This window comes from Candidatus Poriferisocius sp., assembly GCF_965204015.1.
GTDB lineage: Bacteria > Actinomycetota > Acidimicrobiia > Acidimicrobiales > Bin134 > Poriferisocius.
Map to the genome: position 1 here is coordinate 401,837 of NZ_OZ241965.1, position 56,028 is coordinate 457,864.

The window sequence follows — 56,028 nt, forward strand, 5'->3', positions numbered from 1 at the left end:
GTTCCGGTTAGCGTGCCGAGCACCTTGGTTTGCAGGCCCGCAGCCGTCAGCACCGAGCCCAGCAGGCTGCACACAGTGGTCTTGCCGTTGGTGCCGGTAACTCCGATGACAGCCATGGATTGGGAAGGGTGGCCGTAGAAGGTGGAGCTGATCGGCCCCATGGCCTGGCGCACCGAAGCAGTCTCCATTTCGGGGCAGCCCAGTCCCAGTGGGCGCTCCACCACCAGGCCAACTGCTCCCCGACCAATGGCATCAGCTGCGAACTGGTGGCCGTCGTGTTCGGCACCGGGCACGCAGAAAAACAAGTCGCCGGGCTTCACCGCCCGGGAATCGTGGGCCAGCCCGGTGATCGCGGCCTGACCGCGACAGCCAACCAGCCCAGGGGCAGCCTCCGCCAGATCTTGCAGCGCCATGGCCGGTGTCGTCATGGTCCGTCCTCCGGTGGGGGCGCCTCATTGGGCACCGGCGCGGGCGCCCCCGACTCTTGAGGTGCCACTGCCTGATCAGGGTCATCGGGCGTCGGCTCAGGCGTCGCCTCGGGCGGGGGCTGGGGCGTGGGCTGGGGCGTGGGCTGGGGCGTGGGCTCGGGCGTCGGCTGGGGTGTGGGGGCGGGGGTCAGTGCCGGCGCGGACTCGGGGGTCGGCGCGGGGGCTGGCTGGGGTGTGGGGGCGGGTCCCAGCTTGGGTACGACGGTGACGAATTTGGCCGGCGGAGCAATACGGAGGCGCTGGAGGGAGTATTTGGCCAGTTCGGCAAACAGCGGAGCGGCGGCTTGGCTGGCGTAGAAGTTGGTAGTGGGTTCGTCAATCACCACGATCATCGAGAGTTGGGGATCTTCTGCCGGATAGAAGCCGGCGAACGTGGCCGTGTAGCGGCTGAACCCCTCGCTGTCCTCGTAGCTGCCGCTCGACAACACCTTCTGACCGGTTCCGGTCTTGCCAGCAATGGAGTAGCCCTCGACCTGGGCATTCCGTCCCGTCCCTTCCCGCACAACGGTGACCAGCATCTGGGTCATCTGCGCGGCCGTGCTTTCTGACACGACCCTCACCGGCTCACCTCGCTCCACCGGGATCTCCTGTCCATCAGCCCCGACCGCTGAGCGAACCAGGGTGGGCGGCACTCGCACGCCGTCGTTGGCCAAGGTGTTGTACGTCATCAGTACTTGCAGCGGAGTGGCCAAAATGCCCTGGCCCAACGCGAAGCTGCCCACGTCGGTGCCGCTCCAGTTCAAGAGCTGGGGCACCAAACCGGATGACTCCCCCTTGAATCCCAGTCCCGTAGCCGATCCCAGCCCAAACCCGGACAGGTACGCGGCCAGGCGGGTGGAGCCAAGCACCAGAGCCCATTCCACGGTGCCGGTATTCGACGAGCGGCCCAGTATCTCCTCCATGCTGTAGAGCACGGTGCCGTACTCGGTGTGGTCGGTGAACTCCTGATCGTAGAGGTGAAGCCAGTGGTTGACTTCGCGTACATGGTGCGGGGCACCCAGCCCCTCCTCGATCACACCGGAGAACACCACGCTCTTCATCACCGATCCGGGCTCATAAGACCAAGTCACCGCGCGGTTTTCGCCCAGCGAGACCGGATTGCCCTCTCGGTCTCGCCCGACAGAGGCCATGGCCAGAATTTCGCCGGTTGTGGGAACCATGATGACGACAGTGCCACTGGACGCATTGACTTGGTCGATTTGGTGCTTCAGCGCCCGCTCAGCCTCGAATTGCAAGGAGCGGTCGATGGTCAAGAACAGATCGGCACCCGGCTCCTCAGGCTTGATCTTCCGGGCGCCGGTAGGAATCGTGCGTCCATCGTGGCTGCTCTCCAGCACCATCTCGCCGGGTATTCCGCCCAGCAGGTCGTCGTATTGGTACTCGAGGCCGCTGATGCCATTGTGGTCCACGTCCACGGCTCCCACCACAGCCTGTCCCAAGCGGGCGCCAGCCGGATTGAATCGCGCCGACTCCTCCAGCAGGAACACACCGCTCAAATTGAGAGCGGCCACTTGGGCAGCCACGTTATCGGTCACGGTGCGGGCCAGATAGGCATGCTGATCGGGCTCGCTCAGCAGCTGGAAAAGCCGCCCCACGTCCATTTCCAGCACGGGGGCAAGAGCGCTTGCCGCAGCTGCTGGATCTTTTACCTGGCTTGGATCGGCCCAAACGGTCATCTGGGGCACCGATATGGCCAGCTCCACTCCATGGCGATCGAGTATTCGGCCTCGGTCAGCCGTCAGCTTGATGGTTCGTATCCGCTGTTGTTGGCCGTACTCCACGTAGGCGTCTGAGCGAAAGAGCTGAAGGTCGGCCAGCCGGACGCTGAGAACCACCCCTATCAGGGTGAAGACCACCATGATCGCGGCCCCTCGTCGGCGCAGGGAGCGAGTCCGCCCAGCTTTGTCGGAGGTGATCACCCCACTCCGCCCTCAACCAGTTCCACCGGTGCCAAATAGATGCGGCTTTCAGGTTCCACCATCCCCAATCGGTACAGGGCCTCCGCTCTGATGCGGTCGGGAGCCTCGGCCCTGGCCACGTAGAGCCGCAGCTTCTCGTTTTCCACTTGGACTTCTTCGAGCTGCTCATTCAGATCGTCGAGGGTGGCCTGGCGATCGACAATCACCGCGTGGAACAGGGCCAGGGCAAACAGGGCGATCACCACCGTCACCGCGATGACCCAGCCCACCAAAGACATCAATCTGCGGCGCGGCCTCGGGGCTGGCTGTAGGTGCCGGCGAGGACGTTCGGCGGGCCCTGTGGGCGTTGGGCGGGGATGGTGCCGAGGAGCAGCCATCATGCTTCTCCCTCATCGGTAGCCGCCCCTCGCTTGACGAAGGCCCGGAAGCGGGCGCTGGAAGCTCTGGGGTTGTCGGCGACCTCAGCCGGTCGCGGTCGGCGGCTGCCTCGGGGAACCAGTTCGATGGCGGGCGGCATGTGGGCCGCAGGCCGGGGCAGCCCCCGGAAACGAGCTTCATCATCCAGCCCCGCTTGGCGACGCAGCACCTGCTTCACGATGCGGTCTTCTCCACTGTGATAGCTGAGGACCACCCCCCGGCTATCAGGCACCATCCGGTCGATGGCTGTATCCAGGGCGGGCTCAATCTGGTTCAACTCGTCGTTGACCGCGATGCGAATGGCCTGGAAGGTCCGCTTGGCCGGATGGCCTCCCCGGCGTCGGGCGGGAGCGGGAATGGCATCGCGAACCACTTCGGCCAACGCGGTGGTGGACGCGATCGGCCGGGCCGAAGCGATGGCGGCGGCAATTCGGTTGGCGTAGCGCTCATCGCCGTAGGACCGCAGGATCTTAATCAGTTCAGAGGCTGACCACTTGTTCACCACTTCGTCGGCCGAGAGTTGCTGGCCGCCATCCATCCTCATATCCAGCGGACCGTCGTGGCGATAGCTGAAACCCCGCTCTGGGTGATCCAGTTGCGGAGAGCTGACCCCGAAGTCAAACAGGGATCCCACAATGCGAGTTACGCCCAGGGAATCCAAGGCATCGCCCAATTGGCCAAAGCTGGCGTGGCGGATCGTCGCTCCTCGGCCAGCTAATGCAGTGGTGGCGGCCTCGACCGCGGAGGGGTCACGGTCGAGGCCTATCAGCGAGAGATCAGGACGGGCGTTCAAGAGCGCCCGAGCGTGACCTCCCCCGCCTACGGTGGCGTCGAGAAAGGCTCCCGACGGGACCGCGGACAAGTGCGCCACCACTTCTGTCACCATGACGGGATGATGGACGAAACGACGTTCGATCGCTGTCGATGTCCCCCCGTTCATGTTCATTCACCTCCCTGGCGATTCAGCAGACGGACTGGTGAAGGGCCTGTTTTTTGCGTCCGATGTGATCGGACGGCAAGAATGTCGCCCATCGGCAGTCCTCCGCCCGGCGACCGCACTCCGGGATTTCTCCCCGGTTGTGTCAGATGGCAAGCGGGCGGAGTAGGGGCCTTCCATCTCGTCGGACGGAGGACTGCCCATGAGCGCACTCCTTGTTGGCCTACATGGAGGTCACCAACCTTGTTCTCTGTTTGCGGATCCACATCACAACCACCGGTCAACGTCTGCCTCGCCGAGTTCGGCTTGCAGCGACTGCCATTGCTCCGCGTCCCACACCTCTCCGCGGTTGAACACACCGACCAGCACCACGTTCTTGTCCAGACCCAGAACTTCACGCTTGGAGGTGGGGAGGCTCAATCGGCCTTGAGCATCCACAGTCGCCGGCTCCAGGCTGGAAGAGAATCGGCGCAACTCATCGCCGGTGGCCTCCCCGGCCCGCACGGCAGCCTCGAGCCGCTCCAGCGAGCTTCGGGCCTCCTCCGCAGTCCAGATTCCGAGGCACTGCTTGTAGATCGCCACATAGGCCCCTTCGGCCAGCACCGAGCGGAAGGCCGGCGGCAGCGAGAGCCGGCCCTTGTCATCAAGGGAACGAGCGTGCTCACCGGTGAGCACAATTCCCCCCAACGGGTCCCGAGCGTCTCCCCTTCTCTCCCACTTCGTCCCACCTTATCCCCCCCTGCCCCACCCATGCAACCCAATCCAACGAAATAGATGTGGCAGGTACCACCGCGGCCGCGTGGAAACGCGAACGCCATCAAGACGCCATCAAGCGCGAATGGAAATGGAGAAGCCTCTAGAGCCGCCTAACGAGGCAGGGAGGCCAAGAACGCCGCGTGGATATCGGCAGGCTGGGCCTCTACCGGCCAGGCGGCCGACGAAAGGGCGTTTCGAAGCTGGGCCGATGAATCCGCCAGGCGAGCCAATAGCTCTTCGGGGTCCCAATGGCGATACAAGAGGGTTTGAAATCGCGCGGTGGTCCGGGTTCGCCGCTGGGTGACACCCACCGCTTTGGCCCCGCTCACGAGCACCTCGCCGGGCCCCCGGCTGGCGAAGCAGGCCAACCGTCCCCACGGACCGGGCTCATAGCGGTCGAAGACCTCGCCGGGCCCGATGCCCAACGAGGCCAGGGCCGCGGCCCAGACCTCGCCCAGCCACAGGGGTGCCCGGTTCACATCGTCATCCCAAAGCGGGTCGCGGCAACCGATCACCACGTCGACCCAGACCGAGTGATCGGGCGCCACCAGCACTGCGCCCCCTGCACTTCGGCGGCGTACGACCGTTGACCCATCGGTGATCGCGCTCGAAGCGATCTCCTCGGGTTGGGCCGATCCGAGCACCAGCGCCGTGTTATGGGGTGACATCAGCCAAATCTCCCGATCGACATCGGGGCCAGGGTTGAGGTCGTGCAACTCCCCCACCGATCCGCCCAATCGGCGGATTGTCCATCCGCCCCCGATGGACAAGGGATCAGGCGACGGACTCAGCCGATGGGTCGAGGTAGGGCAGCCAGTCGTGGGGCACATGGCCCACGGCAGAGGCCACCCAGGCGGAGCGGGGCGGCTCGGCCGGCGGACGCATGAGCCGCATGTGGGTCTCGGAGAGCAGCCGATCCCGCTTGGCCATGTTGCACCGCCGACAAGCGGCCACCACGTTCTCCCACGAGTGGGTCCCTCCCCGACTGCGAGGCCGGACATGGTCAATGGAATCGGCATGGCGACCGCAGTACTGGCAGCGATAGCCGTCTCGGGCGAACACTCCCCGACGACTGAGCCCGCCCGTGCGGAAGAACGGCACCTTCACGTAGTATCGCAACCGGACTACCGACGGCACCGGCAGATCGAGCCGCTCGGAGCGGAACCGCTCACCGGACTCCAGCACGACCTCAGCCTTCTCGGCCATCACCAGCACGAGGGCGCGCCGGGGCGACACCACGCTCAGCGGCTCGAAAGATGCGTTCAGCACCAGCGCCCGGCTCATGGGGAAAACCATAGTGAACCCGCCGGGCTGCTTTGCGCGGATTACCCGGTTCGCTCCCAAACCTTGCACCATCGCAAGTACGTAATCAGGTCATCGGCGCGGGGCTGGGCATCGGCATCGCCGTACATAGTGACCATCCGGAACTTCAAATATGCCGGATCGGGGAGCAACCTCAACCGCCATCCCATCCGCACCGCGGTAATCCATAGGCTGGGATGTCCGAGGAGCCTGGCGAACGATCTAGCCACGGTTCCAGGCTACGCGTTGTAACTCGTGGCCGGTACGATGGGCCGATGGGAACACTTGCCGTTACCGGCGATCACGACGCCGACCAACTCCTCATCGATGACCCATTTGCCTTGTTGCTGGCCATGATGCTCGACCAGCAAGTCCCCATGGAGTGGGCCTTCAAGTCACCTTCGCGGTTGAAGGAGCGCATCCCCGAAGACTTCTCGGCCGCGGGATTGGCTGCGATGGATCCCGAGAAAGCCGAGGCCGCATTCAAGGAGAAACCCGCCCTCCACCGGTTCCCCGGATCAATGGCCCGCCGAGCCCAAGAGCTTGCCCGCCACCTCGTAGACCACTATGACGGCGACGCTGGCCGGGTATGGACTGAAGCCGCCACCGGTCCAGAACTGCTCAAGCGCCTCAAGGCCCTACCCGGCTACGGCGACGAAAAGGCCAAGATCTTCCTCGCCGTCCTGGCCAAGCGCTTCGACATAACCCCCGAAGGCTGGGAAACCGCCGCCGCCCCCTTCTCCGACCCCACCCCCCGCACCGTCGCCGACATAGACAGCCCCGAAGCCCTAGCCGAAGTAAGAGCCTGGAAAAAAGCCCAAAAAGCCAAAGGCAAAACCAAGCAAGACTGAATGCCAGTAAGAATCCTGGCGCACTGAGGTGCGTTTAGAAGTAGCTCAGCTAAGCGGGGCGATCTTCTGTGGAGGCGTTCCGCTCTTCAGGGTGTGCCACGCTGACATGAGCTCTTGTTCATGAAGCTCGCTCCACTCTGCAACCATGTTTCGGCATCGCCTGGGTAGTGATCCTTCAATAATCGAACGCGTGGCGATATCGATCGTTGCACTGTGCTCGCCATATTGAGCGTGGAAGTGCGGAGGGTTGTGGTCGTTGGCGAACATCCGAATGACAATGCCGTAGAAGCGACTGAGTTCTGGCATCGGCAGCCCGGCTAGTCCAAAAGTGGTTGCCAGGGCTTCGGGTATAGGTCCTTGAGCGACTTGCCAGTGAGGTCCATATAGAGCCCGTGTTGGCTGAGTTCCACGTCGTCGCCGTCGCCCCAGGCCACTGCCCCGTAATCGCGAATGCTCACATTCCGGAAGAAGGCTGGATCTGACCACGCGGAGAACACGCCCTTCGAGGCCCAGCGAGAGAGGTCCACCTCACCTTCGACGCCGTCGGCAAAGCGCAGCCACAACCGGTAGAGCCCTCTCGGCTCAACCTCTACAACGCGCACTGCATCCACGACGACATCCTACCCACGATGGGTGTTTTTCCACGCTCTGCCAAGTCTTTGAGCCTATTGACTCCAGTGGCAACTTCACTTCGAGCCAACTCCAATCGGACGTATCTCGCAGTATGGTTCAGACGACACCGGGATCAGCCGTGGCGGTGTGATGCTGAACGGAGCGAGATCGCTTGGCCAACCAGAATCAAAGAGACGGTCTACCCATTTCAGTTGACGCAGTGATCTGGGACCTAGACGACACTCTCGTTGTCGAGCGGCCCGCAGCCGAAGCAGCGATGGCGGCGACGTGTCGGCATGCTTCCACCGTTCTCGACGTCGACCCGGAACAGCTCGAGCAAGACGTCTTTGACGAGGCCAAGTCCCAATGGTCTAGCCTGCCCACCATTGACTTTGCTCGCCGGGTGGGCATCGCCAGTTGGGAAGCCCTGTGGGCGACCTTCGAGGGGCCCGGCCAAGAATTGTCTGACCTCCGGGCAGTGCGGCTTTCGCATCGACAGGCCGTGTGGCGTGAGGCGATTGAGCGTCAGACCACCGTTGACCCTCGCACGGTTGAGGAGTTGTCCGAACGCTTCGTCGACGAACGCCTCAACCGCATGGAGGCTTACCCCGACGCCGAGCCAGTCATCAGCCAACTTCAGCCAGAGATACCGATGGCTATCGTCACCAACGGTGCCCCCGACACGCAGCGAACCAAGCTGCGCCTTACCGGACTAGATCGCCTCGGCCTGCCCACCGTCGTCGCCGGCGAGTTCGATATCGGCAAACCCAACCCCGAGCCGTTCCTGCGGGCCTTAGACCAACTCGGAATAGCCCCTGAACAGGCCGTCTTCGTCGGCAACAGCCTTACCCGCGACATCGCCCCCGCCCTCAACCTGGACATGGCCGCACTCCTCATTGCCCGCCGCCCCCATGATCACAACTCCATCACCCTCCCTGAGGGCCGGTGCAGCGTCATTTCCTCACTCCACGCCATCCATCAATTCCTGTCGGTGCCGGGGGTAGACAATCAGTAGCGAATATCCAGTGCGTAGCGCAGGGCTTGGTCGAGTCGTGTTCGGACATCGACACTGAGGCGGCCGACGGGCTCGGAGTCAAGCAGGGTTTGCGAGATGGTGAGGACGTTGTCGCAATTGATCACGCTGGGCGACAACAGCCCCTCCTCTAGGCCGACTTCGACTTCGGAGCGAATTCCCCGAATAGTCCGAGTAATCGGAGCACAAGTGACTGAAGTAAGCACTGCAAGCGCGGCGTTGCGGGTGAGGACGCAGACAGGACGCCGTCCGTGCGGCGGGCCGAGGTCTGCCCAGAAGACGTCGCCGCGGCTTACCACTCAGGTGCGGTGATAGCAGCAACCCGGGAGGAGGAGGCCACAAGACCTTGGTCTTGTGGAATTCGGCGGTAGGCCTCTTGCAACTCCTGATCTGAGGCCTCGCATTCCGTGGCAGCAATGGCCGTGGTGACGATACGACGCACCAGCACAGAGCGGCTCGTCCCTTGTTTAGCAGCCAGCTTGTCCAACTGCTCCACAAGGTCATCGTCGAATTGGAACACCACGTCCTGAAGTGCCACGACCTCAGCATACTCCCTTGTCCGAGAAAACCCTGGTGTGCATTTGATGCCTGTCAGCATCCTCGGAATGGATTCCCCGCCTCAGGGGATGAGGGTTATTTGGGAGTCGAGCCAGCCTAGGAGGATGGCGATGCAGCGGGGGTCCGAGTGGAGGCGGTGGCCGGCTCCGCTGATGATGCGCAAACCGGCGTCGCCGTGGGCGTCGGCGATGGCCCTGGCGTCAAGGGGGGAAACCTCCCGATCGTTGGATCCGTGAAGTACCAGCATGGGGCGAGGAGCGATCTCGGCGGCGCAGCGGTCTACTTGGATCGAACGGGCCGATTTGGCCCAGGAATCAATGGCCTCGGGAAATTCGGGGGAAGAGATGATCCCGAGGGACCGGGCATAGTCAACAACACGAGAGGCGTCGAGGCCCCAGTGGGCGAAGTCCACCGGGGCCCCCATGGTGGCGACTCCCCTAATTCGATTGTCATCCTGAGCCACGTGGGCGGCCAGTGCCCCGCCGATGCCGAATCCGGCCAGCCAAACCCCCTCCACCTGCTCGAGCCCGTTCAGATAGTCGACGGCGCTGCGGATGTCGTCCGTCCATCCATCCAGCGAGAAATCGCCCTCGCTGTCGCCGCAACCCCGGTAGTTGAGCACCAGAGCGGCCCATTCCATATTCTGGGCGATCCGGTCGGCCAGGGGATAGATCCGCTCAGCAGCCCGAGCACCCCCGTTGGCGGCCGACGGAAAGCCAGGACACAGCACCACTCCGGGCAGCGCCCGCATTCGCCGACTCTCCGGCAGGGTCAGATGCCCGGCAAGCTTGAGCCCGCCAGAGCTCTGCCAATGAGTCACACTGATGCGATCCTGGCCAAAGGCTCCCGCGGTGCGGACCAATTGGACAATTTCCAGCAGGTCATACCGTTCGGGGCCGATAGCCGCGGTTTCGGGCCTCGGCCAGGGTGTCGGGTCCGAACACCAGGAACTGCTCGGATGCAATAAGTTCCTCGATGACCGACTCGTCCCCCACCTCATCCAAGTCGTACACCAACTGGGACCGCTTGTCCCCCACGTACCGAAAGCCCTCCAGCGACCGCGGCCTGTCCATCCCCAAACCGTACCGTTTCACTAGGGGGATTCTTCGGCTGGAGGGCCGAGAGCTCCGATGGCTTGGAGGTATTGGCTCTCCAGGTCGAGCACAATCACCACGTCGAGGGCGTCGATGTCCCTCTCAGATTCTGTGGCCTTGGCCAGCACATAGTCCACCGAGTCGTCGTCGCTGGTCACCACATCCTCGTCCTGGCTCTCTGCCTCTGTGGCGGTGATGTCGGCCCGCCCATAGGTGGCAGAGCCCTGAAGCCGCAAGTGATCCAGTCGCCAGAGCAAGATCTCCTGCACATCGTCGTAACTCAATTTGGCCGACAACGCTTCGGGCAGACGCTCGGCCACAAAGTCCACCGCCTCGAAGAGGTCATAGACCGTTCGAGTCCGGGTGTGGGCCAAACGGGACGAGACCCGCATCACCGCATAGGCCGCCAGCCCGACCACCAGTACTGCGGCGAGAATCAATAAGAGCGTCAGATGCCGATGCGCTGAGCCAACAGCTCGCGGTGGTAGGTGGGGTCGCCGAAGAGCAGTTCCGACGACTTGGCCCGCTTGAAGTACAGATGAGCGGGGTGCTCCCACGTGAAGCCGATCCCGCCGTGGATCTGGATGTTCTCCGCCGAGGCGTGGAAGTAGGCCTCCGAGCAGTAGGCCTTGGCCAAGCTGGCCACCGAGGGGAGCTCGTCGTTCAGCTCCGAGGCGCACCAGCCGGCGTAGTAGGCGGCCGACTTGGCCGACTCCACTTCCAGCAGCATGTCGGCGCACTTGTGCTTAATGGCCTGGAACGACCCGATGGGCCGCCCAAACTGCACCCGGTCTTTGGCGTACTGCACCGACATGTCCAGGCACATCTGGGCGCCGCCCACCTGCTCGGCGGCCAGAGCCACCGCGGCCAGGTCGAGCACTCGCTCCAGCACCGCCCAACCACCGCCCTCAGCCCCAATCAGGGTGACCGGAGTGTTGTCGAAGTCGAGGCGGGCCTGCTTGCGGGTCTGGTCCATGGTGGACAGCGCGGTGCGGGTCAACCCCTCGGCGTCGCTGGAGCACCAGAACAGGCTCACGCCGCCGGCGGTGCGAGCAGCCACCAGCACCACATCGGCGGTGTGGCCGTCGATCACGAACATCTTGGTGCCGCTGATCCTCCAGCCGTCGCCGTCAGAGCTGGCCTCAACGGTGATGCCCGACTCGTCCCAGCGGCCGTTCTCCTCGGTGAAGGCCAGCGCGGCCACCGTCTCACCGGCGGCGATGCCGGGCAGCAGGGCGGCCTTGGCCTCTTCGTCCCCGCTGTGGATGAGGGCATTGCCGGCCAACACGACGCTGGAGAAGAACGGAGCGCACAGCAGCGCCCGGCCCATCTCCTCAAGCACCACGATCAGCTCCACATAGCTGAAGCCGCTGCCTCCGTATTCCTCGGGAATGATGAGCCCCTGTAATCCAAGTTGCTCGGCCATCTGGTTCCAGACCGCGTCGTCGTAGCCCTTCTCGGTGTCCATCTGCTCTCGGACCGCCGATTCTGGCGATTTGTCCTCTAAGAACTGCCGGACGAAGCGCCGCAGCTCCTCTTGTTCCTCGCTGAAGGCAAAATTCACAGCCCTGTTTCTACTAGACCGCGCCCCGAGTAGCCACGCTCGAACCTGTCACTGGTTGTCTCGATGGGGCACAATCGGTGTGACATTCTGGTATTCCCAAAGTCGGAGAGCGAGAAGAGCCCGCCATGACCCTGCACTGGCAAGACACCCAGGCCGAGATCCACAAAGTGGTCGTCGGGCCGATGGACAACAACGTCTACGTCCTCCGCTGCCGCCAAACCGGCGATGCGGTGCTGATCGACGCGGCCAACGAGCACGATCTGCTGCTGGAGATGTGCTCCACTCTCGGGGTCCGCACCGTTCTGGAGACCCACGGGCACTGGGACCACATCCAGGCCATCCCGGCAGTGCGCAACGCCGGCTACGACGTGGGGGTCACCGCCGAGGATGCCGCCATGCTCGACGCCTACGACTACCTGCTGGAGGACGAGTCGGTGATCGAAGTGGGTCGGCTCCGCCTGCACTGCATCCACACGCCGGGCCACACTCCGGGGTCGATGTCGTTCCGTCTGGAGGGCTCGCCCATCTTTTTCTCGGGCGACACCCTCTTTCCGGGCGGACCCGGGGCCACCGGATTCGAGGGTGGCGACTTTGACACCATCATCAAGTCCATCGACCGGCGGATCTTCTCCCCGCTGCCGGCCGACACCATGGTTCTCCCCGGCCACGGCGATCAGACCACCATCGGCACGGAGAGCCCCCATCTCCAGGAGTGGATCGACCGGGGCTGGTAGGCCCGCCATCGGCGCGTCATACGGCTTTCCGGTGATAGGGATAGCAACTCCTCCGGCGTAGACTGATCTGGTGAGCCAGCTCGAGGCCCCGCTGTTCGAGGTCGAGAACCTGCACGTCGCGACCGCTGAAGACGGCATCCCGATCCTGTCGGGCATCGACCTCGCCGTTCGGGCCGGTGAGGTTCACGCTCTCATGGGACCGAACGGCTCGGGCAAATCAACTCTGGCCAGCGCACTGTTGGCCAGCCCCGAGTACGAGGTAACTGGAGGGCGGATCCGCTTCAAGGGCGACGACATCACCGACTGGCCCGCTGATGTACGGGGCAAGGCCGGGCTGTTTCTGGCCTTTCAATACCCTCAGGAGTTCCCCGGCGTGTCGGTGATGAACTTCCTGCGTCAGGCCCTGTCGGCCCGCAAGGGCATCGACCTGTCGGTGCTGGAGCTGCGCCTGGCGGTGATGGAGTGGATGGAGCGGTTTGACATGGACCCGTCGTTCGCCGACCGCTACCTGAACGATGGCTTCTCCGGGGGCGAGAAAAAGCGAAACGAGGTGCTCCAGCTGGCCATTCTGGAGCCGGAGATGGCCATCTTGGACGAGACCGACTCCGGCCTGGACATCGACGCCCTCAAGATCGTGGCCAGCGGGGTTCAGGAAGTTCGGGCTTCCCGGCCGGATATGGGGGTGCTGGCCATCACCCACTTCCGCCGTCTACTGGACCATTTGAAGCCCGACCATGTCCACATTTTGATGAACGGGAAACTGGCGGCCAGCGGCGGTTTCGAGTTGGCCGCGCAATTGGACGCCGAGGGGTACGAGGCATGGCGCTAGACCCTGCCACCATCCGAGACGACTTCCCCATCACCTGCCGGCAGGTGCACGGCCAGCGCTTGGTGTACCTCGACTCAGCCGCCACATCCCACAAACCCAGAGCGGTGATCGATGCGGTCACCGACTACTACGAGCGGTTCAACTCCAACGTCCACCGCGGCTCATACCAATTGGCGGTGGAGGCCACCGAGGCGTTGGAACAGGCTCGGGCCAAGGTCGCCCAGTTCATTGGAGCCTCTCGGGATTCAGAGATCGTCTTCGCCAAAAACGCCACCGAGGCAATCAATTTGGTGGCCCGAACCTGGGGCCGGGCCAATCTGGGACCGGGCGACCCGGTGGTCATCACCGAGTTGGAGCACCACGCCAACATCGTCCCTTGGCACATGTTGACCGCCGAGCAGGGCATCGAGCTGCGCTGGATCCCCATTCGCAGCGACGGCCATCTGGATCTGACCGATCTCGACCGCCTGCTCGACGGCGCCCGGCTGCTGAGCGTGGCCGCGGTGTCCAATGTGCTGGGCACCATCAACCCCATTCGCCAACTGGCCGACGCCGCCCACGAGGCCGGCGCGCTGATGATGGTGGACGCCAGCCAGTACACCCCGCACCTGCCCACTGACGTGGCGGAGATGGGGGCTGACTTCGTGGCCTTCACCGGGCACAAGATGTGCGGCCCCACCGGAATCGGAGTGCTGTGGGCCAAATCCGAGCTACTGGAGGAAATGCCGCCGTTCTTGGGCGGGGGGGAGATGATCCTCAACGTGACCAAGGAGGGGTTCAGCACCGCGGCGGTGCCGTGGAAGTTCGAGGCCGGAACTCCGCCCATCGCTGAGGCGGTCGGGCTGGGAGCGGCGGTGGACTATCTCAGTGGTCTGGGCATGGAGCAGGTTCGAGAGCACGAGGTGGCCCTCACCGGCTACGCCCTGCGGACCCTGAACCAGCGCTACGGCGACGACATCACCATCCACGGGCCGACGGAGCCAGCCGAGCGGGGCGGGGTGCTGTCGTTCGAGTACAAGGGGATCCATCCCCATGATGTGGCCCAGGTGCTGGACCGCTCCGCGGTATGCGTGCGGGCCGGCCACCATTGCGCCAAGCCGCTGATGCGGGTGCTGGGCTGCTCCGCCACCAGTCGGGCCTCGATGTACGTATACAACGACGAGTCAGACGTCGATGCCTTGGCCGATGCCCTAGCCGATGCCGACGCCTTCTTCATCGAGTGAAGTCTTGAATGAAGAAAGACTGCATATCGCTGAGCCCTCGCCCGTAGACTGTTGAACCGTCGCCATGCCTGATCTTGAAGATCTCTATCGCGAGATCATCCTCGACCACTACCGCAACCCCCGCAATCGGGGAGAGCTGGATACCCCGCCCGCCGTTCGGGCCGAGGGCTTCAACCCCTTGTGCGGCGACGAGGTGATCATCTATGTGCAATTGGCCGACGGGGTGATCGAAGACATCAAGTTCGGCGGCCAGGGCTGCTCGATCAGTCAGGCCTCCTCGTCGATGATGTCGGCCACCGTCAAGGGCCGCACAATCGAAGACCTGCACCAGCTCAACCGGGCCTTCAAGTCCATGATGTCTATCGAGCCCGACCCCGACGACCCCGCCCCCACCAACGGCAACAGCGCCGACGTCAAGCTCGGCGATCTGGAAGCCCTCAAAGGCGTGGTCAAGTTCCCGGTTCGCATCAAGTGCGCCACCCTTTCCTGGCACACCCTCACCCAAGCCGTGGAAGAGGCCCAAGCCAACTCCTAGCTCGGCCAGGCCGATCCATCTTGAACGGTCGTTCAATACTGCTAGATTGGTTTCAGTGCTGCGAGGATGCATTCCAATTCACGGCCCAATACACGGCCCAATTCACGGAGTTGAGCAATGAGCGGAGAGTCCGCCGTCGATATCGGGCAGGGATGGCATCCGGACCCCGGTTCTTCGCGCTCACTACACGCCGATGCCTACACCGAGGAGCGATGGTTCGACGCTGACCAATCGGCAATCATCAGTCGAACCTGGCAATGGATCTGTCACGGTGAAAAGCTCCGCGACCGAGGCAGCTTTGTGGCCGAAGCCATCGCCGGGCAGCCGATTTTCGCCATCCGCGGCCTCGACGGCGAGCTACGGGCGTTCTACAACGTGTGCCAGCACCGGGCCCACGAGCTCGTTGAGGGCGAGGGTCAACTGAAGAACCTGGTCTGCCCCTATCACGGCTGGTCATATGACCTGTCGGGCCAGCTTCAAGCCGCTCGCCACACCGATCACCTCGCCGACTTCGACACCGATCAGATCTGCCTCGACCCGGTGCAGATCACCGAATTTGGCGGGTTCGTATACGTCAACCTCGACCCCAAGGCCGCTCCCCTTCAGGAGCAGGCGGGCGATCTGGGGGTTGAGATCGCCCACTGGGCCCCTGATGTGGAGCAGCTCACTCACGCGCATCGCCTCTCCTACAAGATCAACAGCAATTGGAAGAACGTGGTGGACAACTTCTTGGAGTGCTACCACTGCCACATTGCCCACAAGGACTTCGTGTCGTTGGTCGACATGGACACCTACGTGGTGACCACCCACGGCATCTACTCCAGCCACATGGCCGAAGCCGGCAAATCCGCCAACACCGCCTATGACGTGAGCGAGGCCACGGTGACCGACCACGCGGTGTGGTGGCTATGGCCCAACACCTGCATGATGCGATACCCCGGTCGAGGCAACTTCATCGTCTTGAAGATCATCCCGGTTGGTCCCGACCTCACCTATGAGACCTACGACTTCTTCTTGGAGACTGCCGAGCCCAACGAGGCTGAATTGGAGTCGATCCGCTACCTCGACGAGGTGCTCCAGGTAGAAGACATCAACTTGGTGGAAAGCGTGCAGCGGGGCATGTCGACCCCGGCGTTCCAGCAGGGCCGGATCGTCTATGACCCAAGCGGGTCGGGGCTGTCTGAACACGCCGTGCACCATTTCCACGGACTCGTGCTGGACACTTACAAGGGAGTCGCTTCATGACGGGAACGCTGGAAGGACGGGTCGCCTTGGTGACCGGCGGCCGGGGCGGGACTGGACGGGCTGTCTGCCGCCGCTTCGTCGACGAGGGGGCCCACGTCTATGCGGCTGGACTCAGCGACGAGGGCATCAGCGGCGACGAGCCCGCGGCCGGTGAATTTCTCCGCTTCGATGTCACCTCCGAGGACGAGGTCACGGCTGGCATCGCCGCCATCGAAGCAGCCCGGGGCCGCCTCGACATCGTGGTCAACGCAGCCGGTATCGAGATCGAGAAGACCATCGAAGACACGTCGCTTGAGGAGTGGGATCGCATCTTCGCCATCAACGTGACCGGAACGTTCCTGACCTCGAAGCACGCCCTGCCGATGCTGCGCCAGTCGGCCCACGCGTCGATTGTGAACTTCGGCTCATACGACGGCTTCATCGCCGACCCCAAACTGGCCGCCTACTGCGCCACCAAAGGGGCAGTGCACGCCCTAACCAGAGCCATGGCCTGCGACCATGGGCGTGAGGGGATCCGGGTCAACGCCATCTGCCCCGGCTACATCGACACCCCGATGCTGGAGCAGTTCTACCCCGATCATGTCGATTTAGCGGATGCCCACGCCGAAGCCAGGCGAATCCACCCCTTGGGCACCATCGGCACCCCAACCGACATGGCCAACCTGGTCCACTGGCTCGTCTCCGATGAAGCCCGCTACGCCACCGGCCAGCTGTGGGTGCTCGATGGAGGCCTCTCCGCTCAGATTCAGCAAATGCGGTTCTAGCGATGGCCGAAGTGCTGGGCATGGCCGATGAGCGGATCTTGGACGCCACCCTTGCGGTTCTGGCCCGAGAGGGCATCGCCGGGGTCAGCATGCGGGCCGTGGCTCGGGAGGCTGGCGTCGCGGTGGGCCTGGCCAACTACCACTTCGAGAACAAGACGTCGCTGATATGCGCGGCATTGCGCCGAGTGGGCGACCAAGACATGGAACTGGTCACTCCCCCGCCCGATGCGGATGCCGCCGATCAGCTTCGCCATTGTCTTCGGCAAGCCCTCGACCCCGCTTTCCTGGCCCCCGATTACTTGAGCCTGCGACTCCAGCTGTGGTCGCTGGCCGGTGTCGACCCCCAATTCGCCGACATCAACCAATCCGCCCAGCGACGCTACCTAGAACAGCTCGCCGCCCTCATCGCCGCCGCCCGCCCCGACCTCCCCCGAGCCGACGTCGAACGGCGAGCCTCCGACATCCTCATCGAGCAAAACGGCGTCTGGCTCACCGCCATCCTCATCCCCGACCGCCAAGCCGTAAATCGAGCCCTCCAACGCTGCGAAGACCTGGCCTTCAGATGAAGCAATTGAGAGTGCGAGATGCACAGGCAAAAGACTTCGTTGAGATCCTCGAGCTGACTTCGGCGATGCGTGGTCAGCTTGCAGTTTGGTCGCCGGTGTATTTTCGGCCTCGGGCTGGTGCTGATGCCGCCCACGCCCAGTTCTTGGAATTCGTTATTGGGTCTCCCGATCAGCAAGCCAGTGTGTTCGTCCACGAAGACACCGTTGTTGGCTTTTTTCGAAGAGCCAATCAACCCCACCACATTTGGGTCGATGACTTGTGCTTGCAGGATCCCAAACTCTGGGGAGGAGTGGCCGAACTCCTGGCTGGCGACCTGGGCTCGGGACGGTGGGTGACGTGTGCTTCTACCCATGACACCGAGCGCCTTGATGCCCTCTCTTCAGCGGGGGCAACGCCGATCTCGTCGTACTGGAGCAAACTCTTGGATGAGAGTCCTCCGGATACTGATGCATCCCAAGTCGCGGGCGTCCCGAATATCCCGAAGCAGAGACCCGATGGGCCAGCACACACGTTCGGAGGAGTCGCCTTCGACCCATCAATTCCCGGCGCGCTGGCAGTTAGTGACGACAGGGGCAACTACGCCATAGGGTCTCCCAGTGTCGAACCACCGATCTATGACCCTGGCGGACCGACTTGCGTAGTCGATCAAATTGGTGGCCCTGATCGAGGGATTGCTCTGAACTTGGCGCAATCAGAAGCCAACGGCCGCGGCGATGCTCAGCTCGTTGTGGTTTCAGCCAGCGACGACGAAGAACTTCGCCGAGTGCTAGAAGCAAAGAGTTTCCAGCTCCAGGTTGTTCTGCTGGCTAGACGAGGGCGTTGACGCGGCGGGCGAATTCTAGGTCTAGCTCGGTTAGGCCGCCGGCGGCGTGGTTGGTTATGGCGATCTCTACGGTGGACCAGACGTTGGACCATTCGGGATGGTGGAAGAGGCGTTCGGAGATCAGTGCTACTCGGGACATGAAGCCGAAGGCCTCGGAAAAATCCGAGAAGTTGAATGTGGCGGCGAGCTTGTCTCCCTGGCGCTCCCATCCGGGCAAGTCTTCCAAGGCGGCGGCGATCTCCTCGTCGCTAAGCAGTCTCTTGGCATCGGCGTCTACGGCCATGGGTCGCCTCCTAGATGAATCTCAACCGGTGATTCGGCGCGGGTGTCGATCCAGGGATCGTAACCAGTCTCCTCCAGCTGGGCAGCCAACTCGGGGCCTCCGGTCTCCGCGATTGCACCGTCGATGAGGATGTGGACCACGTCGGCGTGGAGCACAGTGAGCAGACGGCTGAAGTGGGTGATGGCCAGAACGCCGAGGTTGTCCTCATGGGTGGCCTGCTCGATGCGGTGGCTCACCGCGGCCAAGGCATCTACATCGAGGCCGCTGTCCAACTCGTCCAAAATTGCAATGCGGGGGCGGAGCACGCCGAGTTGCACCGCCTCGCTTCGCTTCATTTCGCCCCCGGACAGGTCTACGTTCAACGACCGGTACAAGAGATCGGGGTCGAAGTCGACGAGCTCGGCCTCGGCGGCAACTTGAGCTTCCACCGCGCTCCGGTCCCCTCCCACGGCTTCCACTGCTTCTTCCAGCATGTTCTCCAGACCCACTCCCGGCACCTCGGTGGGGTATTGCTGGGTGGAGAACAGCCCGGCGTGGGCCCGCTCCCACGGGGACAGGTCCCCCAGGTCGACACCGTTCAAAACGATTGACCCCTCAGCGACCTCATAGCCGGGACGGCCCATGATGGCGTAGGCCAGAGTGGACTTACCGGAACCGTTGGGGCCCATGACGGCATGGACCTCGCCGGACGCCACCCGCAGGTTCACCCCATTCAGCACCATTTGCCCACCGACTTGGACATGCAGGTCCTCAACGACCAATTCGCTCATTGCTTGATCACTCTGCTGCTCACTCATCGTGACCGACCTCTAGCCAGATCTGGCCGTCTTCCACGCCAACGTCATAGACGGGCACCGGGCGAATTGCCGGCAAGGTCTCAGCTTCCCCAGTAGACAGGTTGAACAGGCTGCCGTGCTTCCAGCACTCGATGGTGCCCTCCTCAGCGTCTACTTCCCCTTCCGCCAGGGAGTAGTCGTCATGGCTGCAAGTGTCGCCCAGCGCGTAAAGGTCATCACCCACGCGGATGACCGCGATCCGGTGGACCAATCCGCCAACTTCAACGTCGAACCGCCGGGCCTCGCTGTCGCCCAACTCGCCATCCGGGCACAGCACCACTCGCTCTGAGCTCATGCCGAGTCCCCACCCCTTGCATGATGGTGACTCAGCCCCGCGATCTTGGCCTGAAGCCGCTCACGCACCGCCGGCACCGCTTCGGGAACAGGGAATCGATCCAGAACTTCATCGAAGAACCCGGTCACGATGAGCCGCTCGGCGGTCTCGGTGGGCACCCCCCGGCTCTCCAGGTAGAACAGCTGGTCGCTATCGATGGGGCCCACCGCAGATGCATGGCTGCAGTGGACCTCGTTGTTCTCGATCTCCAGGTTGGGCACCGACTCGGCCCAGGCATCTTCCGACAGCTTGATATTGCGGTTGGTCTGGTATGCGTTGGTACCCCGGGCGTCGGGTCGCACCCTGATCAGCCCGGTGTACACCGACCGGGAGGCGTCGTCTACCGCCCCCTTGAACAGCAGGCTGCTGGTGGTGTCGGGAGCGGCATGGTCCTGAAACGTGCGGAAGTCCAGCGTCTGCTCGCCATCGCCGAAGTACAGCGAAATCAGATCACCGGTGGCCCCCCGGCCCGACAGGTGGGTGTCCAACCGCATCCGGGCGTATTCCCCTCCCAGCGCGGCGGTCGACGCCCTCAAATGGGCTTGTGCGCCGACATGGCTGACCTGTGAGCCGATGTGCCACACCTTGGGCCCGAGGTCTTGTACGGCCAGGTAGCCGACCCTCGCCGCGGCGGCCGCCCTGACCTCGATTACCGGGCCCACGAAAGCAGACACGTCGGCCGAGCCGTAAAGCTCCAACACCTCAACCGAGGAGTCAGCCCCGGCGTCAACGATCAGCCGGGGAAACACTGCCCCATCATCGGCGTCGAGCCAATGCCGCACCACGATGGGCCCCTCCACATTCACTCCCGGGGGCACCTGCACTAGCAGCGGCTCAGCGCAGAACGCGGCATTCATGAGAGCGAACAGGTCGACATCCACAGAGGCGGCCAACTCGGCGTCGCCGTCGCCCAGCGGACGGACCAGTACCCCCTGGCCTGCGACCTCTGGAGTAAGTGCTGCACCGCAAAACCGGCCGTTGCTCGTGTCGGCAATCGCGCCCTGCTCGGGAACAGAAGCCGGCGACTGGGCGCCGGGATCGGTCGCCAGTTGATAACGGCCCAAGTCCAATTGCCCGATAGGGGTATACCGCCACACCTCTTCTTCCACCGAGGGCATCGGCGCAGCAGCCACTTGCTCGGCGGCAGCCACTCGACGGCGGGCCAGCCAATCGGGGCCGGGTATGGCACCGGCCGCCTCGGGGGTGAATTGGGTTTCGTTCACGAACGCCGACGACGCTTCCGCCGCTTTGCCTTTCCGCCGCCGCCCGCTCTCAGCCGCCGCCGAGACTTCTCCTTCTCCAGTTCGGCCAGTACCCGGGGACCGGCCTCGTTCACGATGTCTTCGGCGGCGTCCAGCAGGGCGCCGATACTGTCGTCGCTTCCCACGCTGGACGGCGCCTCGGGAGTGGGCGGTGTGACCAAGGTGCCATGAGACCAGTTCACGTCCACCAGCCGCCGCTCATAGGCGGAGCAGTCGTCGGGACAACGCCACGGGGCCTCTGGGGCCAGGTCCAAATCGCACTTCCGCACGGTCTCCCCATTGGGGTACGACCGGCTCTCGAAGTACTTGCAATCCTGCCGCATGGGCATCAGCCGACAGATCCCTCCATCTGCAACTCGATAAGCCGGCTCCACTCCACGGCGTACTCCATCGGCAGGGTGCGGGTGATGGGCTCGATAAAGCCGTTGACGATCATGCCCATGGCCTGTTCCTGGGTCAGCCCCCGGCTCATCAAATAGAACAGCTGCTCGTCGGCCACCTTGGACACAGTGGCCTCGTGGCCGATCTCGGCGTCCCGGGCGCCCACCTCCATGTAGGGATAGGTGTCGGACACGCTGTCCTCGTCCAAGATCAACGCGTCGCACTGCACGTGGCTGCGGCAGCCGTAGGCATCGTCCTCCACCCGGACCAGTCCTCGATAGCTGGTGCGACCGCCGCCGTTGGAAATCGATTTGGACACAATCTTGGAGGTGGTCTCGGGGGCGGCGTGGGTCATCTTGGCCCCGGCATCTTGATGCTGATCAGGGCCGGCATAAGCCACCGATAGGACCTCGCCTGAGGCCTTGGGGCCGACCATCACCACCGCGGGGTATTTCATGGTCAGTCGGGAGCCGATATTGCCGTCGATCCACTCCATGTGGCCCTCGGCCTCGACCTTGGCCCGCTTGGTGACCAGGTTGTACACGTTGTTGGACCAGTTCTGGATTGTGGTGTAGGTGACCCGGGCCGACTTCTTTACCAGGATCTCCACCACCGCGGAGTGCAGCGAATCACTGGTGTACACCGGGGCTGAACATCCCTCGATGTAGTGAACCTGCGAACCCTCGTCGGCGATGATAAGTGTCCGCTCGAACTGGCCCATGTTCTCGGCATTGATCCGGAAGTAGGCCTGGAGCGGCATCTCCACCGTCACACCGGGCGGCACATAAATGAAGCTGCCTCCCGACCACACCGCGGAGTTGAGGGAGGCGAACTTGTTATCGCCCGGCGGGATGATGGTGCCGAAGTGCTCCTTGACCAGGTCGGGATACTCCTTGAGGGCAGTGTCCATGTCGCAGAACAGCACTCCTTGGCGCTCCAAGTCCTCCCGGTTGCGGTGGTACACCACTTCGGACTCGTATTGGGCGGTCACCCCGGCCAGGTACTTGCGCTCGGCCTCGGGAATGCCCAGCTTCTCGTAGGTGTCCTTGATCGAGTCCGGCACCGCTTCCCAGTCGTCGGCCAGACCCTCGGTGGGCTTGATGTAGTAGTAGATGTTGTCGAAGTCGATGCCCGACATGTCGCCGCCCCACGAGGGCATGGGCCGCTTCTCAAATCGGGAAAGCGACTTCAAGCGGAAGTTCCGCATCCACTCGGGCTCGCTCTTCATCCACGACATCTCCTGCACGATGTCGGTGTTGAGCCCTCTCTTGGGCTTGAAGACGTAATCTTCCTCGTCGCTCCAGCCGAGCTTGTATCGGCCGAGATCAAGGGCGAGGGCTTCCGACGACATATCCAAATCCTAGCGATGGGCGTGACGTGGCTGACCTGAATACTACCGGCGATCAGCCCAATAAGCGCATCTCTGCCCGATATCGGTAGCAGCGGTCCACGTAGCCCTGGGCGTCCTCCCGGTTTTGCCCTTCGGACATGTGACCCTCCCGGATCTTGGCCGGCACGCCGATGGCCAAAGCCAGCGGTGGAATCTTCATATGATTGGTAACCACCGCGCTAGCGCCTACCAACGCCCCTCGGCCCACCACCGCTTCATGCAGCACAACGGATGCCACGCCGATCAGCGCTTCGTCCTCGACGGTGCAACCCTCCAAATGGGCCAGATGCCCGACGGTCACGTCGTCGCCCACCACCGTGGGCAGTTCGTCGGTGTTGTGAATGACGGCATTGTCCTGAATCGAGGTGCGGGCCCCGATGGTGATTCCGGCCCCGTCACCCCGGAGGACCGTTCCGGGCCAAATGGTCGACTCGGCTCCCACGCTCACCTTGCCGATGATCACCGCCTGCGGATGAACGAACGCCTCAGGGTGGATGTCGGGTTCGATGTCCCCCAATGCGTACAGCGGCACAGCTGATCAGCCCAGCGGGTCGAAGGCGCCGTATTTTCCGGCCAAGAACACCAGAGGCCCCACATCGTCTCGCTGGACTCCCAGGTCCAACACCCGGCCCAGGACGATCCAGTGGTCTCCACCTTCCACCACCTGGTCGATCTCGCAGTCGATCCAGGCCAGGGAGGTCTCGAAGATGGGAGCACCGGTGACCTTTGTCGACCACTCCAGACCGGCGAACTTGTCCTCCGCTTTGGAAGCGAACAAATTGGACATGTCCACTTGGTCCTCCGCCAGAATATTCACCCCGAATTGGCCCGCGGCCTCGATGGCCGGCCAGCTGGTGGACGACTTGCCCGGCATGAACATAACCAGCGGCGGGTCGAGCGACACCGAGCCGAATGAGCCAATAGCCAGCCCGGCGGGTCCGTCGGGTCCTGAGGCAGTGACCACAGTCACCCCGGTGGGGAACTGTCCGAGCACTTGGCGGAAAAAGGCCGAGTCGAACGGCGGGCTGTCAGACACTTGGACTCCTCGGGCAGGGGCTGACTTATCCCCTGACAGCAGGCAGGATAGTGCCTGCCTTCCTACAACCCCGCGTTGGGCACCTCCATCCGCCTCCGCCTAAGGCTGCCCTGCGACCTCCACGTCCACGCCGTAGCTGCGGAGCGTGGTCGTGGTCCGGGCCAACGACTGCTCGAGTTGTCTGGTGAGCTCAGGGAAAGAATCGGCGGTCAGTGCGGCCCCCACGTCGACGATGGTGAAGGTTCGCCGATCCACCCAGGTCGGTACGGCGCTGATCGCGGCCACTTCGAAGTCGCCAGAATCGCCTTCCACCAAATCAACCTGCACGATGACTCCGTCGGTGCTTTCCGGCGGACACGACCGGCATGACTGGGGTGACTGGTTGGACAGGAAGTTCCCGAGCCCATAGATCACGAAGTTGCCGCCGAGTCGCTCCACTGGCTGAATCACATGGGCGTGTGTACCGACAATGAGGTTAATCTCGTCTCCCGCGAGGAGCTCCTTGGCTAACGCCCGCTGCTGTTCGGTGGGCTGCACTCGGTATTCCGCGCCCCAATGGATGCTCAGCACCACGAATTCGGCCCCGACCTCGATGGCTGACCGGGCCTCAGTCAGGATGCCCTCAACAGAATTGATGTTCACAGCCCAAGGCTGGTCGTCGGGGAGGATTAACCCATTGAGTCCGTAGGTGTAAGACAAGTGGCCGATAGTTATGCCATTCACCTGATACAGCCGCGGGACGGCAGCTTCCCACTGGGTGCGGGCCATGCCAGCATGCCCCAGCCCTGCCTGGTCAAACAGATCGAGGGTGGCCTCAATGCCTGCGACACCCTGGTCGAGCGAGTGGTTCGACGCAGTCGAGCAGCCGTCGTAACCCACGTTGGCAATGGCAACGGCCAAGTCTCCTGGGGCATTGAACAACGGGTAACCAGAAAGGGCGCTGTTGTCGGGCGACAGCGGGGTCTCTAGGTGGCAGATCGCCAAATCGGCATCGCTCACAGCCTCCCGCACCAACTCGAACATCGGGCGATAGTCGTAGGCAAGCCCATCGGTGCCGTTGGCCTCCGCCTGACGGAATACCGGACCGTGCGACAACAAATCTCCAGTGAAGGCCAACCGGGCCTGTCGGGGTGCTGGAACCGAGGCGGGAGTAGGCAATGGGGTTGGCGTAGGAGCAGGCTTCGCTGGAGTGGGAGCCGCATCTGGCGTCGAGACGAGCTCGGGCAAGGGCGTGGTCTCAGGTGCGGGCGTGGTCTCAGGCAAGAGCGCTGACTCTGGAGTTGGTATAGGAGAAGGGGCCGTTGCAGAACTCGGGTCCGTGGAGAGAGTAGGGGTGGCAGAAGAGGCAGAAACCGGCACCTCAATCTCGTTCTCAATCTCGGCCGAATCCCAGGATTGCGTTGGAGTTGCGGGAGAGGCGTCGGGCTCTTGGCCCCCACATCCGCTTAACCAGACAACGATGCCGACAGATATAGCCAGCACAGCCGTCTTTGATCGGCGCGCCAGCAGGGAGAGCAGATGTTGGCCGGTCAAATGGCTGCGCAGAACAGCTCTGGGGTCACCGGGCAGTCGGTACTGGAAACCGCCTCGGCCACTGAGACCAGTCCGTCGGGACCGGCGACTCGGTCCACCAAGGTGAGTGGGACAACCTCTTCGTCAGCCTCCCACGCCTCCACCATTCCCAATGCTCTCTCGACCAGCGAGTCCCACATCGGACCCGGCAAAACCGTCCCCTTGCCGGCCACCAGCCAAACCGGGACCTCGGCGGCTTGGGCCACCGCCGCCGCGGCCCGAGACCCGGAGACCGCCAAGAATCCGTCAGGGCCAACCGCGGCTGACTCCAAGAGCACCAGGTCTGCTGATGCCGCAGCCGCTCCGAGCCCGCTCTCAGGCACCTCGTCTACCCAGCCATCCTGCTCCGACAGCCGGCGCGCCAAGTGGTACCCCTCCCCCACAACATCGACGACCAATACCCGAAGATCACCCCGCCGCCGAAGCGTGCCGCCGACCAGATCGGGCCAGCCAAGCACGCACACTGCGGCCTCGACAGGCAGTTGGCGCGACAGCAGGCGGGCGGTTTTGTCCTCGGCCATCGCCTCCATGCATGCTCGGACCTCCGAGCGGGGGTCGGCTGCGGTGAGAACCCGAGAGGCCAGCCACAGGAGCGGACCAGAGGATGGCTGGCGGGCAATCATGCGGCGGCAGGTGGTGACCAGCCCGGCGGGGTCGTGGCCGAAACTCAACAGTGCTCCAGCCGTCTCCCGCACCAACGATTCCTGGCCCACCCCGGAAGACCGGGCCACGTAGCGCAGGTGCTCGATCGGATGCACCGTTCAAGCGTAGGCGACCGCGATCTGATCATCAGCCCCGACATGAGGTTGTGCCACCGCCCTGGGGTAACTTCGAATGCGATGTCCACCACGCTTGACGCCGAAGTGACTCTGACTCCGCTGACCGGCGACCCCCGCCCTCTTGGCGATTGGGTCACTGTCTTTCATCTGGTCGTTGTTGTTCTCGACCCGTACACCTACGAGAGCTCCTGGATGATCGACACTGCCGGCCGCGTTCTGCGCAACTTCGTCGGCGCGGACTGCCGGGTGGCGTTCTTGGTCACCGCATCGCCCGACGAAGCCGAGGAGTTCCTCGGTCCTTGGACCAAAGAGATCCTCACCTTCGCCGACGAGGACCGCTCAGTGGTGCGAGCTTTGGGACTGGAGTCGCTCCCCGCCATTGTCCATCTCGACCACCAGCTCAACCTGCGGGCCTCGGCCCAGGGCTGGAATCCGCCTGACTGGAGAGATTTTGCCTCCCAGCTCAGCGCGGCAATGAGTTGGCATCCCCCGGTGATCCCCGACGCGGGCGACCCATCGCCCTTCGCGGGAACCCCGGCGTTAGGCTGAGCAGAACTCCCGCGGAATGAACCGAGCGCATGGCCGAATTCGCCTACTCCGAACTGCTCCCCAAAGGGCCTGACACCACCACCCAATACCGCCTGTTGACCACGGACTACGTCTCCCCTGTCGCGCTGGGCGCTCGCCAGTTCCTCCAAGTCGACCCCGAAGGCATCCGCCTGCTCACCAGCGAGGCCATGAGGGACATTGCCCACCTCCTTCGACCGGGGCACCTAGCCCAGCTGGCCGCCATCCTGGAAGACTCCGAGGCCTCGCCCAACGACCGATTTGTGGCCACCGAGCTGCTTCGCAACGCCAATATCGCGGCCGGCGGGGTGCTGCCCGGTTGCCAGGACACCGGGACGGCCGTGGTGATGGGCCACAAGGGCGAGCGGGTGCTCACCGATGCCGACGATGAGCGGGCCATTGCCCGAGGAGTGTTCGACACCTTCCAGACCTCGAATCTTCGGTACTCGCAACTGGCTCCGCTGTCCATGTTCGAGGAGCGCAATACCGGCAACAACTTGCCCGCCCAGATCGAGATCTATGCGGTGCCGGGTGACGCTTACTCATTCCTGTTCATGGCCAAGGGCGGCGGCTCGGCCAACAAGTCGTACCTGTTCCAGGAGTCCAGGGCGCTGCTCAACCCGGACACCCTCACCCGCTTTATGGACGAGAAGCTCCGCACCCTGGGCACCGCGGCCTGTCCGCCCTACCACTTGGCCGTGGTCATCGGCGGCACCTCGGCCGAGTACACCCTGAAGGTGGCCAAATACGCCTCGGCCCGCTATCTCGACACGCTGCCCACCGAAGGATCGGATACCGGCCACGCCTACCGGGACCTGGAGTGGGAAGACCGCATCCTGGAGCTGACCCGGCACTTCGGGATTGGGGCCCAATTCGGCGGCAAGTACTTCTGCCACGACGTGCGGGTAATTCGGCTGCCCCGCCACGGGGCTTCCTGTCCGGTCGGAGTGGCTGTGTCGTGTTCAGCCGACCGCCAGGCCCTGGGCAAGATCACTTCAGAGGGGATCTTCCTAGAGCAGTTGGAGACCGACCCGGCCCGCTTCCTACCCGAGATCACCGAAGACGAGCTGAGCGGCCAAGTGGTGCGCATCGACTTAGACCAGCCCATGGACGACATCCGGGCCGAGCTGACGAAGTATCCGGTCAAGACGAGGCTGTCGCTCACCGGCACCCTGGTGGTGGGCCGCGACCTGGCCCACGCCAAGATCAAGGAGCGGCTGGATGCCGGGGAGTCCATGCCCGCGTATCTGCGCGACCACCCGGTGTACTACGCCGGTCCGGCCAAGACCCCCGAGGGCTACGCCTCCGGGTCGTTCGGCCCCACCACCGCCGGGCGCATGGACGCCTACGTGGACCAGTTCCAAGCGGCCGGGGGCAGCCTGGTGATGCTGGCCAAGGGCAACCGGTCGCGCCAGGTGGTCGACGCCTGCGCCCGCCACGGCGGGTTCTACCTGGGATCGATCGGCGGCCCCGCCGCCCGCCTGGCCAAGGACTCCATCCGCAAGGTGGAGGTGCTGGAGTACCCCGAACTGGGCATGGAAGCGGTGTACCGCATTGAAGTAGAGGAGTTCCCCGCCTTCATCGTGACCGACGACAAAGGAAACGACTTCTTCACCGAGGTGTCCACCCCGGTGTCCATCAGCTAGCGAGCTAGTTGATCCTCCGGTCGTGGCCAGACCAGTAAGGCTCGCGGAGGCGGTATTTCTGGAGCTTGCCGGTCGCGGTGCGAGCCAGTTCGTCGCGGAACTCCACCGAGGTGGGGCACTTGTAGTGGGCCAAGCGGCTGCGGCAGTGCTGAATCATCTCGTCCTCGGACGCCGACGCCCCCGGCGCCAGCACCACCAGGGCTTTCACCGTCTCGCCCCACTTTTCGTCGGGCACCCCGATGACGGCCACCTCAGCTACCGCTTCGTGGGCGAACAGGGCGTCCTCCACCTCGATGGACGAAACGTTCTCGCCACCGGAGATGATCACGTCCTTCTTGCGGTCCGACAGCGAGAGGTAGCCCTCGTCGTCGATGTGGCCGCCGTCGCCGGTGTGAAACCAGCCCCCGGCTAAAGCCTCGGCCGAGGCGTCGGGCTGCTCCCAGTACCCCTCCAGCACATGGTTCCCCCGGGCCAGTACTTCGCCGCTTTCGTCCACGGCCAGCGAGATGCCCAACGCGGGCACGCCCTGTCGGGACAACTTGGAGGCCCGCTCGGCTGGACTCAGGTGGTCCCATTCGGCCCGTCGGCGGTTGATGGTCAGGTAAGGAGCGGTCTCGGTCAGGCCGTAGAGCTGCATGAACTCCCAGCCCAGCTCAGTTTCCATCCGCTCGATGGTGCGGGTGGGCGGAGGGGCGCCAGCCACCGTCATGCGCACTCGCCCCGAGCCGGGAATGTCCCCTTCCCAATTCTGAGCTGCATCCAGAACCGCGGCCACCACTGCGGGGGCCCCGCACATGTACGTCACCCCGTGGCGCTCCACCCGCCGCAGGATCTCCGTACCGTCCACCTTGCGCAGCACGATGTGGCGGGCCCCGGCCCCGCTGACGGCATAGGGCATGCCCCACCCGTTGCAGTGGAACATGGGCAGAGTATGGAGATACACGTCCCGGTCGCTCACCCCGGCGGCCCAGCCGAAGGTCGCGGCATTGAGCCACAGCGAGCGGTGGGTCATCTGCACGCCCTTGGGGCGGGCTGTGGTACCCGACGTGTAGTTGATGGTGGCGGTGGCGTCCTCATCGGGAGTCCACGGCTCGGGCTCGACGTCGAACCGGTACAGGGCCTCGTCAGACTCCGCGCCCAGCACATAGCGGTGGGGGCAGTCGACATCGGCCAGCGTGTCGGCCAGCTCCGGGTCGAACAGCAGCATCGACGCTCCGCAGTGCTCCACGATGTAGCTGATCTCCTCCCGGTTGAGCCGGAAGTTGATGGGCACGCATACCCGGCCATTCCCGCTCACCCCGAACAGCGAGACCATCAGTCGGGCGGCGTTGTGGGAGACGATGGCCACCCGCTCGCCGAAACCGATGCCGTGCTCGTCCAACGATGCGGCCTGAGCTCGGGCTAATTCGGCCATTCGGGTATAGGTCAGCTCTCCCCAACTCTCAGCCGGCTGATCCGGCTCATCGACGATTCCCACCCGGTCGCCGTACACCGTCGCGGCCCGGGCCAGGAAATCTCCCACACACAGAGCAACCTTCATGCCCCCACCGTATCCACCCCACTGCTCTCAACGCCTGCTGTGGGTTCGCCGCAGTCCACTCATACAATCTCGGTTGTGACGGTTGCACGGGTCCTCGGGACATTGGGCAAGACGGTCATCTCCATTGGCCTCATCATCCTGCTGTTCGGGATCTTCCAGCTATGGGGGACCGGCGTCATCGAGGCTCGGGCCCAGCAGGATCTAGAAGGCCAGTTCTCCGATTTGCTCGAGGCTTCCGAATCCCTGAGCCCTCCGGCCCCCGATCCGGTGGTGACCCCCACCCCCGAACCAACCCTTCAGCCCACGCCCGACCCCACCCCCACAACAGAGCCCGCCGAAGAGACCCTTGCCGTGGAGGAACCCGACCCGGTACCGACAACACCGAGCCCGACCCCGACTGCCTCTCCCCAACCCACCGCCACTCCTGAGCCCACTCCTGAGCCCACCCCTGATCCTGAGTGGCTGGAACTGCTCTACCCCGACTGGGGATCGCCCATCGCCCGGATCCACATCCCCACGCTCGGGGTGTCCAAGACCGTGGTTGAGGGGGTCCGGGTTAGCGACCTCCGCAAAGCCCCCGGCCACTACCCCAATACCGTCATGCCCGGACAGGCAGGAAACGCGGCTATCGCCGGGCACCGCACCACCTACGGGGCGCCCTTCGGAGAAATCGACGAGCTGGTTCCCGGCAACCAGATCTTCGTCGAGACCATCCAAGGGAGATTCGTCTACCAAGTGGTGGCCCAAGGAGACGGCCACGGGCACCTCATCGTGCCGCCCAGTGCGGTTGAGGTGCTCGACCAGGACTTCAGCGAGCACCCCAATCGGCTCACCCTCACCGCCTGCCATCCCAAGGGCTCGGCCCGACAGCGCATCATCGTGGTGGCCGAGCTGGTGGGCGAGCCCGTTCCCTCCTATCGCCAACTCGGCGAGGAGGGACAAGCAGATGTGCAGCTGGCCGATGAGAACGTGAACGAGACGGCCGACCCTACTGAGACGGTCACGGCCACCCCGACGACAACGACCGCCCCCGACACAGCAGCGACCCCGACGACAACGACCGCCCCCGACGCTACGGCGACGCCGACGCCAACGGCTGGTCCAACCGAAGAGGCGCCCGCGGGAACCCCGACTCCGGAGGCTCCTGAAGAAGCCCCCGAGCAGGCACCGGTAGCCGCCGCTGAAGACCAACCGCCTACCGAGCCGCAAAGCCCCGTCCCCGCGGAGCGGGCACCCGCCGCGACAACCGATTCCTTCGGCGAGGGCCTCGACGGCGACGCCGACGCATGGCCGCCGGCCATATTGTGGAGTTTGGCCGCTTTGGCCATCTGGTTCTTCGCCCTGTTCGCGGGCCGCCGATGGAAGAAGCTGCCGGCCTACGCTCTGTCGGCTCTACCCTTCCTGGTCGTGATGTTCATGGCGTTCTGGCACATCGACAGAATCCTCCCCTCGTACTGATTGATGAACTGATTGATGAACCGCAAGACGCTGGGAGTCAGCCGCATCTTGACAGCCGTGGCACTGGTGCTGGCACTGGCTGCTGCCGGCTGCGCCGACGAAGAGTCCGAGGAGTCCCGACTCGACGAGGTGTTCGTCGAGCCCACGGCCGAGCCCGACCTGCTGCCCACCGAAGAAGATCTGCGGGACCGGTTCGAGGGACTCGTCACCGAGCCCTACGACCTTTTGGTGGGGACCTGCTTCAACCAGTACCGGTATCTGGACCGCAACGATCTGCCTGCGCAGCTGACCACTGCCATCGGCTGCACCCGCCCTCACAACGCCCAGGTGTATGCCATCGTGATCCACGACGCCCCGGCCGGTGCCCCCTATCCCGGAGAAAAGGCAGTCAACGATTGGGGACTAATGCAGTGCTATGAGCGGTTTGAGCCGTTTGTGGGTCTGGTCTACGAACTGTCAGAGCTCGACATCGGCATGATCACCCCCAGCCGAACCGACTGGGAGGGCGAGAACTACCGCCGCCGAATCTCCTGCTATGTGTTCGACCGCAATCGGTGGCTCCTGAAGACCGACGTGGAGGGCATCGGCCTCTGAGCTGTAGGTCTGAGCTGCTGGCGCGCCTCAAGCCATCAGCGCGGCCAACGCCGACCACGACTGCGGCACGGCCCCACCCCCGGTGCCGTCGTCGGGATCCCAGTACTCGGCAAACCCGCTCCGCATCGCTCCCCTCACTGTGGTTGAAGCCACCGCCTCAGCGGCTTCATTCCGGCCGTGTCGGCGCAATCCCACCCACATCAGGTAGCTGAGCTGGGGCCATGCCGGGCCTCGCCAATAGGTGCGGGGATCGAAGCCGGGCTCCTCGCGGTGAACGCCCGCCGGCCCGCAGCGTCCGCCGTAGGCCGAGGGATCGACCAGGTCGGCAGCCACGGAGTCGATCCGGTCGGGCTCGGCCGCAACCAGCATCGGCAGCAGGCCGTCCAACGTGCGCACCCGGCCCGACCCCTTCTCCGATGGGCCGGCATCGGCCCAGGTCCGACGAGACTCGTCCCATCGGGCGGCTAGATACCCAGCCAGCTCGTCGGCCCGGTCGGTCACCTCCGACCGCCCGGCCACTGCGGCCAGCTCCCAGGCGTTGAACACCACCAATGCGTTGAACCCCGCCGATGCGGATTCGAACGCCGGATTGGCCACCGGAGAGCCCGCCGGACTGCGCTCGATCGACATCACCAGCTGGTTTTTGATCGGCCGCCAAGCTTCCAAGGAAAATCCGCCGGGACAGAAGTCATCCCAGCGGGGGCTGTCGTCGGCGCCGCTCTCCCACGGATGGCACAACGACACCAGCCCGCTCGGATGGCGATGGCGGTCGAACAGCAGAAACCTCAGGCCGCGCTCGGCCTTGGCCAACGTCTCCTCGTCGACGTCTGCCCCCCGCCGCACCAACTCCGCTATGGCATGCCCGTACATGGGGGGCTGGGTGATTGACGACGCCTCATCTCGACCCCACAGATCGGCGGCCACACCGGGATGGCGCACATAGTTCATGTGGGGAACGAACCCGTCGACGGCCTGGACCGACAACGCAGTCTGGAGCTCGGTCAGCCCGCGGTCGTCGCCCAGCTCAGCCCAGCACAACGCGTGAAAGCAGGAGTCCCACAGCCACTGCCAGGGGTAGGTCGCAGGATTCGGTACGGCGTAGCCCTCGGGAACCCAATGGGCTTCCAGTACCGCCCGAGCCGCGTTCCGCACCGCTGAGCGGTCGAATCCCTCGGGCTCGTCCATATCTCCAGAGTCTCACGATTGGACGCGATCTGGTTACCTCGTAGGCATGGTCCGGGCCGCAATCGTCTCATTTCGACTGGGGCTGAGCGATGGCGTGTCTGTGGTCGCCCGCCTCTGGCAGAAGATGCTGGCCGACATCGGCTTCGACATGGTGACGGTGGCCGGGGAAGGTCCGGTAGACCGGCTGGTCCCCGGCCTCGGCATCGACCAGCTCGACGGTCCCGACCCCGACGGGTTTGCCGCCGCGGTGTCTGATGCCGACTTGGTGGTGGTGGAGAACCTCTGCACCATCCCACTGAATCTCCCAGCTGCCCGGACAGTGGCCCGCGCCCTGGCCGGGCGCCCCGCCATCCTCCACCACCACGATCCCCCGTGGCAGCGGGAGCGGTTCGCCGCGGTGACCGAGCTGCCCCCCGACGACCCCTCCTGGCGCCATGTGGTCATCAACCGATTCACCGCCGAGCAGTTCTCCCGGCGGGGCATCGAAACCACGGTGATCTACAACGGATTCGACACCACCAGCCCCGAGGGCGACCGGGCCGCGATGCGGGCCAAGCTGGAAGTGGATGACGAGACGCTGCTCGTGGCCCACCCGGTGCGGGCCATCCCCCGCAAGAACATCCCCGGGGCCATTGCCATCGCCGAGGCGCTGGGCGGCACCTATTGGCTGATGGGACAAGCCGAGGAGGGATACGACGCCACCCTGGAGCGACTTCTGGCCGATGCCCGCTGTCCGGTCATCCATCGGCCGGTAGCCCGCACTCCCGACATCTACGCCGCCGCCGATCTGGTGGTGTTCCCGTCAATCTGGGAGGGATTCGGCAATCCGCCGGTGGAGGCAGCCAACTGGCGTCGTCCCTGCGTGGTAGGTGACTACCCGGTGGCCCACGAGCTGGCCGAGTTCGGATTCCAGTGGTTCACCTCCGACGGCCTCGATGAGATCCAGGCATTTCTGAACTGCCCCGACTCCGACCTGTTGGACCAGAATCAAGCCATCGCCCAGCAGCACTTCTCCTTGGAACGAGTCCGAACAGACCTGGTCGCGCTGTTGGATGACGCCGGATGGCTACCATGAGCACCGACGACCTGGCCGCCCGCCGACGGCTCATCGCCCGGCTGACCACAACCGGCCAGCGGCTGGGCTACCTGCTCTATCTGGCCGCCGCCGCCCTGTTCTTCATCGGCTTCGCCACCAGCTTCCGCAGCTCCCTGGTCACCGCCATCATTGCCTGCCTCCTCGTCGGCTCCCTCGTCCTCGCCCCCGCCATCATCTTCTCCTACGCAGTCCGCGCCGCCGACCGAGAAGAGCCCTTGGCTTAAGGGCTTATGTCAATCGGCTCAACCGGCAGCCGCCCCGCAACCACTGCGGGCAAGAACTCCCGCAACCTCTCCGGCAGCATCTTCTCCTCTGAGGCCAGCACCTCTTCCAAACTCCACCAGCGGGCCTCCTCAAACGCCGCCGCCTCCAATGCTTCGAGGTGCTGGGGGTTCCACTCACCCCCATCAGGGCACCAAGCCACATGGATGCGCTCGTTGGAATCGAAGTGGATGCCGGCAAAGTCGAACTCCACATGCTGGGTCCAGATGCAGGGGCCGACCTCCACATCGGTAAATCCGGCCTCCTCCCAAAGCTCTCGACGGGCGCCGGCAGCCGAGTCCTCCCCCGGACCCAGCCCTCCTCCGGGTATCTCCCACCACGGATCTTTGCGCGGATCAATGGGGTCGCTGGCCCGCATCAAGAAGACGCGCCCTTGGCGGTCCAACAGCACCACTCGGGCTGCCGGTCGGCGCAAGGTCCAAGCCATGGGCGCCGACCATACCCCCCTTAGCAGCCCACACCGCAGCGCGGCCGATTCTCCTCTTGGATAGATCATCGACGGCGAGCGCCGGTACAGTCCCGCTCGAAGAGCCAATACCCGGGGGTTGCCCACGATGGAGTTCGGATATTTTGCCCAGTGCTTCGTGCCTGATTTCGGCTACGAGGGGAATCCCGACTGGGAGGCCCAGCGCATCCGCGACAACCTGGAGATCTCCCAGCTGTGCGATCGCCACGGGTTCAAGTACATCTGGGCCTCAGAGCACCACTTCTTGCGGGAGTACTCCCACATGTCCTCCCCCGAGGTGTTCTTGTCGGCGGTGGCATCCACCACCGAGAACGTGCATCTGGGCTCGGCCATCTTCAACATCACCGCTCCGGTGAATCACCCTGTGCGCTCGGCTGAACGGGCGGCCATGATCGACGTGCTGTCCAACGGTCGCTTCGAGCTGGGTACCGGCCGGGGCTCCTCGTCCACCGAGGTGATGGGATTCGGGATGCCGGGAACACCCCGCGACCCGGAAACCGGCCTGGCCGACACCGAGGTCACCCGCGGCCTGTGGGACGAGGCCATCCGCCAGATCCCCCACATGTGGCGCGAGGGGGCATACAGCTACGAGGGCGACAGCTTCTCGATGCCAGCCCGGGAGATCTTCCCCAAGCCAGTAACCAAGCCCCATCCCCCGCTGTGGGTGGCGTGTGGCAGCCCGGGCACGTTTGAGAAAGCCGGCAAGCTGGGCATCGGAGTGCTGTGCTTCACCATCGGCACCCCCGATGAGATCGCCCCGCTAATCGAGATCTACAAGAACGAGGTGGCCAGCTGCAAGAACCCAGTGGGCGACTATGTCCACGACAACGTCATGTGCGTTGGGTTCGGCATCTGCCTGGACGACCGGGAGGTGGCCATCGACTGGGCCACCCGAGGCCACATGTACTACTACCAGTGCCTCGTCTACCGCTGGCTGGACACCTTCCCCAAGCCCGACGGGATTCCCGAATGGCCTGCGGTCATCCCCGAGCCGACTCATGACGATGTCAAGATGGCCATCGAAGGCGGCTCGCTGTGCGTGGGCAACGCCGAGGACTGCATCCACGTGTCCCGCCAGTACGAGCGGGTGGGAGCCGATCAGTACGTGATCAGCCCGCTCACCTCCACGCTGCCCATGGACGTGGTGCGCGAGACAATTGTGAACTTCGGCAAGCACGTCATCCCGGTGATCGACACCGATCCGATGCACCGCTCGACCCGTCAACGCGAGGCGGCTCTGGCCGCGGCGATCTAAACTAGCTGTTTCTTAAAGAATCCATGACAAAACTTGAGCGGGCCTAGTCAGGCTGCGGTTCAGCCGCTAGCGTTTGACCGTCCCTTGAGTCCAACGTTGGGAGCAATCACATGCAAAAGACCATTCACCGCTTGCTGGCCCTACTCGGGTTGGTGCTGGCCTTCTCGTTGATCGCCGCCTCATGCGGCAACGACGACAGCGACGAGGGAGGCGCGGCCCCCGCGGCCCCTGAGGCCACCGAGGCAGCCACCCAAGCGCCCGAGCCAACAGAGGCGCCGGAAGCAACCGTTGACCTTATTCAGGACGGTGGAACCTTGCAGGCCGTGCTGGATCGCGGTCATGTGCTGTGCGGCTCCCGGGATGACGTGCCCGGCTTCGCCCTGCTAAACGAAGACGGCCAATACGAGGGCTTCGACATCGACATGTGCCGGGTGGTGGCGGCTGCCGTCTTCGGTGACGCCGACGCCGTAGAGATCGTGCCGGTTACCAGCGCCGAGCGCTTCACCGCTTTGGCCTCAGGCCAGTTCGAGGTGATGAACCGCAACACGACCTGGACCGCCACCCGTGACGGTACCGAGGGCGCCGAATTCTTGTTCACCACCTACTACGACGGCCAGGGCCTCATGGTGCCAGCCTCCACCGGCTTCACCACCCTGGAAGACCTGGAAGACGCCAACATCTGCGTGAGCACCGGAACCACCACCGAGCTGAACCTCACCGCGGTGTTCGCCGCCCGGGGCATCCCCTTCAACCCGGTCACCTTTGAAGGGTTCGACACCCTGGTGCCGGCTTATGAAGAGGGCCAATGTGAGGCGATGACCGCCGACAGCAGCGTGCTCGGCGTCTACAAGTTCGAGATCGAGGCCAAAGGCGGTCCCGACCAGCACATCATGACCGAGATCATCTCCAAGGAGCCCTTGGGCACCGTGGTGCGTGACGGCGACTCCCAGTGGGCACAGGTTGTGAACTGGGCCACCATGGCCACTGTGCAAGCCTGGGAGTTCGGACTCGACTCCAGCAACATCGGCAGCTACGACGGCAATGACCCCAACATCTTGAACTTCCTGGGCCGCGACGGCTTCGATCCCGGCCTCGGCCTGCCCACCGACTTCGCCGTCAATGTGGTGGAGCAAGTGGGTAACTACGAGGAGATCTTCAACCGCTATCCGCAGTTGGGTGTCCTCGAAGGCAGCGTGAACGACCTCTGGACCAACGGCGGGCTCATGTACGTTCCGCCGTACCGCTAGGGAAAACCCCGCTCGTCTCGTGACGGGCAACAACTGACGCGATGAGCGGCCCACCGGTCACCGACCGGTGGGCCGCTCTCGTCTAATGTTCAAGGTCACACTGCTATGAGCAGCCCTGCCGATCTCGCCAGTACGCCAGCTGATCTCACCGCAGTACCTTCCGCGCCTCTCAGCCGCAGAGTGCTGGCGTTGTTGGCCGATCTGGTGATCCTGGCCCTCGTTGCCGCCATCTCGGTTTGGCAGCTGGGCCTGCGCCTGCTCGACGACTACAGCGACATCCCGGAACTCGCTCTCGCCTGGGTATTCCTGGTGGCAGTGCCTGTGGCGGTCGTTGCCATCGTTGTGATCGATGCGGCGCGCATCGGACAGACGCCAGGCATGGCCGCGGCCGGCATTCGCACCATTCACGACGGCACGACAAAGCGGGCTCTCCCCACCGATGATCCGAGAGTCCCTGAACCCGGTATCCCTGCTCTGTGGCGCGACGTGCGAGTCCTCCGATTAGTTGCACAAGTGCTGGCCGTGATTGTTGTCGTAGCCCTCATCCGATGGATGTTCCACAACCTCATCGTGAGGATGGACGAAGTTGGCCTGCCCAAGGGCTTCGACTTTCTCGAATCCCCCTACGGGGTAGCCCTGCGGGACGCCCATGGCTTTGACGTACGCGATCCCGTGTGGAGGGGGCTGCTCATCGGATTGCAGAACACTGTCGTGGCGTCAGTTGTGGGCATCTTGATCGCTACCGTAGTGGGGCTGTTCGTGGGCATCGCCCGACTCTCCTCCAACTGGCTCGTGGCCAAAGGGGCCAGTCTTTATGTGGAAAGCCTGCGCAACATCCCGCCGCTGGTCGTCATCATCTTCTTTGGCTCGGCACTGTTTACCTTCGGCCCTTTCCCCCGCTTCAACCCAACAAACCCTCCGTGGCAGGGAACGTTCTTCGGTTCCGACAGCAACTGGATCATTGTCAGCCGGGACCGATGGGCCATCCCATCGCTGGCTTCTGAGAGCAACGTAGGAGTGTTCTGGCTGCTTGTGCTGGCGGCGGCGATTATCGCCGTGGCCGTGTGGCAATGGCGGACTCGTCGCAACAACGCCACCGGCGAACCCCATCACCGCGTGCTGTGGTCGGTGGGGGTTTTCGCAGTGATCGTGGTCGCGTGCTTCGCCGCCCTGGGTGGCCCCTATTCCTGGTCGTGGCCCGCAGTGTCGGAGAACGGGCGGCGAGTGGTCGGGGGTTTCAGCACCAACTCGGGCTACATGGCACTGACTCTGGGCTTGGGCCTCTACACGGCCAGCTTCGTTGCTGAGATCATCCGCGGATCTATCCTCGCCGTCCCCAAAGGCCAGACTGAGGCGGCGACCTCGGTGGCGCTCAAATCTAGTCAGCGATACCGCCATGTCGTCCTTCCCCAAGCACAGCGGATCGCCATTCCCCCCTACATCAGCGAGTGCGCCAACTTGATCAAGAACACCTCTTTAGGACTCGCCGTGGCCTATCCCGACCTCTTCCTCGTGGTCGTCACCGCATGGGGCATCAACTTCCCCGCGCCCCAACTCATCCTCATAGTTGTCATTGTTTACGTGTCCATAAACCTCATCGTGTCGGCGCTGTTGAACGTGTACAACCGATCCATCCAGCTCAAAGAGCGATGATCCGATGACCGCCACCGTGCCTTCCCCCGACGCTAGCCCACAGGGCGACCCATCCCGACTGCCGCCCGATATGCGAGTCTCGCCCGGCACCTGGCTGCGCAAGAATCTGTTCAACAGCTGGTACAACGCTCTGATCACCGTGTTAGCGGTGGTAGTCGGAGCGATCCTCCTGTACTACGGCGGACGCTTCATATTCGTCACCGGCCAGTGGGAGGCAGTGCGCAAGAACCTCACGCTCCTCATGCTGGGCGTGTACCCCCGTAACGAGCATTGGCGGCTTGTGGCCCAGATGTACATAGTGGCCTCGGCCCTTGGGTTGGCCTGGGGAACGGTCACAGCCCGAAGCCAAGACCAGGCCGAAGACACTGGCGTCGTCGCACCGCGCCCCACTCCCCTTGATTTGCTGCGCCGCTACTGGGCCATCCTCTTGCTGTTGGTGGTCATCCTGGTGTTCACCCGCACCATCTGGCCAACGCTGTTCACCCTCTCCACCATCGCAGTTGGGCTCGCGGTGCGCGCCGGGGCCATGCGCTTACCCCGCTCCTCTCGGCGCATCTGCTGGTACGCGGCGACCTTCATGGCCATCGTGTCCTTCCAGGTGGTCTCGGGCACAAACGGAAACGCATGGTGGTGGATGAGTGCGTTATTCGCATTCGCCGCCTTGCAACTCGCCAACGCGAGAGATCTCACCAGGTACTTGGGAACGACGATGGCCTGGCCGATTTTCGGCCAGGCGCGACTTGTCACCGCCAGAGATCTCGTGCGGCTCAAGCGGGCAGTCCAGATCGTGGCCGTGGTCGCAGCAGTAGTGGTGGTCCGCATCGCCTACTTGCTCATCGGCGAAACCTCCAGTGTGAGCTGGGACAAATGGTCGGGGCTGTATCTCACGTTGGTGGCCTCCGGTGCGGCCATCATCCTGTCGTTCCCACTGGCATTGCTGCTGGCGGTGGGACGGCGCTCCTCTCTTCCCGCCATTCGCTGGCTCTGCGTGACCTACATCGAGTTCTTCAGGGGCGTCCCCTTCATCGCCCTGCTGTTCGTAGCGAAGATCTTCATCGACTTCTTCCTTAACGTCGACACGCCGCTCTCCTTGACGACCCGGACGATCATTGTCTTTACCATTTTCAGCTCGGCTTATGTGGCCGAAGTAGTGCGCGGTGGCCTGCAAGCCGTGCCCCGAGGCCAGATCGAGGCCGGGCAAGCCGTAGGCCTTCAACCGCCGGCCGTGATGAGGCTGATCGTGCTGCCCCAAGCCCTGCGGGCAGTCATCCCGGCCATGGTGGGACAGTTCATCAGCTTGTTCAAGGACAGCACGCTATTCGCCTTTATCAGCGTGGTGGAGTTCTATCGGGCCCGCGAGCTGATCCACTCCCAACAGGAGTACACAACCGTTGCCATTGCGGAAACCCTGGTCTTCGTGGCCTTCGCCTATTGGGCCCTTAGCTACACCATGTCCAAAGAAAGCCAGCGCCTCGAGCGCCACCTCGGAGTCGGAGAACGATGACAGACACAACTACAACAACATCCAACGTCAACAGCGACGCCACCCAGATCGGCGGACGACAACTCATGGTCGAGATGTCTGGCGTGGACAAGTTCTTCGGGACCTTTCAGGCGCTCACCAATATCGACATGAAGGTCGGTGCAGGCGAGGTGGTGGTGGTGATTGGGCCATCGGGATCGGGCAAGTCCACCCTCATCCGCTGCATCAACCGGTTGGAGCACCACGACCGGGGCCACATTGTGGTCGATGGCATCGAGCTCACCGATGACGTGCGCAACATCGCCCTCATCCGGCGGGAGACGGGGATGGTGTTCCAGCAATTCAACTTGTTCCCCCATCTCACCGTCATCGACAACATCACCCTGGGGCCTCGCCAAGTGTTGAAGATGCCCAAGCAGCAAGCCGAGGACCGGGCGATGGAGCTGCTGGAACGAGTCAAGATCCCCGAGCAAGCCCGCAAATTCCCCGGCCAGCTCTCCGGCGGCCAGCAGCAGCGGGTGGCCATTGCCCGGTCGCTGGCCATGCAGCCCAAGATCATGCTGTTTGACGAGCCCACATCGGCGCTGGACCCCGAGATGATCTCCGAAGTGCTCGAAGTGATCCTTGAACTGTCCAGAACTGGCATGACCCTGATCGTGGTCACCCACGAGATGGGCTTCGCCCGAGAGGCAGCCGACCGGGTCATCTTCATGGCCGACGGCGAAATCGTCGAAGTCGGCGAACCCGAGCACTTCTTCACCAACCCCCAAGAAGAACGCACCCAGCTCTTCTTGTCCCAGATTCTCTAACTGCCGGTGTAGCGGGCTCGGAAACGGAACCGAACCGGGTCTTCCTCGTATTCCTCTAAGGCGTGGGCGATCCAGCCCGCGGTGCGGGCGATGGCGAACACCGCCTCGCCAGCCTCAGGGCGCATGCCAGCCAAAAAGGTCATGGCGCCCAATGGGAAATCTACGGTGGCGGGGGCATCGGTGCGCTCACTGGCAAGTGTCTGCACGGTGAGCACCTTGGGAAGATGCTCATGCGATGGCCACGCTCCGGCCACTGCTTCCATGAGCGCGCTGCAACGAGGATCCCGATGCCGGTAGACGGCATGGCCGAAGCCGGGGGTATAGCCGGTCCTTCGCTGGGCCTCGCCCAGCGCTGCGGCTGGATCACCACTGGCCGCTGCCTCTTGAAAGATGCGGTGGACGGGGCCGCTGGCCGCGCCGTGAAGCCGCCCGCCCAGAATCCCAAGGCCGGCGGCGACCGCCGAATAGGGGTCAGCCCTTACTGACGCCGCGACACGAACGCCAAGCGTTGAGCTGGCCAGTCCATGGTCCAGCAACAGGACCAAGGCCCGGTTGAGAACAGCCCGCTGCCGTGCATTGGATCGTCCCGGGGCCAGTCGACTCCACAGCCGTTCTGCCAGATTGCTCTCCTTCGGCGCGGTGACCAGCGGGAGTGAGTGCACCATCAAATGCAGCAGCCTTCGGCCCGCAGCCCCAACCGATGAGGTTGAGAGGTCGTTGCGGAGCGGGTCGGTGGTCGAGGCGACGCTCACCGCGACTCTGAGCCGGTCCATCATCGGGGCGCTATCGGGCAGCACGCTTTGGATGCGTTGAGACAATTCCTCTGCCTCGTCGATGTAGTTCCAGCGGGCATCGGGCTCTGCTCCCCACACCAAATCGACCGCATCTTCGAATCGGGTATCGGCAGCCAGCCCGATCAAGTCCCGCCCGCGCACCTTCAACTCCCCATCGGCAATCTGGGTAATGCCGGTGGATACCAAGACACCGATCTCGTCGTCACCTCGTCGACCAGAGCGGGAGCGGAGGCGATCCACTTCTTCGGGGTTGAACCGCGAGCTGCGACCGTCCGAGTCCACTACTCGTTGCAGTAGGCCCCTACTCACATAGGAATAGAGGGTGGCGCGCTTTACTCCGAGGCGGGCCGCCGCCTCTGTGCTGGTCAGCCAAGCGTCCATTCCACCTCCTCTCTATATTGACTAATCAATGTAGATATTGATCAATGTTGTCAATATATCAATCTAACGGCATCATGGGCGGCATGAATGCTGTTGCTCCGCTTACTGACAACATCGCTCCACCCGGCCTCAAGGGGTTGATTGTGGCTGACACGGAGGTGGGCTCAGTTCGCGGGCATGAGGGGTGGTTCCACTACCGGGGGCGGAACGCGGCTTCGCTAGCCCGAGACCACTCGTTTGAGGCGGTGGCCCATTTGCTGTTGGGCGGAGACTTACCAGACGGCGCAGCCGAGGAGGCATTTCGGGCCGAGCTGGCTGCGGCCCGGTGCTTGACTCCGAAGGCAGCCGACCTGGTCGCGGCGCTGGCACAAACCGATCTGCCGCCAATGCCCATCTTGCGCGGCGTGCTGGGAGTGGAGGTTGACCCGCGGCCCACATTGGATCTCGAACAGGGCGAACGCCGAGCTGCGGTCATGAGGGCCATTGGGATCACCCCTACCGTGCTGGGGGCGGTCAGCCGCATCCGCTCTGGGGCTGAGCCGCTTGACCCCGACGAATCGCTGTCCCACAGCGCCGACTACCTGCGCATGACCCTGGGCGAGACGCCGCTCCCCGAGCACGCCCGGGCGGTGGAGACCTATCTTTGCCTGACTGCTGATCACGGCTTCAACGCCTCGACGTTCACCGCCAGGGTCATCACCAGCACCGGCACCGACGTCGCCGGAGCGTTTGGCGGAGCGCTGGCCGCCTTGGCCGGCCCGCTGCACGGCGGGGCACCGGGTCGAGTTCTAGACATGCTGCACGCCATCGGCCACCCCGACAACGCGGTGCCCTGGATCGCGGCCGAGCTCGACGCTGGACGCAAGATTATGGGGTTCGGCCACGCGGTGTACCGGGCGGCCGACCCTCGTTCTGAAACCCTGAAAGCGGTGGCCATCGAATTGGGCGGCGAGATGGTAGAACGGGCCCTCGACATCGAGAGCCGAATCTTGCCTTATCTGGCCGACTGGAAGCCTGATGCGGTAATCGTCACCAACGTGGAGTACTACGCCGGTGTGGTACTCCACCTGGCCGGATTGCCCCAAGAGGCGTTCACCCCCACCTTCACCACCAGCCGGGTCGTCGGCTGGGGTGCCCATCTCCTAGAGCAAGCCGCCAACAACAAGATCATGCGCCCCAGCGCCCGCTACACCGGGCGATTGCACAACGGCGACTAGGCGTCGAACGCGGCCAGAATTTGTTCGGCGGCCGCTGCGGGGGCCAATTGCCCACCGGCCACCTGCTGCTCGAGAAGATCGGTCAGTTCAGCCACTTCTGAGGAGGCCTGAAGGCGGTCGCGGATGCGGTCTTCCACCATGGCCCACATCCACCGCACCTGCTGGTCTGCCCGGAGACCGGCGAGCTCCCCAGAATCGCTCAGCGCTTGGTAGTAGGCCTGTATCTGATCCCACACTTGGTCGAGTCCGGTACCCTCAATTGCGCTGACCGCCAGCACCGGGGGAACCCAGTTGGGGTTGGCCGGGGCAGTCATGGCCAGCGCGGCCCGGTAGTCCCGCACCGCCCGTTGGGCGGCGATCTCGTTGCCGCCGTCGGCCTTGTTCACCACCAGGGCGTCGGCCAACTCCAACACCCCCTTCTTGATGCCCTGGAGTTCGTCGCCGGCGCCGGGCAGCATCATCACCAAGAAGAAGTCCACCATGTCGGCCACTGCGGTCTCCGACTGGCCCACGCCCACCGTCTCGACCAGCACCACGTCGAATCCGGCTGCCTCCACCACGGTCATGGTTTCGCGGGTAGTGCGAGTTACCCCGCCCAGCGAACCAGAAGATGGCGACGGGCGGATGTAGGCCGCGTCGTCGATGGCCAGATTGGGCATTCGGGTCTTGTCTCCCAGGATGCTGCCCCCCGACACCGTTGAGGAGGGGTCTACCGCCAACACAGCCACCCGGTGATCCTGTGAGGTGAGGTGGGTGCCCAGCGCGTCAATAAAGGTGGACTTCCCCACCCCGGGCACCCCGGTGATGCCCACTCGCCGTGCTCCCCCGGTGTGGGGCAGCAGCCGTTGAAGAAGCTCGGTAGCCGATGCCCGATCATCTGGCTTGGTGCTCTCCACCAGGGTGACCGCCCGGCCAAGCCAGGTGCGGTCGGCAACCAGCACCCCCTCGACACAGGCGTCGAGGTCGATCACTTGTGATCGTCCAGAGCGGCCAGCAGCTCTAGGGCGGCGTCGGCGATCACCGTGCCGGGACCGAAGATGGCCTCGGCCCCCGCGGCCCGCAGTTCGTCGTGGTCGCTAGGCGGAATCACGCCGCCGACCACGATCATGATGTCGCCGCGCCCCAGCCTCTTCAGCTCGGCCCGCAGCTCGGGCACCAGCGTCAAGTGCCCCGCGGCCAGCGATGAAGCCCCCACAATATGCACATCGGCCTCCACCGCCTGGCGAGCCACTTCAGCCGGGGTTTGGAACAGCGGTCCCACGTCCACATCGAATCCGAGATCGGCAAATGCAGTGGCGATCACCTTCTGGCCCCGGTCGTGGCCGTCTTGGCCCATCTTGGCCACCAAGATGCGGGGTCGGCGCCCGGTTCGGGACGCGAAGCCAGTCACCGCATCCCGCACCTGACCAATGCCGTTGCCGTCGTTCTGTCCCATTTCCCCTTGGTATACCCCGGAGATCGTCCGGATCCGGGGCGCATGGCGACCATACACCTTCTCCAGCGCGTCGCTGATCTCTCCCACTGTGGCCCGGGCCCGGGCCGCGTCCACCGCTAGGGCCAGCAGATTAGAGCCCTGGCTGCCCACGGGTCTGTCTGCCCCCGCGGTCAACGCGTCCAAGGCACGAGTGCAGGCCTCGTTGTCCCGCTCGGCCCGCAGCCGCTCCAGTCGGGCGATCTGGGAGGCCCGCACTTCGGCGTTGTCCACCTTCAACACCTCGATGCCCTCTTCGCCTTCCACCTGGTAGCGGTTCACCCCCACCACGGTCTGGGCACCGGAGTCGATGCGGGCCTGGGTGCGGGCGGCGGCCTCCTCGATGCGCATCTTGGGAATCCCGGCCTCGATGGCCTCGGCCATGCCACCGGCGGCCTCAACTTCGCTGATGTGCTCCCACGCCCGTTGGGCCAGATCGTGGGTGAGCCGCTCCACGTAGTACGAGCCGCCCCAGGGGTCGGCCACCCGGCAGGTGCCCGACTCATGCTGCAATAGGAGCTGCGTGTTGCGAGCGATCCGGGCCGAGAAATCGGTGGGCAGGGCCAAGGCCTCGTCCAGGGCGTTGGTGTGCAGCGACTGGGTGTGGCCCTGGGTGGCGGCCATAGCCTCGATGGTGGTGCGGACCACGTTGTTGAAGACGTCTTGGGCGGTGAGGCTCCACCCCGAGGTCTGGCTGTGGGTGCGAAGCGACAGCGATCGGGGATTTGTCGGATTGAACGGGCGCATCAGCTTGGCCCACAGCAGGCGGGCGGCCCGCAGCTTCGCCACCTCCATGAAGAAGTTCATGCCGATACACCAGAAGAAGCTGAGCCGAGGGGCGAAGGCGTCGATGTCCAGCCCCGAGTCGAGCCCGGCCCGCACGTACTCCACCCCGTCGGCCAAGGTGTAGGCCAGCTCCAAATCGAGGGTGGCCCCGGCCTCTTGCATGTGATAGCCGGAGATGGAGATCGAGTTGAACTTGGGCATGTTGGCCGATGTGAAGGCGAAGATGTCGGAGATGATCCGCATCGACGGCGCCGGCGGGTAGATGAAGGTGTTGCGGACCATGAACTCCTTCAAGATGTCGTTCTGGATGGTCCCGCCTAGCTTCTCGGGGGCTACTCCCTGCTCTTCGCCGGCCACGATGTACATGGCCATAATTGGAAGCACCGCCCCGTTCATGGTCATCGACACGGTCATCTGGTCCAGCGGAATGCCGTCGAACAAGATCTGCGTGTCAAGAATGGAGTCGATGGCCACGCCAGCCATGCCCACATCGCCGCTCACCCGCGGATTGTCGGAGTCGTAGCCCCGATGGGTGGCCAAGTCGAAGGCCACCGACAGGCCCTTCTGCCCGGCAGCCAAGTTGCGGCGGTAGAAGGCGTTGGAGTCCTCGGCGGTGGAGAATCCGGCGTACTGGCGAATGGTCCACGGCTGGGTGGCATACATGGTGGCGTAGGGACCCCTCAGGTAGGGCTCCAGTCCGGGATAAGTGTCGCAGAAGTCCAGCGGGGCCCGATCCTCGGCGGTGTAGAGCCGACGCACGCCGAATCCCTCGGGGGTGGCCCAGGTGAGTTGGTCGGTACCCTCCCCGGTCTGTGCCGACACTAGATCAGCCCAGCCCAGCCCGTTGGCGCCAGAAGCAGGAGAGGCGTGGAGGTCCACACGGGAGAAGTCCGGGACGGTCACAGGCCCAACCTGTCGTGGACGGCACCCAGAGCAGCCAGCGCGTTGCAGCCCATGTGGATGTAGTCGTCGGCCCCCCAGCGATCATCGGGGCGGCCGGCCAGCAGTACATAACTGCAACCGGCTTCTTTCAGCGCGGCCACCGCTGCAGCGGCATGTTCTTCGTACATCTCGTCAGACGAGCACACCACCGCGATGGGCGTGCCCGACGCTGTCCACGCCGTGGCCGCTTCTTCCGGGGTGTCGTAGCCATCGCCGCCGACGGCATCGATTCCGCCAGCAGCCAGCAGGTTGGCTGAAAAGGCAGTCCGGGCCGTGTGGACGGCGATGGAGCCCAAGCTGGCCAAGAACGCGGTCGGGCGAGACGGGCCGGCCTCAGCGGCATCCCGCAATGCCTCGAACGGCTCGGCCAGGCGGCGCAATCCGGGATCCGATGCCACCGGTGGCCGATCGACTGCCGGCTCATCGAGGTCGGGGAACTCGCTCACGCCGGTGAGCGGCAGGCGGCGGGTGGCCACATCCCGGCTGCGGGCCTGGTGCGCGGCTTCAATGAGCTCGGCCAGGCTGGCCCCCGCCTCCAGCTCCTGGAACAGTCCCCAGGCAGTGGTGGTCAGGGCATCGGTGAGCGATTCGATGTAGTAGGAGCCGCCGGAAGGGTCTATCACCTCATGGATGTGGGACTCCTCCCGCAACAACAGCTGCGTATTGCGGGCGATCCGCAGCCCCAGAGGATCGGGCACCCCAATGGCCGAGTCATACGGGCTGACGGTGATGGCGTCGGCGCCGCCCGCCGCGGCGGCGAAGCAGGCCACCGTGGTGCGGATCATGTTCACCCACGGATCGCGGCGGCTCATCATGGCGCCAGAGGTGACCGCGTGCTGACGCTGGGCGGCGGGCTCGATGCCACAAGCCTGGGTCACCCGGGCCCACAGCCGTCGGCCAGCCCGAAGCTTCGCGATGGTCAAGAATTGATCCACCCCGGCGGCGTAGCGGAACTCCAGCCTGTCGGCCGCCATTGCCAGGTCGAGGCCCGCCTGTTCACAGGCCCGCAGGTAGGCGACTCCGTCGGCCAGCGATCCGGCCAGCTCCTGAGCCTCGCTCGCGCCTTGGTCGGCCAATCCTGCTCCATTCACGGCCGCGACCAGAACGTTGCGGTAGTTCAGGTTCAAGGTGTTGGCCACTGCCTCAGCCACCGCGGGATCTCGAGGGTCCATCCCAAAGCCGCCGAGAGCCTCATCTCTAGCGACTCCCCTGTTGTCCCAAATGTCGACCAGATGCCAGATGGCGGCCTCGCTCCCCGGCGCCAGCATGATCGGAACCGTTGGGGGAACGCCCTCGAGAAGGTCGTCGAGTTCTTCCCGGCTGGTCTCGCCCTCGATGTGAAGCTCGATGGCATCAGCTCCCCCGCCCAAGTCGTCCCGCACCGCGCCGTTGCCGGTTGCGCGGCTATGCGCCTGGCGAACTTGCCACGCACCGCCCACAACCCGGCTGCCCCGGGTGAACGGCGCCACCCCGGGCAGGCCAGCGTCTCCGGCATGGTCGGCGCCAGTGTAGAGAGGTTGAACCCGAATGCCGTCGTAGGTGGTGCTAACCAGCTTCTTGTCGAACGGCGCCCCCCGCAGCACCTGCTCCACCAGCTCCATCCACTGGTCCCGCCCAGCCAGGTCGAAGTCCCCGGCCAGACTCATCACGGCGTCGCTCACCCCCTAATGGTACGTCCCGCCCCCTCCCTTTCCCCCAACCAATCTGCCTCAGAGAAAATCCAGTAAGGGAGGTCGAAGCCGCCCTCGTACCATCTCCGGGTGGCCCCAACATTCCTCCGAGACATCGCCGACCTCGGCTTATTGGAGTCGGCCATCGCCGAAAAGCACATCACTGCCCGGACCTCCGCCGAGGGGCTGACCGTGTACAACTACACCGCCCGGGCCCAGTATTCCGAGGCGTGGAACCAAGCCACTCTGACCTGCCGGGGGCTGATCGCCGACCAGCATGGACGGGTGCTGGCCCGTCCGTTCCCCAAGTTCTTCGCCCCCTCCGAGCCCTGTGCCCCGGCGGTGCCCGCAGAGGGGCCGATGCAGGTCACCGACAAGTGGGACGGATCCCTGGGGATCGCCTACCGGCACCCCAACGGCGATATCCGCATATCCACCCGAGGCAGCCTGGAATCCGAGCAGGCGGTTGAGGCAACTCGCATATGGCAGGAGCGATACGCAGTCATAGACGTAGGTGACGAGATAACCCCGCTGTTCGAGATCGTGTACCCGCAGAACCGGATCGTTGTGAACCACGGTGACATGCGCGATCTGATTCTGCTCGCGGTCATCGACATCGCTACCGGCGCTGACTTGCCGCTGGACCGGTTCGACTGGCCCGGCCCGGTGGCCGCCAGCCGAGAATTCGCCTCGTTGAACGATCTTGCTGACCACATGGCCAGGCCCCGTCCTGACTACCACCCCGAGGAAGGCTTCGTAGTCCGGTACGATACCGGCAGCCATCAACCCCACCTCCGGTTCAAAATGAAGTGGCCCGCCTATGTAGAGCAGCACCGGGTGGTCACCGGACTGAACCGGCGACACATCTGGACAGCGGCCGCCGTGCTTGACGCTGCCCGTCGCGGTATATCCCCCAAGCACATCGCCGCCCGCCTCCGCCTTCCCCCGGAGACGGTAACGGGCCTGCTCGACCAGCCCGAAAATCCCATTGAGGCCATCCGGTCGGTCATGCCCGAAGAGTTCCATGGCTGGATCGACGGCACGCTGGCCGCCGTCGCTGCCGAGGCCAGAGAACGGATTTCCCTCTACGAATGGCTTACCGAACAGGCCGCCGATGAGAGCCGCGGCCAAGGCGACCGGGGGTTTGCCGAGGCGGCCCAGCGGCTGGCCGCCCACCACGATCTGCCCGTCGGCCCCATCTTCGCCCTCCACAAGAAAAAGCCCGAAGCCCATCTGGCCATCTGGGCCGACCTCCGACCCCCTGCCGACCCCGAAAGCGGCCCCCTAACCGGCAATCAACCGCAGTCCTGAGCCACCCGCAATTCGTTTGCCGTGCGCGCGCTAGCGCATCTGCCAAGCGGTCTCGTAATAGTGATTGACATACACCCAATATCATGTAAAGTCATGATATGCCTGAGGTCGCAGACCAAGATCAGACGATGGCACAAGAAGAGCAAAGAGCTCACGCCATGTCTTCTGCCCCTCAGCCGAATCCCACCACCGCGACAGATGACAGCGATTCCCGCGCCCGTGAAGATGCCGAAATCATCAAAGCGGGACTTGCCGCCGTAGCAGAGTGGGAAGCCGAGCACGGACCCTTCACCGAAGAAGAGATCGCCTGGGCGAACGAGGTACTGGACCGAGGCGAGCGGCACTACCAGAACCTCAAAAACCGTTGACAGGGATCACTTACGACACCGGGGCATTGATTGCCGCTGAGCGCAGCAATCATCAAATGTGGGTGCTACACCAAGAGGCCCTTGGTCGAGGCGTCGTACCCACAGTCCCAGCAGGTGTTCTCGCCCAAGGATGGCGAGGCGGCCCACAGCCGCTGATGTCCAGGTTGCTAGCTGGCTGTCGCATAGAGCCTCTCGACGAACAGCTAGCCCGAACAGCCGGAGCTGCATGTGGGCGCGCTGGCACATCTGACATCGTCGACGCTGTAGTCGTGGTCGGGGCTGCCGAACGAGGAGATCAAGTCGCCACCAGCGACATTGACGACATCCTCCATCTCTGTGAAGCCAACGGGCACACCCTCGATGTGCAGGAGCTATGAACCGAATGTGATACACATCTTCTTGCACAAGATGTCTCCAAAAAATGGCGTGGAACCTCAGATGACGACAACTGGGATCGCGAGGGTGCTTTGGACCGCAGTATCGGCCTCTGTTCTCGCAGCCGGCCTGGCCTTTAGTTCCGCTTCTCCAGCCGTGGCGCAACCGGTCAACGACGCCGCGGACTGCGCTGCGTCGTTCCGGTTCGCCGAGAAGCCGGTCCCTGTGGTCAAGACTTCCGACGGCCAAACCGTGTTGGCCTCGGTGGAGTGGGGCTACAGCGCCGAACACAACCTCTGCTACCTCGTACTGGACAACCAAGCCGTGACCGTCCTGCGGGCCAAAAGGGACGAGATCATCGGAACCGACCCGCCGCAGGACGCGGCCGCGGCTGCCCGCTGCCACCGCGCCTACAACCCCCAGCGCGGATTCGCCGCCGACCCCGTCCCCGTCGTCAAGACCGCTGACGGCCAAACCGTGCTGGCCACCGTGCGGTGGGGCTACAGCTCCGAACACAACCTCTGCTACCTCGTGCTAGACGACCAAGCCATCACCATCCTGCAAACAGCGGCGGCCGCGGTGGCGCAGGAACGCTACGAGGAGCGGCTCGCCGCGGCAGTGGAAACCTTGGACGACGGCGCAGTATGCCCGCAGGCCGACGCCCCGGAGTCATTCGACGGGGTGGCCGAGGTGGGCCGCATCCAGGACGGCTGCGTCGTGCTGGAGTACGTGGCGCTCGCCGGGAGGACCATGGCCGATCTGCGGGCCGAGCTGGCCAGCGACCCGACGGTGTTCGCCGTCGGCTTCCCCGTAATCGATGTGGTGCCGTTGCAGACCCCGTCAGGACTCTACGACGACCCGTCGCTCCCGCAGTGGCACCTGGAGACGATGGGCGCCGACAAGCTGTGGGACCCCGACGGGTGGGACTACACCGACGACCAGGGCAACAAGCGGAGAATTCCCGGCTGGCCCGCCGGGGCCGAAGTGACCGTGGCGGTCATCGACAGCGGGGTGGACGGCGGCCACCGAGACCTCGACGCGAACGTGCTGACGACAGGCCATGAGTGCAACAGGATCGACGAGGAAGGCGATCACGGCCACGGCACCTTGGTGGCGGGCATCATCGCCGCCGAACAGGGCAACGGAGTGGACGTGGCCGGGATCGCCCCCAAAGCCAGGATACTGCCCATCAGAATTGATCGCCTTGATAAGAACTGCAAGGACGACCTGTTCCCCACAGTGACACAAGCCATCAACGACGCCCGCACCAGCGGCGCGGACATCATCAACATATCGCTGCATTGGCCCCTAGAAGAATCTGATGGGACGACCAGAATCATCCTCGACTGCGCCCCCGGCCCAGGCGGCAGAACCCAACGCATACCCCTAGGACCGTCAGCCTACTGCGTGTCCACGGACACGATGTGGTGGGCGATCCGAGTAGCCCGACGCCAAGGAGTCGTGACAGTCGCCGCATCGGGAAACTGCGGCGACGACCACCCCGAGGAATGGGCCGACCCCGACGGGGACGGCCGCAGGGATTGGGTGCGAAGTGCCGACAAAGACAACCCAAAAGGGGACTACGACAAGTCTGAATGGAAGTATGCGTGGGAGAACGATGGCTGCGACCGCCACAACCAGTTCGACTACCCCGCCTCCTACCCAGAGACGATCTCCGTGGCAGCCATCAACGCGGACAGACAGCGGAGGGTTTCAAGCACGAGCAATGGATCCGTCGATGTAGCCGCCCCCGGCGGCAAAATCCTAACCACACGATCCAGGCTTCCCCGCTACGAGGAGGCTGGCGGGACAGTGACCAGATCGGGGACATCCTTTGCCGCGCCGATGGTTTCCGCGGCAATCGCCCACATGAAAGCCCGATACCCCCAAGCGACCCCCGAACAGATCACAACCGCCATCCTGGCAACTGCCCACCAAGACCCCAACGCCAACCCCCGCTCCTTCAACACGGCGCTGTTGCACCTCGGCTTCCGCACCGACGACCTCGGCTACGGCATCATCAACCCCATAGCCGCCATCGAATACCTAGACCGTAGGCTCAACCACCTGCCGACACCCACAACCGGCAACCAATTCACCGCCATCGCAACAGGCAGTGAGCATTCATGCGCCATCAAAACCGACAAAAGCATCGCATGCTGGGGCAGCGACAATGTCCACGAAACCGCCCCACCTTTGGGCAGTTCACCGCCATCACCGCCGGTGGTGAGCTTTCGTGCGCCATCAAAACCAACAAAAGCATCGCATGCTGGGGCAGTAACTTCTTTGGGCTGGCCAATGCCCCCGCAGGCCAGTTCACCGCCATCACTCAATCGTGCGCCATCAAGACCGACAAGACCATCGCATGCTGGGGCAGCCACATAATCGACGAAGCCGCCCCGCCCGAGGGCCAGTTCACCGCCATCGACGCCGGTCAGGGCTATTGGTGTGCCATCAAGACCGACAAGACCATCACATGCTGGGGGTCAAACTCCGGAAGCGTAATAGACCCGCCCGAGGGCCAGTTCACCGCCATCGCCGCCGGCAGTCACCATGCGTGCGCCATCAGAGCCAACGGGTCCATCACCTGCTGGGGTTCGAACAGGGCCGGCCAAATCGACAGAACCGGCGCAACAGACGCACCCGATGGCCAGTTCACCGCCATCGACGCCGATCAGCACTATTCGTGCGCCATCAAAACCGACAAGACCATCACATGCTGGGGCCTGAACACCTTCGGGCAGACCGACGCTCCTTTGGGCCGGTTCACCGCCATCGCCGTCGGCCCCTGGCATTCGTGCGCCATCAATACCGACAAGACCATCAAATGCTGGGGTCTGAACAACTCTGGGCAGACCGACGCGTCTGCACCCTCGTTGGCCACCGCAAATGCTTACACCACCATCACCGCCGGCTCCGAGCATTCGTGCGCCATCAATACCGACAAGACCATCGCATGTTGGGGCCTCCGCTTCAACAGCGACTACGGCGAAACAGACGCGCCCTCAGGCCAGTTCACCACCATCGCCGCCGGAGATGAGCATTCGTGCGCCATCAATGCCGACAAGGCCATCGCATGCTGGGGAGACAACCGCCGAGGCCAGATTGATTCGCCCTCAGGCCAGTTCACCGCCATCGCCACCGGCCCCTGGCATTCGTGCGCCATCAAATCAGACAAGACCATCACATGCTGGGGTTGGGAGTATGCCGACCCAACAGACGCACCCGATGGCCAGTTCACCGCCATCGCCGCCGGCTTCGGGCATTCGTGCGCCATCAGGACCGACAAGACCATTACCTGCTGGGGTCGCACCGAGATTGGGCAGATCAATTCTCCCTCAGGCCAGTTCACCGCCATCGCCACTGGAATTGACCATTCGTGCGCCATCAGGACCGACAAGACCATCATCTGCTGGGGAGGCAACTTTGAAGGTCAGATCGATTCTCCCCCAGGCCAGTTCACCGCCATCGCCGCCGGAAATCACCATTCGTGCGCCATCACAGCCAACGGGACCATCACCTGCTGGGGAGACAACCGCCAAGGTCAGATCAATTCTCCCCCAGGCCAGTTCACCGCCATCGCCGCCGGAAATCACCATTCGTGCGCCATCACAACCAACGGGACCGTCACCTGCTGGGGTCGCTTGAGCTTTAGGACCGTATAGAGCCAACGCGCTAGTGGCCCGGCCAGCGCTAACGGAATCTGAAGCAGGCCATGGATGGTCGCCTTGTTCTGCGGGATATCTGAGTGACCTGATTGGCTGCGCCGGGATTTGTGGGGTTGGGCTGGCGCGGCGAAAATCGGGGGCAACGCCCGCCCCGCCACTCCCAGAGGTGCAACATGGCAGATCTGCCGTTCAAGGTGTTCGACGCTGACAACCACTACTACGAGGCCACCGACGCCTTCATTCGCCACATCGACCCGGCGATGAAGAAGCGCTGCATGCAGTGGGCCGACATCGACGGCAAGCAGCGTTTGCTGGTGGCGGGCAAGATCAACCGGTTCATCCCCAACCCCACATTCGACCCGGTGTCCAAGCCGGGGGCGCTCCAGGACTTTTTCCGGGGCCGCAACAAGGATGGCGTGGACGTGAAGACCATGTTCGGCGAGCTCGACCCCATCTCCGAGCGCCCTGAGTACCGCGACCGGGACAAGCGCCTGGAGTTGATGGACACCCAGAACATCGAAGCCGCCCTGTTCTTCCCCACCCTGGGTGTGGGCATGGAGCAGTCGCTGCGCCACGACCCTCCCGCGGTGGTGGCCGCCTTCACCGCATTCAACCGGTGGCTGGCCGAGGACTGGGGCTTCGCCTACCAAGAGCGCATCTTCGCGGCTCCGGTGATCTCCATGATCGATGTGGATTGGGCCGTCTCCGAGGTGGAATGGGCCTTGGCCAACGACGCCCGCATGGTGGTGATGGTGCCCGGTCCGGTGCCCACTCCCGACGGGGGCGACCGCTCGCCGGGCATGCCCCACTACGACCCGGTGTGGGCCCGCATCGCCGAGGCCGGCATCACCGTGGGCATGCACGGCGGCGACGGCGGCCTGCACGACTACAACGAGCGGTGGGAGCCCACCGCCGACTTCCAGTCGTTCCGAACCTCCACGTTCAAGCAGATCACCGGCCACGACCGCCAGATCTTCGACACCATGGCCGCCCTGGTGTGCCACGGGCTGTACGACCGTCATCCCAACCTGCGGATCGCCTGCATCGAAAACGGGGGCATGTTCGCCCCTCGCCTGGTTGAGGAGTTGAAGATCGCCTACGGCAAGATGCCCCAGGAGTTCAGCACCGACCCGGTGGACCAGTTCATCAACCACGTCTGGGTGTCGCCCTACTACGAGGACGACATCGACCTCATCAAAGAGACGATAGGCGCCGACCACATGCTGTTCGGTTCCGACTACCCCCACGCCGAGGGGCTGGAAGTGCCCACCGACTTCATCTACGACATCCCCAACTTCACCGACGCCGAGGCCAAGGCCATGATGCGGGACAACGCCTGGGACGTGATCACTCCCCGCTCCGCGCTGGCCGCCTGAGCATCGTCGTACCCCACCGAACCGACTGACGGAAGGAAGCACACCATGGCCATGCCCACCGACATCCCAATCATCGACACCATGATCGGGTTCCCCAAGCCGGATTTCTCCACCTACGACTTCATCCGTACCCAGACCAAGGACACCCAGTCGTCCGAGGAGTTCGACTTCCCGGTGGAATACATGTTCAAGGGAGTCCCCAAAGAGCTGTACGGCACCGATGACGACCCGGTTCAGGTAACGCTCAAGGAGATGGACCGGTTC

The 56,028-nt window shown here is 64.1% G+C and carries 61 protein-coding genes (2 of these 61 only partly in view); 28 read left to right on the forward strand and 33 right to left on the reverse strand.

Annotated elements, in window-relative coordinates; genetic code table 11:
• The 8 genes from ACOGJC_RS01800 to ACOGJC_RS01835 form a co-directional block, all read right to left on the reverse strand.
• On the reverse strand, positions 1-428 hold the start of the coding sequence (locus ACOGJC_RS01800; RefSeq protein WP_419846802.1) for a UDP-N-acetylmuramoyl-L-alanyl-D-glutamate--2,6-diaminopimelate ligase. Its footprint begins 991 nt before the window's first position; only the first 428 of its 1,419 coding nucleotides appear in the window; it begins with the start codon at positions 426-428; its stop codon lies off the left edge, out of view.
• Positions 425-2,347, reverse strand: a complete 1,923-nt coding sequence (locus tag ACOGJC_RS01805; protein ID WP_419846803.1) for a peptidoglycan D,D-transpeptidase FtsI family protein — start codon at positions 2,345-2,347, stop codon at positions 425-427. The genes ACOGJC_RS01800 and ACOGJC_RS01805 overlap by 4 nt, the downstream gene beginning before the upstream one ends.
• Before the next feature lie 56 nt (positions 2,348-2,403).
• Entirely contained in the window at positions 2,404-2,685 is a 282-nt protein-coding gene (locus ACOGJC_RS01810) for a hypothetical protein (protein ID WP_419846804.1), read from the reverse strand.
• A gap of 98 nt (positions 2,686-2,783) precedes the next feature.
• On the reverse strand, positions 2,784-3,770 hold the full coding sequence (gene rsmH, locus ACOGJC_RS01815; RefSeq protein ID WP_419846805.1) for a 16S rRNA (cytosine(1402)-N(4))-methyltransferase RsmH: 987 nt from the start codon (positions 3,768-3,770) through the stop codon (positions 2,784-2,786).
• Between the two features lie 258 nt (positions 3,771-4,028).
• Positions 4,029-4,448, reverse strand: coding sequence for a division/cell wall cluster transcriptional repressor MraZ (locus ACOGJC_RS01820; protein ID WP_419846806.1), 420 nt, complete (start codon positions 4,446-4,448; stop codon positions 4,029-4,031).
• A gap of 179 nt (positions 4,449-4,627) precedes the next feature.
• Positions 4,628-5,287 (reverse strand): hypothetical protein, encoded by a 660-nt coding sequence (locus ACOGJC_RS01825; RefSeq protein WP_419846807.1) that lies wholly within the window; start codon positions 5,285-5,287, stop codon positions 4,628-4,630.
• A 4-nt stretch (positions 5,288-5,291) separates the two neighbouring features.
• The gene (locus ACOGJC_RS01830; protein ID WP_419846808.1) at positions 5,292-5,801 is read right to left on the reverse strand and encodes an HNH endonuclease; all 510 of its coding nucleotides are present in this window, start codon (positions 5,799-5,801) and stop codon (positions 5,292-5,294) included.
• A 41-nt stretch (positions 5,802-5,842) separates the two neighbouring features.
• Complete coding sequence (locus ACOGJC_RS01835) at positions 5,843-6,049, reverse strand: hypothetical protein (protein ID WP_419846809.1); 207 nt, start codon at positions 6,047-6,049, stop codon at positions 5,843-5,845.
• A gap of 45 nt (positions 6,050-6,094) precedes the next feature.
• Between ACOGJC_RS01835 and ACOGJC_RS01840 the strand changes: the two genes are divergently transcribed.
• On the forward strand, positions 6,095-6,670 hold the full coding sequence (locus ACOGJC_RS01840; RefSeq protein ID WP_419846810.1) for an HhH-GPD-type base excision DNA repair protein: 576 nt from the start codon (positions 6,095-6,097) through the stop codon (positions 6,668-6,670).
• Between the two features lie 45 nt (positions 6,671-6,715).
• Here ACOGJC_RS01840 and ACOGJC_RS01845 read toward each other — a convergent pair whose 3' ends face one another.
• The gene (locus ACOGJC_RS01845; protein WP_419846811.1) at positions 6,716-6,976 is read right to left on the reverse strand and encodes a DUF4160 domain-containing protein; all 261 of its coding nucleotides are present in this window, start codon (positions 6,974-6,976) and stop codon (positions 6,716-6,718) included.
• Between the two features lie 11 nt (positions 6,977-6,987).
• On the reverse strand, positions 6,988-7,281 hold the full coding sequence (locus ACOGJC_RS01850) for a DUF2442 domain-containing protein (RefSeq protein ID WP_419846812.1): 294 nt from the start codon (positions 7,279-7,281) through the stop codon (positions 6,988-6,990).
• 221 nt (positions 7,282-7,502) lie between these two features.
• On the opposite strand from ACOGJC_RS01850, the gene ACOGJC_RS01855 reads away from it, so the two are divergent.
• Positions 7,503-8,297 carry an HAD family hydrolase gene (locus ACOGJC_RS01855; RefSeq protein ID WP_419846813.1) on the forward strand — a complete coding sequence of 265 codons (795 nt, stop codon included), beginning with the start codon at positions 7,503-7,505 and terminating at the stop codon, positions 8,295-8,297.
• On the opposite strand, the gene ACOGJC_RS01860 is transcribed toward ACOGJC_RS01855, so the two are convergent.
• The 6 genes from ACOGJC_RS01860 to ACOGJC_RS01885 form a co-directional block, all read right to left on the reverse strand.
• Positions 8,291-8,614: a type II toxin-antitoxin system PemK/MazF family toxin gene (locus tag ACOGJC_RS01860; protein WP_419846814.1), complete on the reverse strand. Its 324-nt coding sequence runs from the start codon at positions 8,612-8,614 to the stop codon at positions 8,291-8,293. The two genes, ACOGJC_RS01855 and ACOGJC_RS01860, sit on opposite strands and share 7 nt — an antisense overlap.
• The gene (locus tag ACOGJC_RS01865) at positions 8,608-8,853 is read right to left on the reverse strand and encodes a ribbon-helix-helix domain-containing protein (protein WP_419846815.1); all 246 of its coding nucleotides are present in this window, start codon (positions 8,851-8,853) and stop codon (positions 8,608-8,610) included. The genes ACOGJC_RS01860 and ACOGJC_RS01865 overlap by 7 nt, the downstream gene beginning before the upstream one ends.
• Positions 8,854-8,934: 81 nt before the next feature.
• Positions 8,935-9,693, reverse strand: a complete 759-nt coding sequence (locus ACOGJC_RS01870; protein WP_419846816.1) for an alpha/beta hydrolase — start codon at positions 9,691-9,693, stop codon at positions 8,935-8,937.
• Positions 9,694-9,754: 61 nt separating this feature from the next.
• Entirely contained in the window at positions 9,755-9,946 is a 192-nt protein-coding gene (locus ACOGJC_RS01875) for a hypothetical protein (RefSeq protein ID WP_419846817.1), read from the reverse strand.
• A gap of 20 nt (positions 9,947-9,966) precedes the next feature.
• On the reverse strand, positions 9,967-10,407 hold the full coding sequence (locus tag ACOGJC_RS01880; RefSeq protein WP_419846818.1) for a hypothetical protein: 441 nt from the start codon (positions 10,405-10,407) through the stop codon (positions 9,967-9,969).
• Between the two features lie 8 nt (positions 10,408-10,415).
• On the reverse strand, positions 10,416-11,531 hold the full coding sequence (locus ACOGJC_RS01885; protein ID WP_419846819.1) for an acyl-CoA dehydrogenase family protein: 1,116 nt from the start codon (positions 11,529-11,531) through the stop codon (positions 10,416-10,418).
• A 125-nt stretch (positions 11,532-11,656) separates the two neighbouring features.
• On the opposite strand from ACOGJC_RS01885, the gene ACOGJC_RS01890 reads away from it, so the two are divergent.
• The 8 genes from ACOGJC_RS01890 to ACOGJC_RS01925 all read left to right on the forward strand — a co-directional run bounded on the left by ACOGJC_RS01890 (position 11,657) and on the right by ACOGJC_RS01925 (position 18,251).
• The gene (locus tag ACOGJC_RS01890) at positions 11,657-12,265 is read left to right on the forward strand and encodes an MBL fold metallo-hydrolase (protein WP_419846820.1); all 609 of its coding nucleotides are present in this window, start codon (positions 11,657-11,659) and stop codon (positions 12,263-12,265) included.
• Between the two features lie 70 nt (positions 12,266-12,335).
• Positions 12,336-13,094, forward strand: coding sequence for a Fe-S cluster assembly ATPase SufC (gene sufC / locus ACOGJC_RS01895; protein WP_419846821.1), 759 nt, complete (start codon positions 12,336-12,338; stop codon positions 13,092-13,094).
• Positions 13,085-14,317 (forward strand): SufS family cysteine desulfurase, encoded by a 1,233-nt coding sequence (locus tag ACOGJC_RS01900; RefSeq protein ID WP_419846822.1) that lies wholly within the window; start codon positions 13,085-13,087, stop codon positions 14,315-14,317. The genes sufC (ACOGJC_RS01895) and ACOGJC_RS01900 overlap by 10 nt, the downstream gene beginning before the upstream one ends.
• A gap of 64 nt (positions 14,318-14,381) precedes the next feature.
• Positions 14,382-14,852 carry a Fe-S cluster assembly sulfur transfer protein SufU gene (gene sufU / locus ACOGJC_RS01905; RefSeq protein WP_419846823.1) on the forward strand — a complete coding sequence of 157 codons (471 nt, stop codon included), beginning with the start codon at positions 14,382-14,384 and terminating at the stop codon, positions 14,850-14,852.
• A 117-nt stretch (positions 14,853-14,969) separates the two neighbouring features.
• Complete coding sequence (locus tag ACOGJC_RS01910) at positions 14,970-16,097, forward strand: aromatic ring-hydroxylating oxygenase subunit alpha (RefSeq protein ID WP_419846824.1); 1,128 nt, start codon at positions 14,970-14,972, stop codon at positions 16,095-16,097.
• Positions 16,094-16,861, forward strand: a complete 768-nt coding sequence (locus tag ACOGJC_RS01915) for an SDR family NAD(P)-dependent oxidoreductase (protein ID WP_419846825.1) — start codon at positions 16,094-16,096, stop codon at positions 16,859-16,861. The genes ACOGJC_RS01910 and ACOGJC_RS01915 overlap by 4 nt, the downstream gene beginning before the upstream one ends.
• A 2-nt stretch (positions 16,862-16,863) precedes the next feature.
• A complete protein-coding gene (locus ACOGJC_RS01920) occupies positions 16,864-17,427 on the forward strand; it encodes a TetR/AcrR family transcriptional regulator (protein ID WP_419846826.1) in 564 nt (187 codons plus the stop codon).
• Positions 17,424-18,251: a hypothetical protein gene (locus ACOGJC_RS01925; RefSeq protein ID WP_419846827.1), complete on the forward strand. Its 828-nt coding sequence runs from the start codon at positions 17,424-17,426 to the stop codon at positions 18,249-18,251. Before ACOGJC_RS01920 ends, ACOGJC_RS01925 begins: the two co-directional genes overlap by 4 nt.
• Here the strand turns inward: ACOGJC_RS01925 and ACOGJC_RS01930 are convergent.
• The 10 genes from ACOGJC_RS01930 to ACOGJC_RS01975 all read right to left on the reverse strand — a co-directional run bounded on the left by ACOGJC_RS01930 (position 18,235) and on the right by ACOGJC_RS01975 (position 26,103).
• Positions 18,235-18,534, reverse strand: a complete 300-nt coding sequence (locus ACOGJC_RS01930; protein WP_419846828.1) for a 4a-hydroxytetrahydrobiopterin dehydratase — start codon at positions 18,532-18,534, stop codon at positions 18,235-18,237. The genes ACOGJC_RS01925 and ACOGJC_RS01930 overlap by 17 nt on opposite strands.
• Positions 18,525-19,304, reverse strand: coding sequence for a Fe-S cluster assembly ATPase SufC (gene sufC / locus ACOGJC_RS01935; protein WP_419846829.1), 780 nt, complete (start codon positions 19,302-19,304; stop codon positions 18,525-18,527). The genes ACOGJC_RS01930 and sufC (ACOGJC_RS01935) overlap by 10 nt, the downstream gene beginning before the upstream one ends.
• A gap of 19 nt (positions 19,305-19,323) precedes the next feature.
• Positions 19,324-19,665 (reverse strand): non-heme iron oxygenase ferredoxin subunit, encoded by a 342-nt coding sequence (locus tag ACOGJC_RS01940; protein WP_419846830.1) that lies wholly within the window; start codon positions 19,663-19,665, stop codon positions 19,324-19,326.
• Complete coding sequence (gene sufD, locus ACOGJC_RS01945; protein WP_419846831.1) at positions 19,662-20,927, reverse strand: Fe-S cluster assembly protein SufD; 1,266 nt, start codon at positions 20,925-20,927, stop codon at positions 19,662-19,664. The genes ACOGJC_RS01940 and sufD overlap by 4 nt, the downstream gene beginning before the upstream one ends.
• Positions 20,924-21,295 (reverse strand): hypothetical protein, encoded by a 372-nt coding sequence (locus ACOGJC_RS01950; RefSeq protein ID WP_419846832.1) that lies wholly within the window; start codon positions 21,293-21,295, stop codon positions 20,924-20,926. The genes sufD and ACOGJC_RS01950 overlap by 4 nt, the downstream gene beginning before the upstream one ends.
• Positions 21,295-22,698 (reverse strand): Fe-S cluster assembly protein SufB, encoded by a 1,404-nt coding sequence (gene sufB / locus ACOGJC_RS01955; RefSeq protein ID WP_419846833.1) that lies wholly within the window; start codon positions 22,696-22,698, stop codon positions 21,295-21,297. The genes ACOGJC_RS01950 and sufB overlap by 1 nt, the downstream gene beginning before the upstream one ends.
• A 52-nt stretch (positions 22,699-22,750) precedes the next feature.
• Positions 22,751-23,269, reverse strand: coding sequence for a gamma carbonic anhydrase family protein (locus ACOGJC_RS01960; protein ID WP_419846834.1), 519 nt, complete (start codon positions 23,267-23,269; stop codon positions 22,751-22,753).
• Between the two features lie 6 nt (positions 23,270-23,275).
• Positions 23,276-23,773, reverse strand: a complete 498-nt coding sequence (locus tag ACOGJC_RS01965; RefSeq protein ID WP_419846835.1) for a flavin reductase family protein — start codon at positions 23,771-23,773, stop codon at positions 23,276-23,278.
• 99 nt (positions 23,774-23,872) lie between these two features.
• Positions 23,873-24,931 carry a CapA family protein gene (locus ACOGJC_RS01970; protein ID WP_419846836.1) on the reverse strand — a complete coding sequence of 353 codons (1,059 nt, stop codon included), beginning with the start codon at positions 24,929-24,931 and terminating at the stop codon, positions 23,873-23,875.
• Between the two features lie 371 nt (positions 24,932-25,302).
• Entirely contained in the window at positions 25,303-26,103 is an 801-nt protein-coding gene (locus ACOGJC_RS01975; RefSeq protein WP_419846837.1) for a hypothetical protein, read from the reverse strand.
• A gap of 81 nt (positions 26,104-26,184) precedes the next feature.
• Here ACOGJC_RS01975 and ACOGJC_RS01980 point away from each other — a divergent pair, with 81 nt between their 5' ends.
• Positions 26,185-26,673: a hypothetical protein gene (locus ACOGJC_RS01980; RefSeq protein ID WP_419846838.1), complete on the forward strand. Its 489-nt coding sequence runs from the start codon at positions 26,185-26,187 to the stop codon at positions 26,671-26,673.
• Between the two features lie 29 nt (positions 26,674-26,702).
• Positions 26,703-28,337 carry a fumarate hydratase gene (locus ACOGJC_RS01985; RefSeq protein WP_419846839.1) on the forward strand — a complete coding sequence of 545 codons (1,635 nt, stop codon included), beginning with the start codon at positions 26,703-26,705 and terminating at the stop codon, positions 28,335-28,337.
• 4 nt (positions 28,338-28,341) lie between these two features.
• Here the strand turns inward: ACOGJC_RS01985 and ACOGJC_RS01990 are convergent, their stop codons facing one another.
• Positions 28,342-29,877 (reverse strand): AMP-binding protein, encoded by a 1,536-nt coding sequence (locus ACOGJC_RS01990; protein ID WP_419846840.1) that lies wholly within the window; start codon positions 29,875-29,877, stop codon positions 28,342-28,344.
• Positions 29,878-29,952: 75 nt separating this feature from the next.
• On the opposite strand from ACOGJC_RS01990, the gene ACOGJC_RS01995 reads away from it, so the two are divergent.
• Together ACOGJC_RS01995 and ACOGJC_RS02000 are read left to right on the forward strand one after the other, a co-directional pair.
• On the forward strand, positions 29,953-31,335 hold the full coding sequence (locus ACOGJC_RS01995; protein WP_419846841.1) for a sortase: 1,383 nt from the start codon (positions 29,953-29,955) through the stop codon (positions 31,333-31,335).
• Between the two features lie 15 nt (positions 31,336-31,350).
• Positions 31,351-31,929: a hypothetical protein gene (locus tag ACOGJC_RS02000; RefSeq protein WP_419846842.1), complete on the forward strand. Its 579-nt coding sequence runs from the start codon at positions 31,351-31,353 to the stop codon at positions 31,927-31,929.
• Between the two features lie 27 nt (positions 31,930-31,956).
• On the opposite strand, the gene ACOGJC_RS02005 is transcribed toward ACOGJC_RS02000, so the two are convergent.
• Positions 31,957-33,114 carry an MGH1-like glycoside hydrolase domain-containing protein gene (locus ACOGJC_RS02005; RefSeq protein WP_419846843.1) on the reverse strand — a complete coding sequence of 386 codons (1,158 nt, stop codon included), beginning with the start codon at positions 33,112-33,114 and terminating at the stop codon, positions 31,957-31,959.
• 46 nt (positions 33,115-33,160) lie between these two features.
• Between ACOGJC_RS02005 and ACOGJC_RS02010 the strand changes: the two genes are divergently transcribed.
• Positions 33,161-34,189 (forward strand): glycosyltransferase family 4 protein, encoded by a 1,029-nt coding sequence (locus ACOGJC_RS02010; RefSeq protein ID WP_419846844.1) that lies wholly within the window; start codon positions 33,161-33,163, stop codon positions 34,187-34,189.
• Positions 34,186-34,434, forward strand: coding sequence for a hypothetical protein (locus ACOGJC_RS02015; protein WP_419846845.1), 249 nt, complete (start codon positions 34,186-34,188; stop codon positions 34,432-34,434). Before ACOGJC_RS02010 ends, ACOGJC_RS02015 begins: the two co-directional genes overlap by 4 nt.
• Here the strand turns inward: ACOGJC_RS02015 and ACOGJC_RS02020 are convergent.
• Positions 34,431-34,919, reverse strand: coding sequence for an NUDIX domain-containing protein (locus ACOGJC_RS02020; protein ID WP_419846846.1), 489 nt, complete (start codon positions 34,917-34,919; stop codon positions 34,431-34,433). The genes ACOGJC_RS02015 and ACOGJC_RS02020 overlap by 4 nt on opposite strands.
• A gap of 127 nt (positions 34,920-35,046) precedes the next feature.
• Here ACOGJC_RS02020 and ACOGJC_RS02025 point away from each other — a divergent pair, with 127 nt between their 5' ends.
• The 5 genes from ACOGJC_RS02025 (at position 35,047) to ACOGJC_RS02045 (ending at position 41,405) form a co-directional block, all read left to right on the forward strand.
• Positions 35,047-36,213, forward strand: coding sequence for an LLM class flavin-dependent oxidoreductase (locus tag ACOGJC_RS02025; protein ID WP_419846847.1), 1,167 nt, complete (start codon positions 35,047-35,049; stop codon positions 36,211-36,213).
• A gap of 110 nt (positions 36,214-36,323) precedes the next feature.
• Positions 36,324-37,460, forward strand: coding sequence for an amino acid ABC transporter substrate-binding protein (locus tag ACOGJC_RS02030; RefSeq protein WP_419846848.1), 1,137 nt, complete (start codon positions 36,324-36,326; stop codon positions 37,458-37,460).
• A 105-nt stretch (positions 37,461-37,565) separates the two neighbouring features.
• On the forward strand, positions 37,566-39,113 hold the full coding sequence (locus ACOGJC_RS02035) for an ABC transporter permease subunit (protein WP_419846849.1): 1,548 nt from the start codon (positions 37,566-37,568) through the stop codon (positions 39,111-39,113).
• Between the two features lie 4 nt (positions 39,114-39,117).
• The gene (locus tag ACOGJC_RS02040; protein WP_419846850.1) at positions 39,118-40,617 is read left to right on the forward strand and encodes an amino acid ABC transporter permease; all 1,500 of its coding nucleotides are present in this window, start codon (positions 39,118-39,120) and stop codon (positions 40,615-40,617) included.
• The gene (locus tag ACOGJC_RS02045) at positions 40,614-41,405 is read left to right on the forward strand and encodes an amino acid ABC transporter ATP-binding protein (protein WP_419846851.1); all 792 of its coding nucleotides are present in this window, start codon (positions 40,614-40,616) and stop codon (positions 41,403-41,405) included. The genes ACOGJC_RS02040 and ACOGJC_RS02045 overlap by 4 nt, the downstream gene beginning before the upstream one ends.
• Here the strand turns inward: ACOGJC_RS02045 and ACOGJC_RS02050 are convergent.
• Positions 41,402-42,580, reverse strand: coding sequence for a citrate synthase (locus tag ACOGJC_RS02050; protein WP_419846852.1), 1,179 nt, complete (start codon positions 42,578-42,580; stop codon positions 41,402-41,404). The genes ACOGJC_RS02045 and ACOGJC_RS02050 overlap by 4 nt on opposite strands.
• A gap of 83 nt (positions 42,581-42,663) precedes the next feature.
• On the opposite strand from ACOGJC_RS02050, the gene ACOGJC_RS02055 reads away from it, so the two are divergent.
• Positions 42,664-43,797, forward strand: a complete 1,134-nt coding sequence (locus tag ACOGJC_RS02055; protein ID WP_419846853.1) for a citrate/2-methylcitrate synthase — start codon at positions 42,664-42,666, stop codon at positions 43,795-43,797.
• On the opposite strand, the gene meaB is transcribed toward ACOGJC_RS02055, so the two are convergent.
• Genes meaB through ACOGJC_RS02070 form a run of 3 tightly spaced genes read right to left on the reverse strand, consistent with a single transcriptional unit; the run spans position 43,794 to position 48,657 of the window.
• Positions 43,794-44,768, reverse strand: a complete 975-nt coding sequence (meaB, locus tag ACOGJC_RS02060; RefSeq protein ID WP_419846854.1) for a methylmalonyl Co-A mutase-associated GTPase MeaB — start codon at positions 44,766-44,768, stop codon at positions 43,794-43,796. The two genes, ACOGJC_RS02055 and meaB, sit on opposite strands and share 4 nt — an antisense overlap.
• On the reverse strand, positions 44,765-46,957 hold the full coding sequence (scpA, locus tag ACOGJC_RS02065; protein WP_419846855.1) for a methylmalonyl-CoA mutase: 2,193 nt from the start codon (positions 46,955-46,957) through the stop codon (positions 44,765-44,767). Before scpA ends, meaB begins: the two co-directional genes overlap by 4 nt.
• Positions 46,954-48,657 (reverse strand): methylmalonyl-CoA mutase family protein, encoded by a 1,704-nt coding sequence (locus ACOGJC_RS02070; protein ID WP_419846856.1) that lies wholly within the window; start codon positions 48,655-48,657, stop codon positions 46,954-46,956. Before ACOGJC_RS02070 ends, scpA begins: the two co-directional genes overlap by 4 nt.
• Positions 48,658-48,756: 99 nt before the next feature.
• On the opposite strand from ACOGJC_RS02070, the gene ACOGJC_RS02075 reads away from it, so the two are divergent.
• From ACOGJC_RS02075 to ACOGJC_RS02100, 6 genes are all read left to right on the forward strand, one after another.
• The gene (locus ACOGJC_RS02075) at positions 48,757-49,977 is read left to right on the forward strand and encodes an RNA ligase (protein ID WP_419846857.1); all 1,221 of its coding nucleotides are present in this window, start codon (positions 48,757-48,759) and stop codon (positions 49,975-49,977) included.
• Positions 49,978-50,075: 98 nt separating this feature from the next.
• Positions 50,076-50,345 (forward strand): hypothetical protein, encoded by a 270-nt coding sequence (locus ACOGJC_RS02080; protein WP_419846858.1) that lies wholly within the window; start codon positions 50,076-50,078, stop codon positions 50,343-50,345.
• A gap of 531 nt (positions 50,346-50,876) precedes the next feature.
• Positions 50,877-53,105: a S8 family serine peptidase gene (locus ACOGJC_RS02085; RefSeq protein WP_419846859.1), complete on the forward strand. Its 2,229-nt coding sequence runs from the start codon at positions 50,877-50,879 to the stop codon at positions 53,103-53,105.
• Between the two features lie 149 nt (positions 53,106-53,254).
• On the forward strand, positions 53,255-54,385 hold the full coding sequence (locus ACOGJC_RS02090; protein ID WP_419848180.1) for a hypothetical protein: 1,131 nt from the start codon (positions 53,255-53,257) through the stop codon (positions 54,383-54,385).
• A gap of 176 nt (positions 54,386-54,561) precedes the next feature.
• Positions 54,562-55,764 (forward strand): amidohydrolase family protein, encoded by a 1,203-nt coding sequence (locus ACOGJC_RS02095; RefSeq protein WP_419846860.1) that lies wholly within the window; start codon positions 54,562-54,564, stop codon positions 55,762-55,764.
• A 45-nt stretch (positions 55,765-55,809) separates the two neighbouring features.
• Positions 55,810-56,028, forward strand: the 5' portion of a protein-coding gene (locus tag ACOGJC_RS02100; RefSeq protein ID WP_419846861.1) for an amidohydrolase family protein. 648 nt of this gene lie beyond the right edge of the window; only the first 219 of its 867 coding nucleotides appear in the window; the start codon lies at positions 55,810-55,812; the stop codon falls past the right edge of the window.

Coding starts and splice junctions, on each gene's coding strand:
- ACOGJC_RS01805 (WP_419846803.1), bottom strand. CDS start 2,347: ATGGTGGTCTTCACCCTGATAGGGGTGGTTCTCAGCGTCCGGCTGGCC.
- ACOGJC_RS01810 (WP_419846804.1), bottom strand. CDS start 2,685: ATGTCTTTGGTGGGCTGGGTCATCGCGGTGACGGTGGTGATCGCCCTG.
- rsmH (WP_419846805.1), bottom strand. CDS start 3,770: ATGAACATGAACGGGGGGACATCGACAGCGATCGAACGTCGTTTCGTC.
- ACOGJC_RS01830 (WP_419846808.1), bottom strand. CDS start 5,801: ATGAGCCGGGCGCTGGTGCTGAACGCATCTTTCGAGCCGCTGAGCGTG.
- ACOGJC_RS01840 (WP_419846810.1), top strand. CDS start 6,095: ATGGGAACACTTGCCGTTACCGGCGATCACGACGCCGACCAACTCCTC.
- ACOGJC_RS01845 (WP_419846811.1), bottom strand. CDS start 6,976: ATGCCAGAACTCAGTCGCTTCTACGGCATTGTCATTCGGATGTTCGCC.
- ACOGJC_RS01875 (WP_419846817.1), bottom strand. CDS start 9,946: ATGGACAGGCCGCGGTCGCTGGAGGGCTTTCGGTACGTGGGGGACAAG.
- ACOGJC_RS01890 (WP_419846820.1), top strand. CDS start 11,657: ATGACCCTGCACTGGCAAGACACCCAGGCCGAGATCCACAAAGTGGTC.
- ACOGJC_RS01900 (WP_419846822.1), top strand. CDS start 13,085: ATGGCGCTAGACCCTGCCACCATCCGAGACGACTTCCCCATCACCTGC.
- sufU (WP_419846823.1), top strand. CDS start 14,382: ATGCCTGATCTTGAAGATCTCTATCGCGAGATCATCCTCGACCACTAC.
- ACOGJC_RS01910 (WP_419846824.1), top strand. CDS start 14,970: ATGAGCGGAGAGTCCGCCGTCGATATCGGGCAGGGATGGCATCCGGAC.
- ACOGJC_RS01915 (WP_419846825.1), top strand. CDS start 16,094: ATGACGGGAACGCTGGAAGGACGGGTCGCCTTGGTGACCGGCGGCCGG.
- ACOGJC_RS01920 (WP_419846826.1), top strand. CDS start 16,864: ATGGCCGAAGTGCTGGGCATGGCCGATGAGCGGATCTTGGACGCCACC.
- ACOGJC_RS01925 (WP_419846827.1), top strand. CDS start 17,424: ATGAAGCAATTGAGAGTGCGAGATGCACAGGCAAAAGACTTCGTTGAG.
- ACOGJC_RS01930 (WP_419846828.1), bottom strand. CDS start 18,534: ATGGCCGTAGACGCCGATGCCAAGAGACTGCTTAGCGACGAGGAGATC.
- sufC (WP_419846829.1), bottom strand. CDS start 19,304: ATGAGCGAATTGGTCGTTGAGGACCTGCATGTCCAAGTCGGTGGGCAA.
- ACOGJC_RS01940 (WP_419846830.1), bottom strand. CDS start 19,665: ATGAGCTCAGAGCGAGTGGTGCTGTGCCCGGATGGCGAGTTGGGCGAC.
- ACOGJC_RS01950 (WP_419846832.1), bottom strand. CDS start 21,295: ATGCCCATGCGGCAGGATTGCAAGTACTTCGAGAGCCGGTCGTACCCC.
- sufB (WP_419846833.1), bottom strand. CDS start 22,698: ATGTCGTCGGAAGCCCTCGCCCTTGATCTCGGCCGATACAAGCTCGGC.
- ACOGJC_RS01980 (WP_419846838.1), top strand. CDS start 26,185: ATGTCCACCACGCTTGACGCCGAAGTGACTCTGACTCCGCTGACCGGC.
- ACOGJC_RS01985 (WP_419846839.1), top strand. CDS start 26,703: ATGGCCGAATTCGCCTACTCCGAACTGCTCCCCAAAGGGCCTGACACC.
- ACOGJC_RS01990 (WP_419846840.1), bottom strand. CDS start 29,877: ATGAAGGTTGCTCTGTGTGTGGGAGATTTCCTGGCCCGGGCCGCGACG.
- ACOGJC_RS02000 (WP_419846842.1), top strand. CDS start 31,351: ATGAACCGCAAGACGCTGGGAGTCAGCCGCATCTTGACAGCCGTGGCA.
- ACOGJC_RS02005 (WP_419846843.1), bottom strand. CDS start 33,114: ATGGACGAGCCCGAGGGATTCGACCGCTCAGCGGTGCGGAACGCGGCT.
- ACOGJC_RS02010 (WP_419846844.1), top strand. CDS start 33,161: ATGGTCCGGGCCGCAATCGTCTCATTTCGACTGGGGCTGAGCGATGGC.
- ACOGJC_RS02015 (WP_419846845.1), top strand. CDS start 34,186: ATGAGCACCGACGACCTGGCCGCCCGCCGACGGCTCATCGCCCGGCTG.
- ACOGJC_RS02020 (WP_419846846.1), bottom strand. CDS start 34,919: ATGGCTTGGACCTTGCGCCGACCGGCAGCCCGAGTGGTGCTGTTGGAC.
- ACOGJC_RS02025 (WP_419846847.1), top strand. CDS start 35,047: ATGGAGTTCGGATATTTTGCCCAGTGCTTCGTGCCTGATTTCGGCTAC.
- ACOGJC_RS02030 (WP_419846848.1), top strand. CDS start 36,324: ATGCAAAAGACCATTCACCGCTTGCTGGCCCTACTCGGGTTGGTGCTG.
- ACOGJC_RS02035 (WP_419846849.1), top strand. CDS start 37,566: ATGAGCAGCCCTGCCGATCTCGCCAGTACGCCAGCTGATCTCACCGCA.
- ACOGJC_RS02040 (WP_419846850.1), top strand. CDS start 39,118: ATGACCGCCACCGTGCCTTCCCCCGACGCTAGCCCACAGGGCGACCCA.
- ACOGJC_RS02045 (WP_419846851.1), top strand. CDS start 40,614: ATGACAGACACAACTACAACAACATCCAACGTCAACAGCGACGCCACC.
- ACOGJC_RS02050 (WP_419846852.1), bottom strand. CDS start 42,580: ATGGACGCTTGGCTGACCAGCACAGAGGCGGCGGCCCGCCTCGGAGTA.
- ACOGJC_RS02055 (WP_419846853.1), top strand. CDS start 42,664: ATGAATGCTGTTGCTCCGCTTACTGACAACATCGCTCCACCCGGCCTC.
- ACOGJC_RS02080 (WP_419846858.1), top strand. CDS start 50,076: ATGCCTGAGGTCGCAGACCAAGATCAGACGATGGCACAAGAAGAGCAA.
- ACOGJC_RS02095 (WP_419846860.1), top strand. CDS start 54,562: ATGGCAGATCTGCCGTTCAAGGTGTTCGACGCTGACAACCACTACTAC.